Origin of the sequence: Tunicatimonas pelagia, from assembly GCF_030506325.1 — a bacterium.
GTDB classification, from domain to species: domain Bacteria; phylum Bacteroidota; class Bacteroidia; order Cytophagales; family Cyclobacteriaceae; genus Tunicatimonas; species Tunicatimonas pelagia.
The window spans coordinates 3,232,672-3,290,342 of sequence record NZ_CP120683.1; the positions used below are offsets into that span (position 1 = coordinate 3,232,672).

The following is a 57,671-nucleotide window of genomic DNA, read 5'->3' on the forward strand; positions in this document are numbered from 1 at the left end:
CTTACCAACAAAACCCCGATTCAGCCTCTTCGTCAGAAGAATTCCGCCACCGTATTAATAAGAAGTTTGGCTGGAATGAATGACTATCAAGTTGTTATTCTGCAAGAAGCTCAAATTGATATTGAAGATACTATTGAGTGGTACGAAGGTCAACGCCAAGGTTTGGGTGAGACTTTCTTCTCTCGATACCTGTATACGGAAGAATTGCTTGCCAACAACCCATATTTGTATCAAGAAAATTTGCTTTTTGTCCGACGTGCCCTTATTAGCCGTACTTCATATGCGATCTATTACGCAGTAGATGAGCAAAATAAGATAGTTGAAATAATAGCGGTTCTACACCAAAAACGCGACCCGAAACTACTTAAGAGTAGAATTAATCTTTGAAACCTTACTTGATTACAGCTCCCCCAATTTTCGCATAGCATAAAACAGTGAAGCCACGTGCATAGATTGCACCAGCTTGTTTTCGTTGAGCAATTGCTTGACTTCCTCGATTGACATTAGTACCACTTCGATTTCTTCTCCGGTATCTAACTTCTGCTCGGTAGTTTTGCGAGCGTTGAGACATAGAAAAGAGATTGACAGATTGTTGTGGTTTGCCGGATTGGGTGATACCCGCGCTATTTCTTCCCAATTCTCACCGACGTAACCAGTTTCTTCCAATAGCTCCCGCTGCACCGCTTCCATTTCCGGTTCGCCGGGGTCTACGGCACCGCCGGGTAGTTCCAGAATGGCTTCACCGTAAGCGTGGCGATACTGACGAATCAGTACAATTTCCCGCTCGGGAGTAAGGGCGGTTACGTTCGCCCAATTGGGATATTCCAGTGTGTAGTAGGGCTCGATAATTTGCCCATTGGGCATCTCACAGACATCTGCTCGTACTTTAATCCAGCGGTCTTGTAGCAGATATTTTTGGGAGAGGGTTTTCCAGTTGAGATTTTTCAAGGGATAAAGATTAGTTACCCGCGCAAGATATAATTTCTATTGCTGAGCCAATAATCATTTTTTCCAGAGCCGTTTATTCACTACGCGCTCAATTACTTCTTCGCGATGATTGCGACTAATGGGAATACGGTGGGATTGGATGACGACTTCATGATTCTCAACAACTTCTATTTTCGGGATGGAGACTATATACGACTTATGTACTCGAATAAAATCTTGATGAGCTAATTTCTCCTCTACATTCTTTAGATACAGTAGTGTCATATATTTGCCGTGGACAGTGTGAATCACTACGTAGTTTTGCATCGCCTGCACGTACAGTATATCATTGAAGTAGATGCGCTCATATTTGCTATCGCATTTGATGAAAAAGTAGTCAGTTTCAGGGCCATTTGGAGAAGCATTCGGGGTAGTTGCAGTCGTTGGGTGAAGTAATTGGTGGTAGTCTTTGGCTTTGGTTACTGCCTTGAAAAACCGGGTGAACGTGATAGGCTTGAGCAGATAGTCCAACACATCTAGCTGGAAGCCTTCTAGTGCGTAACTGGGGTAGGCCGTAGTGATAATAACCAGCGGAGGGTTTTGAGCCATTTTCAAGAATTCAATACCACTGAGTACGGGCATCTGGATATCAAGGAAAATTAGATCAATGTCGTGTTCGTCTAGCAATTGGGTCAGCACTACCGGATTGTTACCTGACCCTACCAGTTGCAAGAATTCTACCTCACGCACATAATTAGCGATACACTCCCTAGCCAACGGTTCATCATCAATCGTTACACATTTTAGTACCATTCAAATGCTGGTTTCTTTTAGGAGAAGATCGGGCTGGGTAGCGTAGGCTTGCGGTTGAAGTTCAAGCGTGAGATGTACTTTAAATTGCTGATCTTCCGCTCGTACTGACAAGTCGTACTGTTCAGGGTAAAGTAAATCTAGGCGACGGCGAACATTCTTTAGTCCGATACCGCTGTAGTGATCCATCACATCCAGTGGCTCGCTTAACTCAGTTGTACTATTAGCAATATCTACGTGCAGTCGGTATTGTTTTAACTCAACATTAATAGAAATCCAGTTAGAATCATCCGAGTGTTGGGATACGTGTTTGAAGGCATTCTCCACAAAAGGCATCAGAATGAAGGGAGCAATAGTCAGGTTACCCGAAGGAAGGGACTCTAAATATACATTCACTGCCACATGATGATCTTGCCGAAGCTTCGCCAGTTCAATAAAATTTTCCAGATAACCCAATTCCCGTTCCAGTGGAATTTGCTGCTCGTTGCACTCGTACAACTGATAACGTAACAAATCCGAAAACTTAGCCAGTGACTCAGAGGCCTCATCTTGATCCTTATGAATAAGGACAAAGATAGAGTTAATGGTATTAAACAGAAAGTGTGGGTTGAACTGCGATTTGAGGAACTTGAGCTCAGTTTCCAGTTTTTCTTTTTCCAGTACTTGTTGCTTTCGTTCTAAGGCTTGCTGTTTTCGCTGAGCCTGTACCCAGTTTTTGGTGAGTTTAATACTCATGGCAAGTGTCATACTCGCCACGGTAGAGGGAAGCGCATTAGTTTTAAAAAGATGGAAATACTGGTCGGGGCTTACTTTGTACAGCTCCTCAAAAGTTTGATCCGACCACCAGGCACTCGCGTAATAGCCACTGATAATGAAAGCAGCCGTACTCACGCAAGTCAACAATAGTAGGCTCACGTATGCGCCGTATCGCCCTTTTTCCAGAAACTTAGGAATCAGGTAGTACAAGTTAAAGTATACTCCCAACGCCTGGAAAAGCACGTAGAAAATGAATTTGAATGAGTATACCGAGAAGAAGATACTGTTCGCCGCTTCCCAAATGCTACCAATACCCAACGCCCACCATAAATAATGGTAGAGCATCCAAAAGGGCAAATGGTAGAGTTTGTAGTGAAAGAACCATTCGTCGCGAGGGTTATTCATAAATAGCAGCTTATATCTCTTCAATATCGTCAGTAATCAGGCAGAGTGCAAACTACTCTCCCTATCTAGGGTAACGTAAACTATGGATTACAACTTATCAGTGGAGTATTGTAAGTGCTTGATTTTCAATGCCTCGCCCTTAAGCCGGGCAGGCTTTTACTTTTCCATCGATGAAAAGTAAACAAAAATCTAGGAAACCTTGAAACTCGCTACGCTCAGACAGCAAGCTTTCCCCCTAATATGGAAACTAAAAATACTTTAATTCATTGTTCACGTCAGAGTAATATCTTTTACCTAAGTACGGGCTTATTTTATCATTAGGCTGTTATCACTGCGTTATTCTTACGAATGCTCCGCCGTAATAATCTCCGGTAGGTTTATCTTGGTTATCATACTGTATCGATCTTAGCGTATATTCATCTTCGGAAACCCATCGGTATTCGTACCGCCGATAGGTATTCTTTGCTTCTCCTTCAAAGCTAATCTTTAGCGTTACATCTCCATTTTCATTCACCTTCCCCGTACCAATACCACTTCGGGACGGAAAGAAGCTGGAAGAATGGTGTACTTCTTGCGTTTCCGTATTATATACCCAGAGAATATGTCCTCGAGCTGAGGGAGCCTCCACCTTCCATAGCAAACTATTTTGCGTATTGAGTTCTTCGCATATACTGTAGTGATCCGGTATTTTAATAGACTCAAGCCCTTGATTAGTATTACCTTGTTCCCAGAGATTATCTTTCAAAGTCCATCTTCCAATGAACTTTTTAAATGGATTCGCAGGTCTTTTCTCGTATCGAAAGGTATCCAGAGGACTGCCTGTCTCTATTTCAATCTGTCGAGCATCACCTGCTTCAAAGTCTATTTCGTCTAAGGTGTATTTGTAGTATAAGTCGATTGGTTGCGTGAGAGGAAAGTCAACGGTCGCGGAATAAATCCCGTCATTATCGGCATCCGTCATTTTAATACCTTTCACCCAACTTAAAGGAGCTACACTGCCCCGGACTTGAACATTCAGTATCGAATCCTGAGCTATCGAGACTACCGAATTCACATCTACTGTAAAAGTGATATGTTCTACATTTTGCGAAAAACCCGGATTGCTGATTAGAAGACCCGATAGCGGCAGACACAAGGAAAGAGCCGTGATAAAATTTAGTGGAATCATATTAGGTGAAAGGTCTTGAATACGCTTAGAAAAAAATTATTTGCCAGACTGATTAAAGATTACTTTCCAGATTTTTAGTGAGTTATCTTCCAATCTTCTAAATACAAAGAGGTTATTGGTTCGGAAAGCTACGGGAGCATTCTGATTAGCCGGATAGAAGGTTCCGATGACTCGCCCTCTCATCAGCACCAGGTCAGGGTACGAATCAAGCTCAATAATTTCGTGTCTCATATCCGAATATCCGTAGGTTTTCTGTTCCTCCAGATGACGGCGCAATGCATCTTTATCCGTATTGGCTGGGTAGCCAGGAGCCATATGTACTAGATCGTCTACCCAAATTTCAAGCTTTCTATCCAGGCTAGCATCATTATCATCCAGGACGCTTAAAATTGCCTGCACGGCTGCTTGGTCATTCTGAGCGTTATAAGATGGTTCGTCAGCGGCAGGTTGACATCTAGCGAGGAAAATCAGCATTACAACAGCGAAGCAATTGATATAGCTTCTTTTCAGCTTAATCATACACAACAATTTGACGGAAGACTTTCAGCGATGAAGCTATACAACTCTAAGCATTGATTCTTGCCAATTTGCGTAAACTCTCCGAGATTTCACTTATAGTGAATACGAGCGACACGGAATACTTGACCATCGGGTAAAATTCCTTGACGAACGGGAGAAAACTGCGTTTGTGGCTATAACAAGCCCTGCTCGAGTCATAATAAGCCATTCATCAAGTTTCTCTTACCACTGGGCATATAGATTTTGAGAAGCCGTCGCACTGGATTTGATTTGAGTGTATAACAAAAAGGGTGTAACTCAGGCAGCTTTTTGGTAAAGAGCTTGTTGTTCGTGTTTGACTACTGTTTGTAGGTAGTTGTCCCAATCGCCGTTCTTTCTGACGGCTCGTAGGTTGAGCATATTCTGCGCACCTTGTTTTCCCCAATGCATGCCGTTTCTCTCCATACGGCTCTTTACAAAATGTCCACAGGCACTTTCCACCGCTCCGGTGGTGATAGGAAATCCTAGCTGTAGATAGGTTTTGTAATCTACCATATGCTGATGGTTGGTCAGGTAGGTGATGGCTCGTTGGACAGTGTCACGCTTGTATTGAGACAAGGTAGCCTGTTGCAAGATAACTTGCCATTGCTGTCGTACCTCATCATGCTGGCTGTCTAGTAACAAGGCGGCTTGGCTTCTCACCCAAGCAAAACGATTGGGATGCTTCTCCCCCCAATGAGCGTTAGCCACCTTCCAAACGTACTCTAGCAAGTGAATAAAATCCAGTACGTAGGCCTCTACCCGATGGGTAACTTTCTTTTCTTCTACCACTTGCCGAACTGCTTTTTCTAAGGCTCGGTCACCGTCTATCAAAACGATGATCGGCTTTTTTGCACTAGCATCGCGCCGAAGTAGGTTTTCCACCCCGTAGCGGATGGCCCCTACCTTGTCTGAGAGAAAGGCTCGTAGATGCTTGTGCTCGTGCCAGGTATGCCCTCCATCGGGCTTCTGCGGCTCATGGGTAGGGCAAAACAAGCTCTCTAAGAGTTCTTGAGCCTGCCGGGGCCGCGGGGTAAACGAACTGCTCAGGCTTACTGTGGCTTCTTTTTTGACCCCCTTCTTCTGTCCTTTGCTCAGACGAACCGCCGTACTTTCCTCAGCTCGCTGAGTTTCGCTGCGACGAATGGGCACCCCCTTACCGTCAAAGCCTACGCTCAAATGAGTACCATCTTCTATGTTTTCCCAGGCTTGTTGCTCATAAAAGTCTTTTACTTGCTCGCAAAGCCTGTAACTACACCGTTGGCTTTGCATACCCCTTAGGGGATGACCTAAGATGCGCTCCAACTGCTCAGCACTTTGGGCAAAGTCCATCTCGGTGGCCCCATACCCTAACCAATCATCCAATACGTAAGAATAGTTGCTCTTGGGTAAGCCCAACGCTTCGTCCAGCCGGTAATAGCTCTTACCAGTGGTTGAGTAATACTTGGGGCGGGCAATGGATAACGGGCCAAAAATGCTTCGGTAAGGCCGACTACGCAGCCCGGTGTTCTTCATCTTTTCCCCTGCACGATCAACGGGAACCCCCTGAACAGCGACTACCTGTTGTATACTCAAAATGTAGTATTCTAACAGTTGAAAACCTAACTGCAATAAACTGGTAAACAAAGACCGCTCTACCTGATGAATTCTCATTCCTTCTTTACTTCGGGCATCCATTTGGGCTATTATCTGATCTAAGTGTTGTCTTATCTGGTTGATTTTTGCTTCCTTTACTTCCATAGCGAGTTTTTTTGATGGTGGTTGAAGACCTCAAAATTAAGGGAATCTCTGCATTCCCACTCGCTTTTCCTCTGCACCCAATTCGTTATACACTCATTTGATTTGATCCGTAACTAAAAATCAAATTCATGCGAATTCCTTTAATCCTCACTTGCAGTCTCTTCTTTTCCTTTTTCTACGCCAATGCTCAGAACGAGGGAATCATTGTTTCGGAAGCGGTTGAGCAACAGATCCAAAAATTATCCAAACTACGAACCACTGCTGAAAAAAATGATGATCTGGAGAGCTTTCTAACCTACTACCACGAAGATGCGATCAGTATGCCCGAGTACCAACCTACGCTTACGGGTATCGATGAAATTACCGCCTTCTACCAGCAGATTTTTCGCCAACAAGATATTAGTATCCTTCAAAGAACGGCTGAAGAAGTTGTTCGTCTTGATAGTACGTTTGTTGAGATTGGCGTCTTTAGTAAAGAATATACTGACTTAGAATTAGACACGACTTTCGTTCAAAACGGTAAATACTGGAATGTTTGGGGAGTTCGGCCAGATAGTAGCTTAGTCCTCAAGGGAGAATCCTACGGCTTTTTTCATCCGGTTGAGCATCCGGAAGCATTGACTGTTGAATTACCCGCTGGAAAATCTTCAGCAGAAACTTTTTATTTCACCCAGCATATCCCCTTGGAACTACGAGCCTACAATGCTTTAAATGAAAAGTATGTCAGCCTGCGTTCGGGTGAGTTGCGATCAGAATTCTATACTGATGATGCTAAGTTTATGCCCTTCCAGGAACCAACTGTCAGCGGTATTGATGAAATAAAGCCCTACCTGATTCAGTACAACCAGGGGGATGTAACCATTGATTCTATAGCCGTCTATACCTATCACTACGAAGCGACCGATGACCATATCCTCGAGTACTCCAAATTTAGAGTGAAATGGACTGTGCCCAATTTTTCCGGAAGAACCGAAGGCAAAGGTATCCGAATCTGGCAACGCCAAGCCGACCATTCTCTCAGAATGTACCGCAATATCGGCACCCACAATCATCTGGATTAGCAAAATAGAGTTTCCCTGGATGAGCGATAGCGCGCGGCGCCCGGCGAATTCCGGGGTCTCCTGCATAGTAGGAAGAAGACCCTGTCGGAGCGTTCCACGCTGGACGCCAACCGGAACAAGTCCGAGGATACATATAATCACAAAACACCCTAAAAGATGTCTACGAAAACAATCATACTTACTTGGCTACTTGGTTGGTTCATACAGCCTGCGCTGGCTCAACTATCCGGAAAAGTGACTAATGCCAGTGGCACGGCCTTACCTTTTGTAAATGTACTGCTACTCAACGCGGCTGATTCAGCTCTGGCGAAAGGAGCTATCACTGACGAATCTGGTACTTACATTTTAGAAAGCGTTACCTCTGGAACGTACCTTCTCCAGTTTCGGGCGGTAGGATGGCAGACCTACGAATCTTCCTCTTTTGACGTAGCAAACGGAGAGCAACAAGACATTGGAACTCAGGTATTGAGTGAAGATACCCAGCAATTGAGCGAAGTCGTTATTCAAGCGGAGAAGCCTCTATTTCAGCAGGGGATAGACCGAACAGTTGTTAACGTTGAGAGTAGCGTGATGACTAGGGGAAGTTCGGCTTTACAAGTACTAGAACGATCACCCGGAGTGTCGCTAGATCACCAAAACGGGGGCATTATGCTGAACGGACAAAGCGGAGTAGCCGTGATGATAAACGGAAAATTAATGCGCCTACCCGTCGCCCAGGTAGTAGCGATGCTGAACGGTATGAGTGCGGACAATATTGAGACAATAGAGTTACTAACTAGCCCTCCTGCCAAATACGATGCGGAAGGAAATGCCGGAATCATTAATATCATACTCAAAGAAAACGAGGAAGTCGGCACTACGGGTACGCTCTCCGTTACCGGAGGACTGGGAGTTGGCGAAAAAGCGGCAACCAGTGTCAATCTCTCTCATAACAGTAGTAAAGTCAATGTCTACGGATCATACGCCTTTCTACACGACCATAGCTACAGCGACTTGTGGGTAAAAGGGAACCAAGATATGCCGGATCTGGGAGGTGAATTAGATGTATATTTTCTAAACACTACCCATTTAGTATCTGACAACCACAATGCTACGCTGGGCTTAGAAGCTTATTTGGGAAATACCACTATCGGGATCAATAGCACTTACAACCATAGCCAGGTATTTTCCGAACGAGCCAACCGGGGCGAGTATACTCCCATACAAGCCCCTTTTCTACTGATGGAGGCGAATATTGATGCAACCAATCGCTGGAAGAATAGCAATACTTCGCTATTTCTGGAGAAGGAACTAAAGGAAGGCGAAAAGCTGAGCTTCAACGCTGATTATTTGTATTATAAAAACGAAAACCCATCCGAAATTTCCACCCGCTTTTCTGACCAAGCGTCTAATGAGGTTAACCCCAAAGGCAACATTTTTTCCAACCGCCAGCGTGGTATCGCTAATACTCCAATTCACGTAGGGGTGATTAGTCTGGATTATACGAAGCAATGGAATGAAAAAGTACGCCTGGAAACTGGTGTCAAGGGGGCATACACTCGTAGTACCAGTTTGTCAAGAATAGATAGTTGGGAAGACAATGAGTGGGTAAACACCTCTCGAACCTCAAACGACATTGCCATGAACGAGCGCACTGGCGCGGTTTACGCATCTTCGTCTTGGCAGATAAGTCCATCAGCCGAGTTGAAGATAGGCACCCGCTACGAATATTCTCACACCCGTACTGACGCTGAAAAAGAAGAAAACAAGATTGATCGAAGACTTGGAAAACTGTTCCCTAGTTTGTTCTTCTCCAAAAAAGTGGGAGATCATACTACCTGGCAACTATCTTACACCAAAAGAATTAGCCGCCCGACCTATAACGATCTGGCCTCCTATCTTACTTACAGTGGCCCAATGTCGGTTTTTACCGGAAATCCACTGTTGCAACCCACGATTACCAACAATGTAAAAGTAGGTTATATCTATCGCGGATACTCATTTTCGGTGCTAGCCGGTCGGGATGATTATCCTATCGCTCGCTTTCAATTGACCGAAAACCCGGAGCGGGATTTGCTATACGTAGCTCCTCAGAATTTGAAGTATCAGAACAATCTCACCTTCCAAGCCGATATTCCCATTTCAATCACTGATTGGTGGACTATAAACCAGGGATGGGTAGGCGGTTGGCGTCAATTTGAATTGGATTATACTTTGGTACCCGCTGCTAAAACCTACTTTGCCTATTCGCTGTACGGGAACCAGACCATTAAACTTCCTCGTCAGTTTTTTGTGGAAATTTCCGGATGGTATAACTCACCTTCTTACAAAGGGTCGGTAAAGATTGGCGGATTTGGTATGTTAAACATGGGCGTAAAGAAAGAATTAAGCAATAACCGAGGAAGCTTTCAAATAGCGGTCACTGACGTGTTACAATCTATGCAGATCAGAGCTAGGTACGGGGGCTTAACCGAAGAAGCCTTCGCAGTGAATACGCACACCAACTTCCGTACTGAATCCTCCCGATCACGTATCATCAAACTTACCTACTCCCGATCTTTTGGCAGCAGTGAAGCAACCAATAAACGATCGCGAGTTCGTAGGTCAAGAGAGGAAGAAAATAGAGTGAGAAAAGAGTAGGAGCACAATCAATTATGTTCCTATCCCTTTTTCAAGCTTTAGCAAAATGCTGATAGAATAGCGAGATAGTTTCTATGCCTTTCAAGAAGTTGAAGACCCCGTAACTTTCGTTGGGAGAATGAATGGCGTCTTCGTCCAATCCAAAACCCATCAGCAATGAGTCAATACCTAATTCTTTTTGAAATAATGATACAATCGGAATACTACCGCCTTCGCGGGTTAGGAATGGTTCTTTCCCCCAGGCATCCTGAAAGGCTTGTTTCGCTGCTTCAATCGCGGGAGAATCGGTAGGTACTACTGCGGGTTCGCCCCCGTGGTGGGGAGAGACTTTCACCTGAACGGTTTCGGGGGCGATAGATTCAAAGTGCTTGGTGAATAACTCGTCGATCTCATCGGGATGCTGGTTGGGTACCAGACGCATGGAGATTTTAGCGTAGGCTTTGGATGGCAATACCGTTTTGGCACCTTCGCTAATGTAGCCGCCCCAAATACCATTTACATCCAGCGTAGGCCGGATGCCAATTCGTTCCAACGTAGTGTATCCATCTTCGCCAGTGAGTTTCTGAACACCCAACTCCTGCTTATATTTTTCGTCATCCTGCGGTGCCCGGTTAATTTCGGCTCGTTCTTCTTGACTTAATTCAACCACTTTATCGTAAAAACCTGGAATAGTAATACGCCCTTGCTCATCGTGCAATGAAGCAATCATTTGGCAAAGCACATTAATCGGATTGGCTACTGTACCACCAAACATGCCGGAGTGCAGATCAACTCTGGGCCCGGCTACTTCTACTTCCATGTAGCTTAGTCCGCGTAAACCAACCGTGATGGATGGGTTCTCGTTATCAATAATTCCGGTGTCCGAGATCAGTACTACGTCGGCTTGTAGCTTTTCACGGTTATCTTTTACAAATCCGGCAAGATGGTTAGACCCTACTTCTTCTTCACCTTCAATCATAAACTTTACGTTGCAGGGCAGCGCATCGTTGGCCAGCATAGTTTCCAGGGCTTTCACGTGCATGTACATTTGCCCTTTATCATCGCAGGCACCCCGGGCGTAAATTTTCCCATCCCGGATTTCCGGCTCAAACGGGGGCGATTTCCAGAGTTCGTAGGGATCAGCGGGCTGCACATCGTAGTGACCGTAGACTAAGACGGTTGGCTTACTTGGATCAACCATCTTTTCGGCATATACAATCGGGTAGCCATCAGTTTCAACAACCTCGGCTTTGTCTACTTTAGCTTCTAACAGTCGCTCTTTTACAAAATCGGCGGTTCGCCGTACATCATCGGCAAATTTAGAATCGGTGCTGACCGACGGAATCCGCAATAGATCAAATAATTCGTCTAAAAAACGATCTTGATTTTCCTCAACGTAGGTTTGAAAGGTAGACATATTCTTTAGTGTTATGGTGCTAATCGTTATTGTGCTATTGACTGCGTTGTTTATGATCTTCAATCGCTGTCTGAATTACTTTTCTATTGAAGAAAGCTGATGAATAATATTCTCAAGCGTTTTTTCTATCTCACATTTTGGCCACAGAGGGTTTTTGATTCCATCAGCATTATTTGCTCTCGCGCCCAAGTGAAATATTCTCATCAATACTTCAAAATACGGTATTAACCTTTTTTCTTCTACCTTCAAAGGTCGTATTTGTTCGTATCCTTCCAAAAATTTGGCTTTATTTTGCTTGTTACTTCGCTCATACTTGAAGAAGCTGCCTAAATCATAGTGCAGATAGCCGTAGCCGCAAAAATCAAAGTCAAATATCGTCATTTTCTTGGATGACTTCTCTAAAAATACATTCTCGTAATGCGGATCACCGTGGCATATTCCTTTAGGCAGCCTGCCTAGGTTGCTCATATCTATTTTCTCCGCTAGTTTTTGCTCAAGACCAGCTACTTTTTGCAGTATATCACTCGAGTTACCCAATCTCGATTTCAAAAATTTATAGGTGGATGCAAAGATTTCTGGATGAGTATACCGTTTGGACAATCTTTTGTCCTCCCTTTTTTCAGTCACATTATGCAATCGCCCCAAATGTTCTCCGAATAATCTAGCCGTTTTACTATTAAGCGACGATATACTTTCTCCGACGGCATAACTAAAAAGAACAGCATATCGAGTTCCTTCAGGACAATTCAGTTCAATGACAAAATTGCCATTAATATTAGCAATTGGGTAGGAAACAGGTATGTGTGCATCTTTCAGTAGTAGGAGAAAGTCAATTTCTCCGTGAATATCATCGAGTGACTTCCAATTATGTCGGTATACTCTTAGTATATATTTAGATACTTCTGTAGTGACAAGGTAAGTATCATTAAAACCTTGATGCAGATATTCTACCTTAAGCTTCTCAGGTAAATCGTAGATTTCAGTCAGGATTGAACTCAAGGAAAGAGAGGAGGCTACCGAATACTCGACGGCTAACTCAGGAACTTCTTTCATAGATGTATAAGTATTCATTAACACTTTAACACCATTTCGTGGCGACCCTAACACAATAACACCAAAATGCTAATCCTTCTTCACAAAAAGATACGTGCGGTTTTCGTCTCCGCTAAGCAATCGCCGGATATTTTTCTGGTGAGTAACCACTAGTAGTACAAACATGGCGAAGCCGAAAGCAATTAGCAGGGGTTCTCCGGTTCGGAAGGGGCGCAGTAATAGAAGTAGGGGGAATGACAATGCCGCCAGCAGCGAGCCTAGCGAGACGTATTTGGTAGAGATAAGAATGATGAGAAATACCAGCGCACACAGTAGAGCAACTACTGGCTGAATGATAAGTACCATACCCGACAAGGTAGCTACCCCCTTGCCTCCGTCAAACTTCGTAAATACCGGAAAGATGTGACCTACGACGGCTATAATTCCTAAGAGCAGCTGAAATTCAATCAATCGATCAGCCGGGATAATATCTTGTTGCAGTAGCACTCTAGCCAATGAAGTAGCCGCCGCTCCTTTCAGCATATCGAGCAGTAGGACAATAATACCGGCTCGTTTACCTAGCACCCGGAAAGTGTTGGTGGCTCCGGCATTTCCGCTGCCGTGCTCCCGCACATCAACTTCGTACATTCGCTGGCCGTACCAAACTGCCGAGGGAATAGAACCTAATAAATACGCTAAAAGTATCGCACAACCTATATAAACAATTATCATCTTTTAATCTTCTCTTTCGTCTAAGCAACGCTATAAGCGTGCCCAAAGTTTTGTTGATTACTAACGGCGATAATATAAGAAACTTCAACGACATGGGTATTCTGAAAAAATCTCGAGTGATCAGAAACCATCCCGATCGGCTTCTTTGTCCTCTTCTTCCGCTTCCTCATCAGCGATCATATCAGGTACAATATCAAAATTGTAGGGTTCATCAATGCCGAGGTAAGTTTGGCGAAAGCGATTTATGAAAGTAAGTGTTTCGGAAATATCGCTTAGGTAGAAGGCAAACTCATCTGAGTCGGCTTTACCCATTTTAGATCGCGCACCGATTTCATCGCAGAACTCTTCGTTGTACGCCCAAATGCCCATGCGATTGTTCTGATGAGAGAAATAGTACCAAGAATCGGCGGAAGCCTGCACAAATAAGTTGATAATTGTTCCTTCATCCGTGGGTTTGATCTCTAAAAATCCGGTAGCCTGACCGTTGATGTCGGTTTCCTGCACATTGGATATACCTAACGGGGAAGTGCTGTACCAAGCTTTGTGCTCATCAGACCAAACCAACTGCACATCGGCCAGTACAATGGTTTTCTCTAACTGCGGCCCCATAGAAAACATAGGGGTGTACTCTGAGATAGATAGCTCATCAAACTCTCGGGCGGCTCGGTCGCCAATAAACTCAGCCAGTTTGTACAGCAAGCGAGTGCGGTCACTAATGGCGGCTCGGGCACCTGATTTGTTAAGTGCAGCGTTCAAATCCTCTCCCATCATGGCTACCGTCTGCGCGGGCAGGTCAATATCAATAGTCATAAAGGCATCCAGCTTATATTCATTCGTCTGCAAATCACCTTTGCCCGACCCCGCCGTTTGAATAGTTAACCCAGCTTCGGGGTAAGGAAGCAGATTGAGCTTTCCTTCGAAGGCTACAGACTGGTCATTTTCATCGAAGGTAAATACATCTCCCGATAGGGCATTAGGCTCATCTTTCTTTGGACTACGGATAGTATACTTCTGCTCCTCCTCATTAAACGACAGCATCCCTTGCGGTCGGAAAATATCGGGATCTTCGGGTGAGCGGAGATCCGTCACAAAAGTCATGTATAAACTATTGCTGCGGTCGAGGTGCAACCCGGCAGTGAGAGGCTCTCCGGTATCAGTGGTGCTAGAGGCAATATCAAATTTTAATTCTTTGTCACCGGCTTCACTTAAGTAACTAATCCAAGTATTATAGTTAGGAATGGTTTTGAAATCTAGCTTGACTTCTCCATCTAGCTCTAGTGCTTCTTTAGCGGCATGCATTCGGATATTTCCGCGGTAGAGCATTCCGGGAGAGATAATCAGATTCTGAGCCTCTTGCACCGTACCATCTGCTACGGTGTGCTTTATCCACTTTTTCCCCCTTCGGTCGGCTTGCACTGAGTCGGTAAAAAATTCGGTGAGCTGAATGGCGAAGGTATCGCTGGCTGACACTAACTCGTACGTTGCCTTCCCCCGAAATTCGTTTCGGGAAATGATATCGATGGTTCCGTTAAAGAGGTTATGATATTCGTTGAGCGTATCAATTACCAGAGTGGCGTTGGTAAAGGTATCAAACTTAGCGTTTTCCCGAATCTGTACTTGGTTGTTTTCCGGGGTAATTTTTGCATCGGCGACCGTAATGTACGGAATACCCGAAATATCTAACTGCTGCAACGGAATTCGGTAAATGGCTTCCTCCGCATTAAATACTAAAGAGTCAAGTTCGGCCCGGGTAGCGTAAAAGTATGAATTTTCAATCGCTACATTTTCCGGCTTACTCATTCGTACAGTTTCTTCTTCCAAATCCCAGACCGCCTGAATGATAGATGTTCTAAACTGCGCGTAGGGAAACCCGATGGCAGCCACACCTTCCACTTCCGGACTAATATTGGCTTGGTTAGCTACCAAGTCAAAATTCAGGTAAACATCTTCTCCGGCCAGAGCAGGCTTTTTAGGATTATCAGACTTAATTTCAAAATTGGCGTTACGAGCGGAGAATTGACTTTGTTCAAACGCCATGTTTTCGGATATGGCTTCTGAGCCGCGGGTGAATAATGTTCCAGCTCCCAGAAGACCGTCACCGGTTAAGATTACCTGACCATTCATAGACGCCGTTTGATCGTATAAATCGAATGGATTGGCTCTATTAGTGATGTACATACTATCTTGACGGGGTAGCCAAGTCATTTCATAGTCTTCTACGTAGGCTTGTGGGAAACTGGCAGTTCCTACACTACCCGCCTGCATGTCCAATACCGTACCAGTGGTAATTACTGAGTCCATGTAAAAGATAAAGTCCTCTGATTCCAGGGTCGTGCTGAGGTAATCTATCGTTCCTGTTCCCCTCAGTCCATTTGCATTTAGCGTTAGCTTATCATTATACGTAGCCGTGCCTCCGTACAGCGCGTACCCTCCTGTAGGTGTCTGATGCTCAAAGCCCATAGAGTTATCTGACAATACACTAAGGTTTTCCTCAACCGGAGGAAGCATATCACTGTAAAGCGTACCAGGAAATGAGATGGCAGAAGGGTCAGCACTGTTTAAACTATCAATATCAAAGGGAGGAATAACGTAGTATACTGACTTGTCGTACGCCCCGTCAAGTACTCCATTGTTGTCAAAGTAGACAATTGCTCCGTTTTCTGCGTCAAACTTAGGAAAACTGGGATCCTTGCTTCGAGCCGAACGATCCTGGGGATCATTAATGTACAATGTTCCCGATGTGTTTTGCATACCAGCGGCTATACCACTTTGCAGAGTATTATCTACTTTCTTACGGTTGCCTTTTTCATCGAGCAGGTAAAAGGCGATAGAGTCAATTTGGGGCAAATCTATCCGAAAGCTATCGTACTTAAACGTAAAGTTTTGTCCCGTGAACTCAAAGTTTCCGGAAAGTAGCGTGCCATCAAACTGAAAATCCCGCTGCCCGAGCATGGTTACCTCGTTGTTATTCGGAATAATTTGTACGTTAAGCTCATTACTGATAGTAAACTTTTCAATTCCTTGCACCGCCAGTGCCATACTATCTAGGTTGAGTACAGCATTGGGTCCGTCGCTAGCAAAAGATGGAATAACCAAATCATCAAAGTCTTTTTGTTTAGCCTTGGATAGTACGTAATGGTAGGCTTTGCGTTTTAGCGTTACTTCACCTGATTCCTCGTCGTACTCAATAAATCCTTGGCCCATTAGATCCTTCATGGCTGATCGGATAATTTTCGGATTTTTCCGAACAGACTGAGCCATGTCATCGGCGTAAAATGTGCCACTTCGGTTTTTACGGGCATAGCTTACCGCCAAAATTAGCGGATGAAAATCGTACATTCGCCCCAATTGGTCAAACTGTTCTTCGCTAAAGTATTCTTGCGATTCAAACAGCACCGGAACCTTATCGCGAGCCGAAAGCGTGGAGATAGCTAAACTATCGGTTTGCAGATTCCACTGAATCATATCGGCTCGGATGTCCATTTTGAGGAAGGTAGAAATGAAAGGTGTACGTTTGAAATTGCCCTTGGTGGTTTGTAGGACTAAGTACGAAGAATCTAAAATGTACTTAAACTTCACCGCCGGATGATAGATAGAATCATTGTTTTGGTAGATCACTACTCCGGCTTGACTACTGGTCATGAGCGAATCAGTAATACCAAAGCGAAGCGAGGTAGCTTTAAACTTTCTAGCTCCTTTCTCGCGCACTTCTACCATCGTTTCACCCTCGTAAAAAGAAGCACTGCTAATTCGGTTACCCATCAGTGAGAACCCACCGATGAGAGAAACCTGGTTGGGGTTAATTTCTTGCTTATCGTAAATATTAACGGTTACATCGCTGCGGTAGCTTTTAAAGCGAGGGTAGCGGGCATCGCGTGGTCCCAAATGGCGTTCGCTCGCAAATTCAAACAATCCTTCTACCGGTTCCTTAATTTTACCGAGGTAGGTCATGGTTGCTTTTTCGGCATTCAGCTTAGGCACTCTGATGTCGAAGTTGTATTTACCCAGCGTACAGTAAACCGAGTCTTCGCTTAAACCAGCTATTGCCCAATCGAACTTTCCGCCCTCACCCACAAATAACTGATCTTTTAGCATCAATGCTCCGTTAGCCTGACGAAGATGAGCGGTATCAAAAGTAGTAGCGAAAGTAAAATCTACGTTCTGAAAACGCATAACCGCCCCCACCAGCTCCGGCTGGATAGGCTCCTGAATCAGATAATCTATAATATCGCCTTCTTCCTCTTCTTCGGTTTCGGGTAGTGTTTCATCGGCAGCAGTGCCCCAGTCTTCATCAGCCCATGCATCATCGTCTCCCCAAGCATCATCGCCCCACGCATCTTCTTCAGCAACCTCTTCCTCATCGGTTACCCAAGGGTCTTCTTCACTTAAGAATTCATCTTCGCCTTCGCTTAACTCTTCTTCCGGTATCAGTTCATCTTGTGAAGTGGGAATAAATTCAAAAGAATAACCATCGGCTTCGGCGTACAGCTTATTGTAGTTTACCCGATATATTGCGCCATCGGCAAAGAATGATTTTAACGTATTTAGCCCGTAGCCTACCTGCCGTCGCTCGTAGTACAGTGTCATTTTATGGAGCATTCCCAGCATGGCATCCAAATTAGCCGCGCTTATATTGGCTGAGTCTACGGCGTACAATACGGTAGCGTGCAGATCGGCTAAGTAAGGTTTGAGCTTGTAATTTTTAGCCAACATTTGGGTAGTTATAGCCGTCAGCGTATCTTTTTGGGTAGAAGATAACGTGCCGCCATCCCAGAAAACCGCAAATTGCTCACCCAATTTGATGGTGCTACTGTCGCTGGCGCGAGAAAACCATTCCCGCACCTGATCGCCGTAGGTCAGGCTATCGCTAAACTCGTAGCGTTGCGCCCACCCCAATTGTGTGTATAGCAATAATGTGAAGAAAATGTACTTCGCCTTCATACCACTTGTTTATTCACGTACCTGTCTAGACCATAACGTTTTACCAACGAAAAAATTTAGCTAGAAGTGGAATTATATCCGCATGATAATATTACGGAAGTAGGGTATGTACTATTTTGAAAGCTTTAGCTAGGTTTGATTAGTAAGAGAGAAGATGTTTGCAGGCTGAAGAAAGGTTATGAGATGAGTCGGCAATGGCGTTAGGTACGTAGTGTTATGGTGTTATGGTTTCAGATATATTGAGCTTTGAATATCCTAGTACTAAAACACCATAACACACTAATACTATCCCAGCAACAAAGCCACCCAACCATTGTGGTATTTTACGCCTACGCGCTGTAACCCAACTTCCTGGGCTCGTTGTTCAATGAGAGTTTGGTCAGCTTCTAAAAATCCGCTTAACAGTAATTCACCTTCAGAAGTAAGTTGCTGAGCGTATAGATCCATTTCATCCAGTAGTACATTGCGGTTAATGTTGGCTAGAATTAGGTCTACAGTTTGTTCTGCGCCTACATCCTGTATCGTTCCTAAGGATAGCTTAATTTCTGAGCACTGGTTTAGCTCCAGATTCTCCTGACTATTAGCTACCGCCCACTCATTATTATCAAATGCTGTTATTTGTGTTGCTCCGCGCTTGTTCGCCATAATCGCCAGTACTCCGGTACCACAACCAGCGTCAATTACTGATTTATTACGCTGGTCAAGTTCCAGTTGCCACTGTAGCATCAAGTAGGTAGTGGCGTGGTGTCCGGTACCGAAGGCCATTTTGGGGTCAATAATAATTTCGTAGGGATATTCTTTATCAGCCTGATGAAAGGTGGCTCGCACCAAACACTGATCGTCCACCAGAATAGGTTCAAAGTGCTTTTCCCACTCTACGTTCCAGTTTTTCTCTTCTACGGTTTGCACCTGATAATCTGTCTTAGATAAATCATATTGTCGCAGTATTTCTTCTAACCGCGATGGATCAAAGTGCGCTCGTTCAACATAGGCTTCCAATCCATCTTCGGTTTCCAGAAATGAATCGTACTGCGCTTCACCCAATTCGGCCATTAGAATCTCCCGAAGCGACTCGCTACACTTAATTTCTACGGCGATGTATTGTTTCACAAAGTGGGTGTTAGGGTACTACGATATTTATATACTTCTATCCAAAATTTCGTGTTCTGAGTTTGGGGTGCAATTACATTTATACTCAAACTCAGAACTTTAACACTATAACACTTAGGCACTATACCACTTATATTCAGTATGATTTAGCTATGTCTACGAAGTCGCGTGATTTTAGGGAGGCTCCGCCAATCAACCCGCCGTCTACATCCAGGCAAGCGAGAAGTTCTTCGGCATTACCGGGTTTCATGCTTCCGCCGTAAAGAATAGAAGTATTATTGGCTACCTCTTCTCCGTATTGCTCGGTAATCTGCTTACGAATGGCCGCGTGCATTTCTTGAGCTTGGTCAGCACTCGCCGTTTTCCCGGTGCCAATGGCCCAGATAGGTTCGTAGGCAATTATAACATTACCAAAGTCCTCAGCACTCAAATGAAACAGGCTTTCTTCAATCTGCTGTTGCACGTAGGCTCGCTGACCGTCTTTTTCCCGTACATCCAACGGTTCGCCACAACAAAATATAGGAAGCAACCCATTTTCCAGAGCCATATCAACCTTCTCCGCCAACAGTGAATCTGTTTCGCCAAAATATTCTCGCCGTTCACTATGGCCTAGAATCACGTAGTCTACGCCAATAGACTTAAGCATAGTGGCAGAGGTTTCACCCGTGTAGGCTCCCGAAGCATGATTGCTACAATTTTGAGCCCCTAGCGCAATCGTAGAATCGGCTAGCATGGACTGTAAGCTACCTAGATGAACAAATGGAGCGCAAAGCACCAACTGCACATCATCGCGTAGTTCGTCTTTGGCCATATTAACAACTTCAGAAGCTAGGATTTTTCCTTCTTCCAAAGTTTTGTTCATTTTCCAGTTTCCGGCAATAATCTTTTTTCTCATAGTCTGAATGGTGTTAGTGTGTTAAAGCGTTATGGTGCGTGGTGTTGTAATGCCATAATAATTCGTCTGCTGTTCAGAACTACTTAACTTCTGTATTCACATGGCTGGCTGTTCCAACCATAATACCATAACACTACGCACCTTGACACTATTTATTTGGTAAAAGTATAAGATCAAGGGCAGGTTATGAACAATTCGTACGCATTTTTACCTTTACCTTCCAAAGACTAAGTTATGCAAATCGATATTATCACCTGTGTTCCCGCACTGTTAGACAGTCCTTTCTCCCATTCTATCCTTCAGCGGGCGCAAGATAAAGGCATCGTGAAGGTGCAGGTTCATAATTTGCGCGAATACGCGGTGAATAAACACGGGCAGGTTGATGATTACGCCTTTGGCGGTGGGGCGGGCATGGTACTAATGCTGGAACCCATTGTCCGCTGTATTGAGTCTTTACAATCGCGGCGAGAGTACAGCGAAATAATTTATATGAGCCCTGATGGCGAATTGCTCGACCAAAAAATGGCGAACCGCCTGTCGCTGCTAAAAAACATCATCATTTTGTGTGGTCATTACAAAGGGGTGGATGAGCGCGTTCGCGAGCACTTAATTACACGCGAAATTAGCATTGGCAACTATGTGCTTTCTGGAGGCGAATTGGCCGCAGCGGTGTTGGCCGATTCTATTATCCGACTTATTCCTGGAGTGTTATCCAATGAAACTTCCGCACTGTCTGATTCCTTTCAGGATGATTTGGTTGCCCCTCCGGTGTATACCCGCCCGGCGGAATTCAATGGCTGGAAAGTACCCGAGGTATTGCTTTCAGGCAATCAGAAGTTGATTGATGAATGGCGGGAGGAACAATCGGTGGCTCGTACTGAAGAACGGCGTCCGGGCTTACTGACTAGCTAAATGAGTAGTTGGTCAAGAAGTTGGCTAATCTTTCGTAGCGCTGCATTTGTACTTCAGGCAAGCCTCGCTTCTGTAGCTTGGTTCGGTACTGTTCCACTAACTCCTTCCACGAAGACTGCTGAGCCAATTTAGCCAATACTATTCCTCGCAAGGCTCGGTGGAATTCATTCGTAACATACGATAGCTTTTGTTCAGGATTTTGGTTGTATAATTTGTCCAATGCCTTCACGTTTCCGTATTCTTTTAGAAAAGGGAATCCCTGCTCGTTCATAAAAAGCATGATTTTACGTTGTATTTCAGGAATATCCCCTTCAGTAGTTAAAGAGTAGAAGTACTGTGGTTCACTTGATATTTTTCTAGCCGGAACAATTAGCGTAGTGCTGTAGGGGCCATACTCTTTTAGCCCATCAGTAAATTGATAGGCTAATTCTTCTACCATATCTATCCTGATTCCTAGAAATACTTCAATTTCAGTAGGCTGTTGACCCGCAACAGATAGTATCATGCTATGATATCCATTTTCACTGATCCGCCGAAACTGTCTTCGGGCAGGAAATGCCTCATAATCTAGGGAAATCAGGGTTAGTGCTAACTCAGAATAGAGCTTATTAAACAGCTTTTTCAACTAGGAATTAATTAAAATAATACAATTATTTATTTTTTTATTGAAAATTTTTCTATAATTTAGATTTTATAACGTATGTAATGTTTGTACAATAACTGTAAAATATTTCTGATCGTTAATGATATTAAACCTTATTTACAAAATTTTCGTTAAGCATTATTGCGAATTTTTACAATAAAATCGTAGATAGTTTAAAGAAAAATTAGAATATTGATTTTATACGCTAAAGATTACGTAGGTATTATTTTTGATTACCAATCAAATGATATTGCCTCAATCATAAAATAGTGAAAACTCTTTTTAACATAGCATCTTCAAGACTTGCTCTATTGCTTTTTTCTTCAATACTGGTAGTTGCTTGCCAGGAAGAAGGCAAAATGATTCAGCAAGCTGAAGTTGAAAAAGAAGACTCCGATCCGGTTGAGTTAGACTTAGGCCTGATACAGGAGCGCGATACTCTCATTGCGATTGTTAATAATAGCTCTACCGGTTACTTTATTTACCGAGGGCAACCAATGGGGTACGAATACGAGTTATTGAATCGGTTAGCTGAATCATTAGACCTAGCTCTTGACATTAAACTAACCAACAGTGTAGATGAAGCTATTCAGCTACTGAATTCGGGCGAAGGCGATATTATTGCCTACAATATGGCAGTGACGGCCCAGCATAAAGAACGAGTTGCTTTCACCGAGCATCATAATGAAGTAAAACAAGTACTCATTCAGCGTAAACCGCCCAACTGGCGACAGCGCAAGCGTCATCAGATTGAAGAATACCTAATTCGTAACCCTTTGGCATTGGATGGCAAAGAAGTATGGGTTCCGGCAAATTCTTCCTACGCTACTCGGTTAGAAAATTTATCCGAAGAAATTGGGGGCGAAATTCAGATTGTAGAGAAAGAGCTCGATTCCGAGACACTTATTAGAATGGTGGCCGATGGAGAGATTGATTTTACCGTAGCCAAGGAGGACTTAGCACTCGTGAATGCCACGTATCACTCCATTATTGATGTGAACACTCCAATTAGTTTTCCGCAGAAAATTGCCTGGGCAACCCGAATTAATGCCCCCGACCTTCTGGAAGCGGTTAACGCCTGGATACGCAGTATGAAGCAGGAAGCTGATTACTACGTAATTTACAATAAGTACTATAAAAGCCCTAAAGCTACGCTGCGCCGGGTACGTAGCGACTACTCATCGCTCACCGGTAATGCTATTTCTCCCTATGACGGCATAATTAAGCAAGCAGCCGATAGTTTGGGATGGGATTGGCGCTTGCTAGCTGCTCAGGCTTATCAAGAATCTAAGTTCGATGCTAGAGCCGAATCTTGGGCTGGGGCGGTGGGTTTGATGCAACTGATGCCTGCTACCGGAGAAATGTACGGAGTAGATGATATGCTCAACCCCAATCAGAGCTTAAATGCAGCAGTAGCTTATTTGAACTGGCTAGACAAAATTTGGGAGAAGTATATTGCTGACGACCGAGAGCGAATCAAGTTTGTACTAGCTTCTTATAATGCGGGGCAGGGTCACGTACTAGACGCCCGACGTTTGGCTCGTAAACATGGTGAAGATCCTGAAAGTTGGAGTAGTGTTTCTAAGTACCTACTGCTAAAATCTAAACCAGAGTATTATAACGATCCGGTAGCCAAATCGGGTTACGTACGCGGAGCCGAACCAGTAAACTACGTTCGGGAGATTCTGACTCGCTACGAACGCTACCGACAATTAGTAGGTGAAGATTCGGCAATGGCTGCCATCAAAGCCTAGATAATGAATAATGACCAGTGATTGATGATTAATTACTCCATTAATCATTCGTCATCAATCATTATTCATTACATTACCTGGTCTATGGCAATTTTTGCGGAAAGCAAACTAAGCGGAATTCCCCCGCCAGGGTGTACACTTCCGCCACAAAAATATAACCCCTTAATTTTACGGCTAAAGTTGGCGTGGCGCAGAAATGCCGCATAGCGATTATTAGAACTATTGCCGTACAAAGCTCCCTGTGAAGAAGACGTTCGGCTTTCTATGGTACGAGGATCAAGAATATCTTCGGCCACAATCTTAGAACCTAAATCAACACCTAATCGGCGACTAACTTTATCTACAATTGTATCTCGCGCTTGGTCGATTAACGTATCCCAATTTTGCCCATCGTTATTAGGCACATTAATCATGGTAAACCAGTTCTCACAACCAGGCGGAGCGTCGTCAGGTTTGTATTTGGCGGTAATGTTAACGTAAACCGTAGGGTCGTGATAGACCGTTTTCTTCTGAAAGATGTGTTCAAACTCCTGCTGATAGTCTTGGCTAAAGAAAATATTGTGTAGGTCCAGCTCCGGAAACGTGTGATTGATTCCCCAGTAAAAGATTAGGGCCGAACTAGATTTAGGCTGATTTAACAGGCGAGTTGGTGGTTTTACATTCGGTAAAAGTTTACGGTAGGTGTTCACCACATCCATGTTGCTCACTACCACGTCGTACTCTTGCACTTCGCCTTCTACTTTAATTCCCTGTATCTTTGAATTTCTAATTTTAATTTCTTCTGCCTGAGACTGAAAATGAAATTGTACCCCTAATCGTTTTGCCAAACGATACAGGCTCTGAGTGATAGAATACATACCTCGGGAGGGAAAGTACGCTCCAATGTTGAATTCCAGATGCGGAATGATATTCATAGTGGCAGGCGCCTCGTAGGGATTAGAACCGTTATAGGTAGCGTAGCGATTGAATAGTTGCACTACTCGATCATCCTGAAACTGTTGCTGGTTAGCTTGATGCATACTCCGAAAAAAATCTAGTCGGTGCAGTTTCCCGTAGGCTCGCCACGCCTTTTTGTTCACGAATGTTTGCCACCGGTGCAACGACCGCTTCATAAATAAATCTGATAAAGTATCGTAGAGGTGGGAGCTACGTTGTAAGGCCTCTTGGATGGCTTCGGGGCGCTCATTTGTTTTTCGGCCTATTTCTTCCAAGAATTTTTTTCGGTCGGCAAAAGCCTGTAGAAACGTGCCGTCTTCATAAAAGTAGTGGCAAGCAACCGGTAACGGCTGGTACTCAAAGTGATCTTGGGTTTGCTCACCCGAAAGCGTAAATAACTCTTCTACTAGCTCAGGCAACGTAAACAGAGAGGGACCCGCGTCGAAACGATAGTCGCCTAACTTAATTTCACTCAACTTACCTCCGGGATAAGCATTCGCCTCGTAAACATCTACGTGGTAGCCTTTATTAGCTAAACGAATGGATGAAGCAATTCCGGCAATTCCGGCTCCCACTATTCCCGCTCGCTTTATCATACTATTACCTAACTATTTTACGAGACCATTGTTGCTGAGCCAACACAAACAGTAGTGCCACCAACCCCAAGAATAAGCCAAACGCTTCCCGGGTATTTTCAATATAGGGTTTGTCATCTGTCATCTTCACTCCCACCAGATTATCATCGCTAGCAATCCAGTCGAGAATGCCAGGGGTGAGATAGAAAAAGTAGAGGGTAAAAATGGATATACCTGGAATAAGAAATGCCAAATTGTACCGACCAAAGACGGCCATTCCGACCATAATTGCTACAAAACCGTACAGAAATACCCAAGTAATAGCATCAGGATCATTTATCTGAAAGTAAGCAAACAATGCAAAGAGTAGTGTCAGAAATATATTAATGACTTTGTATATCATTATTTCAGTATTAGTGTATTTATGTGTTATAGTATAATGCATGCACGTATCTACCTATTACTATGTAGTAGCTACTTTAACACCGCGCAGTGGCGGCCAAAACACTGAGCACTCTAACACTGTATTTAGTTACAACTCGCGAATCCAAATATTACGGAAACTAACCGGATTGCTGTGATCTTGCAGAATAATAGGGCCATCGCCGTGGGCTTCCCACTTGGGTGTACCAATGTATTCGGTGGTGCCTTGCAACTTAGCGTGATTTTGTACGACTACTCCATTGTGCAGCACAGTTACATAGCCGGGCTCAATCAATGACCCGTTCTTCTCGTCAAATTCCGGCTCGGTATAGATAATGTCGTACACTTCCCACTCTGTAGGGGCACGGGTGGCGTTTACCAATGGCGGATGCTGCTTGTAAATACTACCAGCCTGCCCATTAGCGTAAGTGCGATTATCGTAAGAATCCAGCACCTGTACCTCGTACAATCCCTGTAAAAAAATTCCACTGTTTCCGCGCCCCTGGCTCTCGCTTACAATCTCTTGGGGCGACTGCCACTCAACATGTAGCTGAAAGCTTCCGAAGTTCTCCTTAGTTTTGATAGCTCCGGTGCCCGGTTTCACTGTAAAATAGTTTCCGGTTACATCCCAGGCTGCTTCCCCTCCACCAACGCTCTCCCATTCAGCGAGCGAGTTCGCATCAAATAGTACTACCGCATCCGAGGGAGGCGATGCAGTACTCTCACCCGGGTCAACTTTCTCGACTTCGGGATCCCAAAATTCAGTATCTTCCGGTTTATATTCATCCGCCTTTCTAAACTGCTGGGCAGTAAGCGATGAGGAGATAAAGATCAGTGCTAAGCTGACTAAGATGTGTTTTTTGCTCATTAAGCGTGTAGTTAAAATTCTTTATTAAACTGAAGGAAGCTTCCACTTTCCATGGTACGCTGCTTTTAAAAGAGCGTTGGCCTCCGTATCATCTTTAAACTGACCTTGCGCTTCGTCCCAATGAACTTTACGCCCGGTCTTGAACGCAATATTACCCAACTGGGCATTTACAGCAGCTAGACGACCTACCTCAATACTGCAAATGGGTTTTTCCCTGGTCTTAATGCTTTTAATAAAATCGAGCGAGTGTTTGTCTAGTCCACTGGCCCCCCGGCGATTCTGCACCGGTAAAGCTTCCGCTTTATATTTTCCATCTTCGGTTTCAGGAATTACTTCCCATTTGTTACGATCTACCACTAAAGTACCCAAGTTTCCGATGAAGGCCACACCGTGACCACGGCCGTAGGGCCCTAGATCAATACCCATCGCGTGCTCCCAAAGCATAGAAAAGTCTTCAAACTCGTAGACCGCCTGCATGGTATCTGGGGTTTCCTGAGCATCATCCGGGTAGGCCAGCTTACCTCCCGAAGCGATTACCGATTTAGGAGCAGTAGCATTCATTCCGGCCAAAACCATATCTATGAGGTGCACGCCCCAGTCGGTCATTAAGCCTCCGGCATAATCCCAAAACCAACGAAAGTTAAAGTGGAAACGATTTTTGTTAAATGGTCGATCTGGTGCTGGCCCTAGCCACATATCGTAGTTGACTCCAGCAGGTGGTTCATCAAGATCGGGCACCATCGGAACAGGGGGTACCCAGCCCATGTAGGCCCAGGCTTTTACCAATCTGATCTTACCTAGTTTTCCCGAATTAACGTAAGCCAAAGCTTGATCCCAGTGTTCGTCACTACGCTGCCACTGTCCGACCTGCACAATTTTATTGTAACGTTCACCTGCTTTCACCATCAGATTGCATTCCTCAATGGAGTTGGCGATGGGTTTCTCTACGTATACATCCTTGCCAGCTTCACAGGCATCTACCATCATCAGGCAGTGCCAGTGGTCAGGGGAACCGATAATAACCGCGTCAATATCTTGTTGCTCCAGCAACTTGCGATAATCACCGTAGGTTTTAGGGCGCGTACCCGTCATTTTCTCAACTTCGCCAGCGCGTTTTTCTAGCACATTGGCATCCACATCGCACAAAGCCGCACACTCCACATTAGGAATGTTTAGGTGCGCCCTCAGATCGGTAAAGCCCATACCGTTGCAGCCAATTACTCCTAAAGTGATTTTCTCATTAGCCGAGAAAAGTTTAGCCGCTTGGCTTCCGATGGGCAGTACCGAGGCTAGGCTGCCACCCGTTACCGCCACTGATGATTGCTTGATGAATGTTCTTCGGTTAGGTTTCTTCATATTAAAAATCGCTTTAGAGAAGACGGTGAAACTGGGTAGTAGGTGCTTTTCCGGGTAGGAAAATAGCTTATGTGTCACAAATTTATAAATTTGTGGATAATGCACTATTTTTTAAAAAAGTAATTTTTCGGGCTTCAGCAGAAGTTCTATTTATTAAAAAAAACTAAACCTAACAACTTTATGAACCGACGACTAAGAATGGGTATGGTAGGCGGAGGCCGGGGTGCCTTTATCGGAGGCGTTCACCGTATTGCTGCTGCTATTGACGGCGAAATAGATTTAGTATGCGGAGCTTTTAGCAGTAGCCCGGAGAAATCAAAAGCTTCGGGAGCCGATTTATATTTGCCACCCGAGCGGGCTTACGGCAGTTATCAGGAAATGATTGAGAAGGAAAAAGAACTACCCGAAGGAGAACGAATGGATTTTGTGTCTATCGTTACGCCTAATCACATGCACGTACCGCCCGCCAAGATGGCACTGGAGAACGGCTTTCCGGTAATCTGCGATAAGCCCGTAGCTTTCAGCTTGGAAGAAGCTAAAGAATTGAAAGAAGTGATAGAGCGCACCGGACTTACCTTTGCACTTACTCATAACTACACCGGTTACCCGATGGTGAAACAAGCTCGGGACATGGTAAAAGAAGGTAAGTTTGGAAAAATCCGAAAGATTGTGGTTGAATATCCGCAAGGCTGGCTCTCCCGAACGGTAGAAAAAGAAGATTATAAGCAGGCCGTGTGGCGAACCGACCCCAAGCAAGCGGGTATTAGCAGCGCAATGGGCGACATTGGTACTCACGCTGAGAACTTAGCCGAGTACATTACCGGACTACAAATTAAAGAGATGTGTGCCGACCTTACCTCCTTCGGCGAGGGGCGGGAACTAGACGACGACGGAAATATTCTGCTTCGCTTTGATAACGGTGCTCGAGGTGTGCTACACGCTTCGCAGATTGCTGCGGGAGAAGTGAACGACCTGAACATTCGGGTGTACGGCGAAAAAGGCGGTTTAGAATGGCATCAACAGATCCCTGATGTGCTTACCGTGAAATGGCTGGATCAACCCGACCACGTGTACCGAGCCGGGGGCGACCGGGCTTACTTAAGCGAAAGCGCCATGGCGCACGTGCGTATTCCGGCTGGGCACCCCGAAGGCTACTTGGAGGGTTTTGCCAATATTTATCGCAATTTCGCTATGACTCTTCGAGCCCGAATGCAAGGCCAGGAGCCTAACCCTCAGCATTTAGATTTTCCCGATATTGAAGATGGCATCCGGGGTATGGCTTTTATTGAAAATGCGGTAGCCTCCAGCAAGAGCGACCAGAAGTGGTATCCGTTTACTATCTAACTCAAAAATTTTTATGCTCGAGGTAGGGTAGCTGCCCAGTAATCGGTAATAGTGATGTACATGAACTTTACTAACTATTATGAAGAAGCACTCTATCTTACCTAAATTACTTGTATTTGCAGCCATTACCCTTACTGCTACTGGTTGTTACATCGATGTAGACGATGATGATGGCTTTAATATCGGCCCTAGTGTTCGTGGCTCGGGTAATGTTATTACTGAAGGGCGGATATTAGACTCTTTCAGTCGTATTGAAGTTGAGGGAGCAGCCAATATTTTTATTAGTCAGGGGAGTGACCAGACCATAGAAATTGAAGCCGATGACAATATCGTTCCGATTATTACCACTCGGGTACGGGGCAACGAACTAGAGATCAGTAGCTCACAGGGCTACCAAAGTAATAATCCGGTTAACGTATATATTACTATTTCGGAAATTGAAGGCATTCGCATTGATGGTTCAGGCGATGTGTTTGGTGAAACCCCATTAGGCGGTAATGGGTTAGATTTGGAAATAGAAGGTTCGGGTGATATGGATTTGGAAGTATTCTATACACAGTTATCGGTAGAAAGTAGTGGCTCCGGCAATTTTCAGATGTTTGGCGAAGTGGAAGGTCAGAACATTCGTATTTCCGGTTCGGGGAACTATCAGGCCCGTGATTTAGATTCTAAGAACTGCGATATCCGCATTGCTGGAAGTGGCAACGCAGCGGTAGCTGCTTCCGAGTTTCTTAAAGCCGAAATCCGTGGCAGCGGTAATATTGTGTACTACGGCAGCCCCGAAGTAGATAGCTCAGTGAGTGGCTCGGGAAATATTATCTCTTCACGCTAGAATACCACTCCAGCACTTTTTAAGACCTCCGCCAAATTAGAAGGTTTTTCAAGCCAGGCTGCCCGGAGGCCACAGCTTCGGGCGGCTTCTACATTTTCCTGACGGTCATCTACGAACAGGCACTGCTCACCTTGCTGACGGGTAATCCACAGCACTCGCTGAAAAATATCGCAATCAGGTTTCATTACTCCCATGTAGCACGAACTGAAGAAGTGCGGGATGGATTCGTGCAAATGATAGGTATTAATCCGGTATTCATTCAACGCCAGCGATTCATTGTTAACCGTAGCCAGTTGGTACTTGTCTGATTTGGCTAAACGCCGCAGTAATTCCAGATTTTCCGTATGCGGCTGCGATTGGGTTTCCATGAAGTCAGTATACTCCTCAATGGTAAAAGACCGAGACTCAGTGAATACTACCTGATTTAAGTATTCTTTGAGCGAAACTCGCCCACACTCGAAATTTCCTACGTGCTGCTGATGCCTTTCTTCTACCTCCTCGTAATCGTACTGAAAAGTGGTGGCGGCGGCTTCGCGAGTAATATGATCCCAACCGTTGGTTAGTAAAACCCCGCCTACATCAAAGAATATCGTAGTAATCTCACTCATAGTTTATATTTTTCATCAAGGTGCAAAAGATCAAGGCAGCACTTGGTCTGACAACTTCTATCATAAAAAAGCCCCTGGAGGGGCTAATAATCTATGACTTATTTCCGTAAGACGGCTGATCAATTTTTACCTTATCGGTATTCCGGTTCGGGTTTTTCAGTGGGGCTTTGCTCGGATCAGGGTTTCCCTGCCCATCGGTGAATTGCTCTCGTAACTCCTGCTCCCGTTCTAAATCAACCTCGCCTACTTCCTTAATTGAAGCTTTGTCTTGCTGAGGAGTGGTTCCTGAAGGTTCACCTTTTGCTTGCTTTCCGGTGGTGTTTGTATCTCGCTGTGGCATTATTCAAAAAATATTATGGGTTAAAAAAATAGTTTTATACTTACATAACTCGACCAGCGACAGATAGTTATTAGAACCATTGTTTGGTACGCATCCAGATGTACATCAGCAACCCGGCTACTAGCATAGAACCCATTACGGTAGGGTAACCCCACTTCCACGCTAACTCGGGCATGTACTGAAAATTCATGCCGTAGATACCGGCCACAAAAGTGAGGGGAATAAAAATAGTCGCGATAATGGTAAGCGTTTTCATCACATTATTCATCTTATTACTGAGCATAGACATATACAGGTTCATCAATCCATTCAGTATTTCCCGCTGGGTTTCCATCGTATTAATCGCTTGGTCGAGGTGGCTGTACACATCTTGGAAAAACCGGAGCGAGGCTTGCTCAACAAAACTTTCGTCGTTAATTAACTTGTTCAGTGCATCACGTAGCGGTAAAATACTTTTTCGGAGCTCAACCACATTTCGGTTGTAAAAAGTAATTCGCTCCATTGCTTCTTGAGTAGGATTACGGACAATATTATCTTCCAGTAGTATAAACTGCTCGTTGTATTCTTCTATCACAGTGTAGTAATTATCTACAATTACGTCCATAAGTGCGTAGAGCAGGTAATCTACCCCTCGCTTTCTAATACGGCCCTTTGCCACTTCTAGGCGCTCTCGCACTGGGTCAAACACATCTTTTCGGTGTTCTTGAAAAGAGATCAACACCTGAGGGGTAAGAATAAAGCTAATGTGCTCCCGCTCTATGTAGTGAGTTTCTTTATTAAAATTGAGCATTTTCAGCGTGATGAATAGGTAACCGTCGTAGTTTTCATACTGTGGGGAAAGTATGGTATTCAGAATGTCTTCGGTCACCAGCAGGTGCAATTTAAAGTGATCCCCAATTTCTTGTACTACCGAGGTATCGTGAATAGCACTTACATTGATCCAGTTGGCCTGTTCGGGATCAATCTCAGCTAGCACCTCCGATACTTTATCAAAAGTACGGTTCTGGAACTCGCCTTCACTGTATTGGTAAAGCGTAAACTCAATAGGCTCGTCAACATTCTTTCCGGTATAAATAAGTGTACCGGGAGCTACTCCAGCGTGCTTACTAATACGATAGTCTTGCCGAAGAGATAATGATTTACGAATAAACTGAATGGGAAGTAAGCGGAGCAGCTGCTTCTGAATTTGTTTTCTCATAAGTAGACTTCGTTACAAGGTATAATGACATTGCATCTTAGGGACACTTTCCCGGATGAGCAAAAGCGACCGACGCCCGGCGAATTCCGGCAAGAGCATTTCACGTTTGTCCCCAAGTTAATATGTTATTACAACTAGGTATTACGAAGGTACGGAAGCCTGCTTATACGTGGATTAATTCCCAAATACATCTATTGCGTAAAAAAAGGGTTACTAAATAATTCTCAATGTCATCTCTACGGAGATATCTAGTCGGAATGACATTAAGGATTTGCTTTCGCGTTCTATAAAAAGGCCGTACCTGCTCAAGGCGGGCACATAATTTTCCGCAGTAAAGCATTTATTCCGCTTTACTCTTCCAATGGTTTAGCGAATAATTACTTTCCGTTGAAGGTTTACATTGCCCTGTTGAATATCTACAAAGTACAGTCCGGAAGGCTGTCGTCTCTGCTGGTTTAACTTTACTCCCAACACCAGATTTTCGGTAGGTACTTGTATGACTTCTAACGCATTTCCAAAAAGGTCTATTAGTTTTACCGTAGCAACCGCCCCGGAAGGCAAACCCTCTACCTGAAGCGTTATTACACCTTTGGTTGGATTAGGAAACACCCGAATATCGAGCACCGATGTATTTAGCGGGGAAAACCCGTCTACTTCTACGCTAGCCGTTTTGGAATGCTCAAATCTGCCGTCAAAATCTACCTGACGCAGCCGATAGTAGATAGTTCCGACCAGCGGATTTTCATCTTTATAAGAATACGATAGCACAGTTGTGCTATTACCGGCACCATCTACAACACCAATTGCCTCCCAAGATTTTCCGTCTTTTGATCGCTGCACCTCAAAGAAGTCGTTATTCTCTTCCGATGCGGTTTTCCACTTCAGCAGCACACTAAACCGCTGGGCTTCCGCCGTAAATTCTAAAAACTCTACTGGAAGAGGATTGGCCGCGGTAGTAGAACCCATCGTGACCACATTTTCGGAAAATGAGATAGCTACTGCTGAAAATAGCTTTCCGAATGACTGGCTCCCCTGTCCACCGCTGGCTCCTGTATGACCACCGAACCCGGCATTGTCCCAATGCGATCCGGCGTCATCCCACCACATTACTCGGAGGTCATCGTAATCGGCTACCGTAGCAGAAACGTCACTGCCGCCGTCCCAGCTTAGATTTATTTCAGCAGTCACTAGTCCCGATGGAGTCGCACCAGCATCGTCGCTCACAATCCAGTATTCCCCCTGGCTAATGGTTTCAATTGTTTCGCCATCATTGGAAGGGGTCATATTATCTACTGCTGCAACACTCACTTGAGCATTCTGCTGAAAGTACTCAGCTCTCCATGTAAGTGTACTGCTACTACTTACATTTTCTACTTCTAAAGGTGCGTAGCGACCCTTTCCAATGGGGAACTCAAACGACCCACCATTAACGATAACTTTTCGCACTTGGCCACTGACGTAAGAGGCTGCACTACCACCATTAGGGGTAACATTGGCTAACTGAGCTAATGTGAAGGTATTACTACCATTGTTCACAATACCATCAGCCAATTGAAGCTCTGTATTAACCTCGGCACTTCCGGTAAGACTTACCCCCGCCCCATTGTCAATTTGCAAGCGGTGGAAGGCTGCTGCTCCAGTAAATGCACCACTTACCGTCTGAGTAGTACTTCCGGCTAGTGATAATACTGCGCTCCCGCTTCCCCCGCTAAAGGTACCACTGACGAAAGCTACGTTACCACCTACCGAGAAAGTACCCGCTGAACCTACATTTAGTAATCCGCTGTTCACGGTCAATCCATTTCCTATGCTTTTGCTTCCAGTGTTACCGTTGAAGCTACCACCAGTGACGGTTAAATTATTATCTACTGTTAGCACTCCACTACCGTTATTAAACGTGCCAGAATTTAGCAACAAGTCGTTTTGAACAGTGACTGATTGGTTGTTAGGATTGTTGAATGTAGGCCCAGTAATCGTAAAATCATTACACACCGTTAACGTGTTATTAGGAAGATTGCGTGCCCCCGAACCACTCAGGGTTAGGTTGCGTAACTCGGTGAGTCCACCTTCTATACTATAGTTGCCCGTACCGGCATATTCTAGGCCACCACCCGAACAACTGAAGAAATCAGTGTAAAAACCAGCGGGCATAACCGCGCTATTGTCATTGCTAATTATTCGTATATCCCCCGCACCACTTACTGTTCCTAAGCTATGACCGAAGGTATCATCTACCTCCAAAACACCTCCGGCTTCAATAGTAGTGCGATATGCCCGAATGCTGTTCTGATCAAAAGTGAGTACATCGCCACTTCGAACAATAATGATAGAGCCTACCGGCCGATCGCCAGGACCTAAAGGTGGGGCACCTCCAATCGGATTCCAAGTAGTGTGATCAGTATAATCTCCTCCGGTTCCCGTAGTTTCATAGGTAGGTACTTCATCGGGGATGGCATCAGGAAAACCAGCCGTATAGTCCCCAGTGATGTTAGCATCCGTAACATTACTGAAAGGAAACTCAATAGTATTATCGGTAGTGTTGACATTGGAGGTAGGCAGAGATTTATCCCAGAAAGTATCGTTTTCGTACAAACGAGCTGGTATGTAACTTGTTTCTGGGTAATCAGAAACGGCTACATCAGCCTGATCGTAGGTCATGGTAGCTGTTGCGGTAAAATTAGTGAGGTCAGCCGCTTTTACAATCCAGTGGTACTGTAGTACGTTATCAGCATCTACAATTTCTGGCGTTTCCGAATCGTTGACAATACTTGGGTGCATTTCGTTGGCGGGGCGCACGGTGATACTTCCCGCGTCACTGCTAGTAATATCAAACTCTACCGGAGTATATTTGGTCTGCCCAATAGGGAACATGAGTGGGGTAGCGGAAGCTACGGCGTTGAAATTACGACGCACCCCATTATCTGTAAACGAACTATTAGTCTGAATCATGTTAGTTGCCCCAAAGGTATTCACCTCTTCAATAGTGGCATCAGCGGTAATGGTTAGCAGACTACTACCGATATCAAATACACCTAAGCTTAGCCTTAGCGTATTATCAATTGTAAAGTTATAACCGTTATTGTCCGGTATACGTATCCCGTTACTGTTATTGATGGTTAGCTTTCCAAAGGTACTGCTCCCGGGAACTGAGCGGGTAATCTGTTGCTGACTACTTCCGGCAAATACAATTCCTTCTCCCCCGGTAGCTGAGGTAACGTGTGTACCATCATGAATCATATTTCTTTGCAAAGTGATCGTGTTACCACCATCGTCCAGCGTACCATCGGCTAGATTAAGATCATTGGTGATCACAATGTTGTGCGCTGATAGGGCAACCGTATTGTTGTTGGTTTGGGTAACATTAAAGAAAGTAGTTGTAGCACTACCACTAACCTGTTGATTAGCTGAGCCACCAAAGGTAGTAGTGTTACCATTCGCAGTAAACGTACCATTATTGACCAAATCGCCGCCCATAAGTAGACCTAATCCGTTTGCATCTAGCCCGGTACCACTATTGATGGTTAAGTCTCCATTGATTGTTAGGTCTCTAACTTGTATCTGTACGGTTGGACTATTAGTACTATTGATGACCAAATTGTTTAGGGCAACCGTTGAATTGATACCAATCGTTTGCCCTACCGGGGTAGATGTCCCTCCTAGATTGATAGTAGAACCAAACACGCTAGATGATGCTGGCTCCAGCAATAATGAAGCTACCGTGGGTGTAGTGCCGTTTTGGCTCATGATAGTAAAATTACCCCCAGTGAGTGTAAACTCACTTCCGGCATTAGTCACTTCAAACACCCCTCGGTCTTCTTCAAACACACCTAGGTTATCCCCTTGGGTACCTACTTCTACGGTGCCCCCAGTCTGCCGGTATTTGAGCACGCCAGATAAATTAGATGTGCTGCGACGGATTTGTGAACCCACAGTCAATGTACCATCGCTTACTTCTAATTCGGCATTGCCCGAGGCGGTGTATTCAATAAAGTTGTTACCATTGTTAGCAGCATCGTCCAGGTCTAGTGTACCGCCACTTACGCGTAGCAATCCATCCAAAATAATTCCGGTATCGTCACCCACTACGCTAACCGTACCCTGCTGTATCTCCAATCCGCCCGAGCCGGAAGAAGCCACCGGATTGGCGGTATTGGGTAGCAAGAAATCACCGGTAGATGCATCCGTGAGGGTGATACCGATAGCCGGATCATTAATGATTAGTGTACCATTAAGTATTTCAACTGGTTGCTGACCTATTGCTGAAGGTTGAGGAATGTTAAAGTCGTTATTGAACGAAAAAGTAGAGTCTTGATTAGTGCCTTTATTTACTATCAGACGATACAAATCCATTACCGGGTTATCGGCTCGTGTATAAGTGGCGTTGTTGTTACCAATGAGTTCAAGCACTGCATGGTCTCGGTTAGCCCCGGTTCCATTATATAAATCTATCTGTCCTCGGTCTTGCTGAATATTACCACCAACCTGAAGGGTATGTAGTACTACGTTTCCTGCATCGTTGTTGTCATCTACACGAATTTGATCACCGTTGTTGTCCATGAGTATATTTCCTTCAATGCGCAACGTCCTTCCTGGACCCGAGTCAGGAAATACTACATCATCGCCCCGGTTATTAGTTGTCATTACTAAATTATTACCAACTGTAATGTCACCGGTAGCAAGGTTGCTCAGCCTTAAAACACCACCTTCCCTAATCGTCAGGTTTCTGTTGATAGTTATATCTTCTTGGAAGACAAGGCTGCGTCCATTACCACTTTGACCCTTAATGTTAACATTAGGATATATTTCTGGGAAAGAGGTAGGTAGGAAGACAGCCGTGTTGTTATTATTATATAGATCGTAATCAAAACGGGCAAATCTGTTAGCAGCAAACTCCCCAAAGTCGGCGGTTATATCAGCCACAACTATGTTAGAGACAGATGGGTCGGCATTACACGAAGTACAGCCCACTTGCACGTTGAAAGTACCATTACCACTTACTTTCCCTATATTGATATTATGCGCGTTATTTCTCTCTATGATTAGTTGTGGCTGAAATGAATCATCATTCACAACAATATCGCCGTTGGCATTAGTTACCTCTTCCGAAAATATAAGCTCGGCTAAATCTAGATCTTGATTCAAGAAAAACCAATGAGCTCTTTGAGCATTATCAGTCGTTGAATTGGGGTTTTGTAATCCAAAGGCCATAATTGCAATATCACCGGCTTGTGGGAAATTACCATCATTAGTAGACGAATAATGGCCTACTGTTGACCAGAGGTTAGTTTCATTCCACCGGTCATTCTCGTTAAAGTCGGTGTTATTCCCGTCGTTCACTGTAGTGGAATAGTAAATCTCTGGTGCTCCCGCAAACCTAGCAGCCACTCCGGCGGTGTAGTTCGCATTTTCTAGAGGGAAACCAGTACCGGGGAAGGCATTGTCCCAGTTACCGTTTACTCTTTCAGCCGATAATTCAGGGGCACCTCCGTCATTGAATATTTTCTGTCCTCCAATTCCATCAATATCGTCGTTGGCATTGGTAGTAAGTGTAACCGGATCAACATTATCTGTATTATCTCCATTGAATATGATAATGTTACCAGGATTATTCCCCATGATATTACCATCTTCGGCAATGCCATCGTTACCGCTATTACCAGCGTGCCTAACTGCTTCCGCCAAACCGTCGTAAGAACGCGCGTACGTACCACCGTCCCGTACTTTACCGGGCACATAGTTAGCCTCAGTACCACTGACATCAGCTTGGTCATACTGGAACAGCCAAGAAACTGTTGGCTCTTCACTGGCGGCGTAACCCTCAAAATCTACGTTCCAGTAGTAAGACAGCAGGTCACCACCACTCAAGTCAGTGGTTTGTAGTTCACCTTCTACCGGACGGACGGTAATGTACTCATCACCATCCGTAGTGCCATTATCATGCAAGTAAACTACTGCCGGAGTATATTTATCCTTAATTCCAATAGGGAACCAGATCAGGTTTTGGTTTTGGTATTCGTGGTTTCTATTACCATAGCTAGGATCGAAGCCTACGTTTTGGGTATCATCAGTCCCATGTACATTAGATACTCGAGGTACTTTAATACTGAGTCCACCGTCCGAAGCATTCCCTTCAGTAAAGAAATATTGTTCAGCCCCGGCCCTGTTGTCACCGAAAAGGTTCTCACCATTGCCATTACGCAAACGGTCACTATCCCCATCATTTTCAGTATTTAAGTCAAAAATATCAACCTTCAGTCTGTACGTTCCAATATTTACTCCACCGTGTCGGTACGAAAAGCGAGTTACATTCAGATCACCACCTAAACGTAGTTCGTCGTTGCCTAAGTCAACCGTTATATTACCGATAGTTGAGCCAGTAGTAGCATTGATTAAAATAACATCTCCTACCGTACCAGCATCTTGCTCCCTCACTTCCAGAAAAGAGTTAACAGGATTGACCCCTTGCTCATACACTAGTAGGTTTCCATCAACATTAATTTCAGGGGCATAAACTCTTACAATGTAACCAAACGCATCATTCGTAGGGTCAATCTGATTCAAGGTAGAGCCACTAGCTATGGTTAACCCATTACTTATGTACAGCAGACGCGCTCCGTTTGAATCTAAGTTCTTACCGCCCACAGCGGTCTTAGCTCCAGCACCATCTTCAACGCCTGGGTTCTTTGCCTGCAATTGTATGATACCACCCGATTTATCAACTACTAAATTATAAATTGGTAAGCGGTAATCTACGTAGCTTTCATCTCCATCGGGGTCACTATACGTTGTTAATGATGCATCATAAGTGGTAATGTCACCAATGTAGAAAATTCCGTTTTCGGTACCATTAAAAGTAAGCGTTGCGCTACCTACATCATCAGTGGCATCGGTAAATAGATCTAATACTCCGTTATCTTCAATAGTTAAATTTCTTCCTACTTCCAAGTCGTAGCACGTGGTGCCATCGGGGCACAAATCAAGGTAGCCACCGTAGGTATTACCACCCGATGATCGAGTAGCGCCCGTCCTGATTCTCAAGTCATTTATAATCCGTAAGTCACTCTGCATTTCTACAGTATGGGTTTCTACCACAAAATCGTAGAAAGGTGCGGTAGTGTTAATTTCAACTGTACCTTCATAATCGGTATGTACCTGCCCACCGGTTATGTTGATGTTGCCAGGGTCTGAGCTAATATTAATTCCTCCGGCGGCCGCCCCACTATTATCGCGTATCAACAGCGTACCTCCAGACATAGTAAACACTCCGTTGGGGTCATCAATGCCGAATAGCGCAAACCCGCCGGATACTTCGCCGGCAACTCCGGTGTTTCCGCGCACATCTACTGTACCACCTGACTGGATGTAGCTGGGGATACCCCCACCCCCTCCTGCGGTTCTCATCTGGGACACGTCGATGGTTCCTCCTTCAATTTGTACAGTGCCGTTACTTGCTGACCAGAATATCAAGCCTGCACTGTTTCTTGTACTAAAGTATCCGGTTGAAACGCGAAGCGTACCGTAGACTGAAAGTGCCTGATTTGATCCACCGGTGGTTATTGTACTTCCAGAAGCATCAGCCACTTGGGTATTACCCGATGTGCTGTTGTCAGTGGCTGTTGAATACACAAAAACATTAGGCCCATTTAAGTGCAAGGCCGCACTGGCTCCAATTGCATAGTCACCGTTACCACCATTGGTATTACCTTCTGATAAGGTAGGAATAGAAATATTACCCGTAAGATGTAAGGTGCCATTGTGAATGAAGAGGGCTTTCCTTATTTCAGGATTAGCTGCCGAGAAAGGAGCATTATTTCGCCTGCCTACGTTGTTGGGACCAAATAAGCTAAAATATGATGTATTAGCTGAGTTGATAGTAAGCACGTAAGTCTGGTTGACACCTTTGTCTACTACTAAATTATAAAAGTCGGTAGTGCCATTGAGACTCACGGTATTATTAGTAGCCCCCCGAAAGCGGGTTGTTACCGCTCCTTGCGTAGAAAGCTCATTGTAAATAGGGGTAGTCTCGTTGGTAAGTCTCACCGTATTGTTATTACTGAAGTCTCCGTGTAGTATCAGTTGGTGGTAAATATTATGATATTCTCCTATTCCAGGTAAGTTTGTGCCAGATATACTAAACGTACCAATTGTATTGCCTGTGCCTACGCTCATGCTACCGTCGGTATCAACCAGAACGTTACCCATTACTTCCAGATCAAGGGGGATTGTCGCTGAATTATTGTTGATCTGCCAATCACCTTGGGTGACGGTTAGGTTACCATTGAGCGTAATGTTAGCCAGTTGCACTACATCGTTAGTGGCGGCAGTCATGTTGATGACTAGGTTATTCCACGTACGGGTTTGATCTAACGTAATCCCAGTACCGTATATTTCAACTGTACCTCCATTGACGGCATCAGCGAAGGAAGAGGCATCCCCAGCTGGAAAGTTGTCGGTACCAGCATTACCCGACATCCGGATACGCCCATTTCCAGAGATGAAGTTAAAATTATGTCCGTTTGTAGCAGCTATATTAATGCTCTCATCTATTCTAATAGAACCTATAGCAATGTTGTTAACGTTGGTAGTAATGTTATCACCCACTAAAATAAACACATTATCGCCAGGCCCAGGAATATCGTTACTGGGATTAGTTAATAACGAACCGGAAGGGTCGGTCGTCCATACATCAGGGTCACTCCAGTTACCTGTTTGGTATGAGTACCAATTGTCTCCGGGTAATCCTTCTATCGGACTATCAGTAGTATTAGTAGTGCCTATCGTATAAGTACCATCAATAAGGTTAGCATCCGCTACCTCAAAAGATATTCTGTAACCCAAAACTGTCTTACTCGCTACGGTTACCGCTTCGTAGTTACCACTACCGGTGTTTAAGCGCAATAATTCATAGTTGTTAGCCTCTTGCGGAAAATCGCCACTAATTCCTTCTCGAAAATCAAACGTAAGCGTGGCATCAAGTGTACCAGCAGTGGTTTTATCTATGTACCAGCTACGGGCCCAACGCTCAACAACACTTCCTGATAAGTTGGCAGTAGAGGTTGTATTGGTAGTATTATCATGCCCAGCCATCAGGTATTCACCATCGGTGTCTAGGCTTCCATTGTAGGCCCTTAAAATAAATCCGGCCGAATTAGCTACTGTGTGGCTAGTACCTCCATCGTGACCGATTCCGACAACATCAAATTCGTGCCCGCTAGATGCTGACTCATCATAGTAGTCGTTTACTCCTAGAGTAATATTATATTTAGCACTAAGGTAGTTATCTACGATGACCCTTTGGGGCGAATTGAGTGCAGTAGAGTAGACTACAAACTCAGCTATATCTATATCGTAAAAACTCGTTCTTTCCCGGGCCAACCCTGCCCCTGGATAGCTAGAAAGGGTTCCGCTATTGTTGCGAGTACCTAAAGTAATCCCGTTTTGAATGATTTTTCGCTGCTCAGTGGCTAGTCCTGCTTCTAAGCCGTGCATAAAGATACCAAACGTACCTTCGGTAGTACCTGGGGCACCTCCGGTCATGGCGGCATTATGGTCATTACCCCAATGATGAGCCATAAAGTTGGTACCGTTCCAACCAACGTGTAGGTTGGTATTGGTTGCACCATTAGTACCTCCCATCCATAGTCTACGTCCACCCGTTGATCGGCGAGCGGCTACTATCACTACTGTGTAATCAGAATTAGCGATTAGTGAACCATCAAACCCCAAAACGTCGTCAGATCCATCAAAGCGAATGACGGCCTTATCCGTATCAAAAATATTGGTCTGGAATAGGGGTTGCGCTGCAATAGTAGCTTGGGTAGCATTATTGGTATTACCAGAAACATCAGTCCAAGTACCTACGGCTGCGCCATTAGTTAACCCGAGGGATTGAGCATCCAGCCACATAACGTTTTGGGGTTGCCCGGAAGATCCGTCGGAGTTACCTACTCCGGCTGGTCCGGTCTGAGCCAACCCTGCCGTGCCACCTCCTACTTGAAACAAAATTGACAATAACAGTACAGCTTCTCGAATACTCATGCTTATTTTACAGTTTGCGTCAGGATCTCAATATTACGGGGAAGAAGAAAAGAAAAGAAAAGTTGCACAAAACGAAGGTGTAAGTCTTATTGCCTTTTTAATAATTTAGCCAGTTTACATCGTACTGTTTCATCAAAAAATCTGAATCTGCTAGTTTTCTGGAGCCTATTTAAGGAATAAGCTTATTCATTTAGAGCGTTTAAACCGGTCTAAATCACTATCAGGCTTATTACGCTCCGTTAATTACCTCAAGTCCGTCAGATACCTTTAATGTTGGATAGTTACTGACACTTGTAAGAATTCTTTCTTTTGCCCACTTTTTTATTTATTATTCTTCAAAGATTGCCCTACTCTGGTGCATGTATTTTTCTTTGGCACAGATTACCAAATTGCTGAGCGAAACGCTTATTTATGGTCTATTCTTACGGTACTATACTATTTTATGAACATAATGCAGACCATCTGACTTATCGACTTATATAGTTACTTTATATAGCGATATGAAAATTTCGGCTGTACCCGAAAACTGGTTAGAACGCCTGGCCGTCTGGCTGAAAATAGCCCCTACTCCAATATGCGACACCCATATGACGTTTATGATGGCTCGCACTATTATGGTAGGCGTAAAGGTGGGAATATTTGAGGCGTTAGCTGATTCTCCGAAAACGGCTGACCAAGTGGCAGCTAGATGCGCCACCCATGCCAAGGCCACGCGTACGCTGCTAAATACCCTAGTCCATTTAGAGTACGTTACGCTAAAAGATAACCGTTACCAACTTTCTTCTCTCGCTCGCCGGTGGATGCTGAAAGATAGCCCGCGCTCGCTACACGATAAAATGCTACTACAGTTTTTAGAATGGAAGTTTGTAGAGCACTACGAAGACTATCTGTACAGTGGAGCACCTCTTGACTATCATAATAATATGGATGGTAAACAGTGGCAGGCTTATCAGCGCGGGATGCGCTCGGTAGCCGGAATTTCGGTAGAAGAAGTAGCCCAGCGTACTCCTATGCCTCCGGGAGCCACCCAAATGCTGGATATTGGCGGAGCACACGGTTCTTATTCAGTTGCGTTGTGCCGAAAGTACCCTCAGCTCGCGGCCACTATTCTAGATTTGCCGGCAGCTGTTGAATACGCTAGACCTATTTTGGCGGAAGAGAAGATGGGGAACCAAGTGGTGCACCAAGCTGGCAATGCGCTGACTGACGATTTGGGCGAAGCCACTTGGGATATAGTTTTCATCTCTAGTTTAGTGCATCATTTTGATGATGACGCTAACGCTGCTCTCGCCAAGCGAATAGCCCGAGCACTAAAACCGGGGGGGTATTTCATTGTTCAGGATTTTATCCGAATAGATACTCCGGCAGCGGGAGATCATTTGGGAGGCTTATTTGACCTGTTTTTCGCAGCAACCAGTGAGGCCGGTACGTACTCAGAATTTGAAGTTAGACGGTGGCAGCAGCAGGCAGGATTGCAACCTAAGCGGAGTGTCTGGCTACGGTCTATCCCTCGCCACGCTCAAATTGTGGCGGAAAAGCTTTAAGGTACTCGAGTTACTGTGGAAGGGTGTTCGGGATTACGAGACTAAGAACTTACTTAAAACATGAACACACTAACATTATAACACTTAAATACATTATCTACAATGAAGTGTCATCTTGCAGCAAAGCTATATTAAAAGCGAAGTTACAGTTCTCACACTGCTTTACCTGCATGGTAGCGATGCCTACCACTTCACCTTTGCTGTTCATAACGGGGCTGCCACTGCTACCCGGGGAGATAGCGGCATCCATTTGAATGAGCGCATCGCGCTGGCCTTTGTACTTACGGATAGAAGAAACAATACCTCGGGAAACGGTGCTTTCCAGTCCTTTAGGATTGCCTAACACAAAAATATCTTCCCCCTTGCGAGGTAACGATGCCGATAAAGGAAGTGGTTGTATCTTCTCAGTTTCTTCCACCTGAAAAATAACGTAGTCGTACTTTTCGCTTTGTTTAACGATGCGCTTCACCCCAAATTCGTTCCCGGCGAAAGTCTTAATCTTCCAGCTTTCGCCTTTTTCAAATACGTGATGGTTACTGACGGCAATGCCGTTTTTCTCAATAAAGAACCCGGTTCCCTGACCAATGCGTTTACCACTTCGGTTATAGGTATAAACCACAAACACGCTGGGTTCGGCAATTTCTACAATATCAGTCAGGGATTTTTTCTTTCTTTCGGTGGACGAAATAGGAGGGCTGTAGGTAGCTACTGTATCAGGAGCTACATCGGTAGAGGCCATTCTTTGCAAAGAGGTACGTTGTGCGTCAAGCTTTCGGGCCGAACGAGAACAACTATGACAACCTGAGAGCAGCATGGCAAGAGCGAGGGACCAAATAATACTTCTCATCGTTACTAATATAACGATTTTCGTGCCGAAGATTATCCTCCTTTCCAAAGTTTTTCAAAAAAACCTGTTCCCTGGCCTGACTTATTTGAAGAAATTTGTTGATTTAACAGCTTTAATTGTTCGAGTATTGCCGATTGCTGCTGGTTATTTTGCTCTTTTAGCGTCTCAATGTTTTTATTCAGTGGCTCAATCAGGGCTAGCTTTCCCACTGCGTGCTGATTATCATCAAAAGCTTTTCGTAGCCTATTTTCTTCCTGAGTAGCCAGATCACGAATGGTACGGATGCGGGTTTGGGTATGCTCCAGTAGTTCTTGTAAGCTCTTATCCAGCACATGGTCTACTTTGATCACTGCATTATTAATTACCTGGCTGCGCTGCTCTAATTCAGTGAAATGTGAGCGTAAGAAGTTTTGCAGCTTCTCGCTTTTTTGGGCAATTCCTCGAATTTCTCCCAGTACATTTTCTACTTCCTGCGTACGGTATAAAAACTGATTGAGCTTCTCGGTGAGTCCAGATGTGCTATCCACCATTTGGTTGGTCTGAGCGAGATACTCTTTAAATTGAGCCAGCTCCTTAGCACTTTCGTTTAGCGACTGAAACACTTCCAAGTTGGCCTTCGCTAATTCCATAATATCAATTTCTTGTAAGGCCTGAGCAATCTTCTCCTGAGCCTTGAGTGTTTCGTAATTTTTGCTGAGCAACCCTTCCAACGTAGCTAGATTATCCATAAAATTCTGCTGAAAACCACTGAGTTGCCCTTGCAGGGTTTGTAAGGTCTGAGTAGTATCTTGTGCTAGCTGAGGCAACCATTCGGTTTGAATCAGGGTGAGAAATTCATTTTTCCGCTGAAGAGCTTTTCGCTGAACAGTTGGTAGCTGCCAACCCAAAAGTATCAGACTTAATAATGCACCAATGATGGTCGCTAGCACAATAATTTTAGCTCCACTGAAAAAAATAGAGGCAGTGCTGAAATAAACAGCATCGGTAATAATTTTGTCGGGTAAATCCGGTAGAAAGAATAGGCTAATAGCCACACCAAACGTAGTGAACCCTACCCCAATCAATAGCGGAATCCAAGCTTGCTGCTTAAGTCCTTGCCGAATTTGCATTTCCTGTCGAGCTACTAAATTTTGAATCAGGGCAAAGTCTAGCACTACTCCCCGACTTTTGAGTAAGTAGCGATTAAGCGCGTAAAACAATCGGTAGCGAGCAGCCGAATTGTAATTTTCAGCTTGTAGCATCGGTAGCCTGATGCCTTCGGCGAAGCGCAATTTTCCTTGATAAAATCGCTCCAGTAATTGATCGGTATTGGTTTGGGTCAGTTCCGCAAGGGGAATACGCTTAGGCACTATTTTGATAGCATCTTCTGAGGGTATCCACTGGGCAAATTTTCCCATTTGCTGCCACGCCTGCCAAAAGAACCATCCTTGTACCCCGATAGAAAAAAGCAGCAGAATGGTTTCAAATGTAGCCAGATTACTCATAACGAATCAGAGCTTTATCTTCGGGAGTTACCACCCATTGGTCGCCTTCCCGGGTTGCTTTTCCTGGTTCCACATTCACAATGCGCTGCGCTCCCGGAAAGTAGGAATTCTCACTCTCACAAACGGGTTCCAAATAGCTACCCGGCGAACTCAGAGCGTCTTTCATGGCATCGGCATTATTAGCTACGGTAAAGGTAGCCGTGTTCTCCCCGTTTTGCTCCAATACTTCAAAATGGTAGACGGAGGCTGATGGGCGGAACTGAGCTGACATAGAACCCGTCGGAAAAGTACCATCGCTATTGGGCGTAGATAAGTAATAGGATTTTATAACCGGAGCCGGAGGGTTATTCGGACCAAAACGTGGTTTTACTGCTTCTTTTTTTTGAGGCAGGTGTTTCCGTAATGAAGCTACCTGAGCTTCAGCTTCCTTCACCCGATTCTTCAATTGGGCTACCTCTTCGCGGGTAACGTAGGGAGTGGTTTTTTGGAACTGTCGGGCGGTTAGCTCTTCAATTCGTTTGGTGTGACGATCAATGCGAGCATCTTGCTTCCGAAGCAAACGCAAAGTATACCACAGCAAACCTAGCAGCAACACGATAAAGACCAAAACTGCTAGTTTGTAGTACGGGCTATCCAAAAACGCTAAATTTTCACTTACTATTTCGCTGGTCTGATCTACTACCGATGTGGGTGGACTCATAAAAGAGGGAGCCTGCTCAGTTACTGTTTGCTGCTCAGGTTCAGATTCTTCCGTAGTAGGAGCCGGTGATTCTGACGTGAGATACTGCTTTACTTCTTGAATCAGCAATGCCTTTACTTGCTTTAACTCATTATAGTCGTCTTCATTGGCCACCCGTAGTGACTGAAGGCTGATATTGCGGATTTGTTGCTGTAGGAAATCGATAGCCTCATCTTCTGTCCACTCATTGCGGTACATTTCCTTGATGCTAATAATCCGACGGTACAGATTGGTGCTGGCATTACGCCAATCGTTATCTTCCAGAAAAGTAGCTACCGCTTCGCTGTTGGGTGGTTGCTCAATGTTATAGTTCGCTTGACTAAATTCCTGCTGAAAAGCTTCATACCCCGCTCGCTCAGCCGTTTGGTTGGGTCGGATGTTTAGGTAATCTTGCATATAAGCATCCATAATTTGCCAGCCAACGTAGTCTACCGCTTGGGCAAACTGCTCTCGAATAACCGTGGCTTGGATAGACGATTGTAAGCAAAGTAGTAAGGTTAGGGTTAGGAGTATTCTCATGGTTGGTTTGTGTAGATTCTCGATAATCGAGATATTCTCAGATTTTCTAATCCCGCAGAGGTGTGGTGAGATTGCGTAGCAGCGATAAGAAAGATTACCTATTTAATTCAAGCTTCGCTAATTAATCAGGCAGGTTTAGAGGAAGGTTTCTTCGGCTTGCTTCTTTTAGCAGTATTTTTTCAGATGCTTCGCGTAACCCTCTAAATATTGCATCCATTGTTTCCTCATAGTCTTCTTCATCGGTAAAGAAGCCCTCTTTTACAAGGGTAGAGTCTACGTACAATTTTTCCTTATCGTTTTTCATACTGTTCATACCAAGTAACCCAATTTCTGCGTGTGCATCGGTAACAGGATAGTAAATATAGCCGATTCTGTTCTAACTTGAAAAACGTATTGTATACCTTTCGGTTGTGTCGACTCAACGCTACGTACTTGTTTTTCTTATTGGGCAGTAAACCTTATTCTGATAATTATTTACCCCGAGGTTCGTGACGTCACGAACCTGAGAAGTTTATCGGATCTAATAGTACGGCTATCGATTTAGCCAATATTCTCAGTGTATCTATCGCGCGAACATCATGAAGGGGGGCACTACCAAAAGTATCAGCAAAATGGTCAGCGTGCATTGCAGTAAGCACAACATGATATTCGCCCTCTTCCAGTGCAACTATGTTGGGACGATTAACGTGAGTGACTTGTATGAAATTCAACAGCTTGCTTAATTGGAATTATTAAGTGGCTGGCGATGAATAATCAATTTGGTAGATAGTTCCAAATAAGCTTCCGGGGCATCCGACCAATCTGCCAGCATAGTGGTGATTTTTTCCGGCTTAAATTTACCGCTCTTGATTAAGGGAAACACATCGGGAATATCCCGGCGCGAATGCGAGATACCAACATGCAGGGTAGCACTCCTCAGGTACATCTCCCACAAAGGTAGTGAATTTCTCTTCTTTACGTAAAACGCTACTCCGGTAGCCGTACCCCCCGGAGCTAAGTTTTGAATACCAAACGCTAATTTTGTAACGGAGCCACTGGCATCTACCACAATTGGATAACCTTCTTTTATTAACACGCCACTGAGTGTACTTACCTTTTGTTTTTTTCTTAGTTCAATCGGATTAGCCCCTACTCGGGCGGCAATTGTCAATCGCTCTAGGTTATCATCTACATAGTCTACCTGAGTGCTTCCTTTGGCTACTGCCAGTGCGGCGGCGTACAGCCCAATACTCTTGGCATTTCCACCAAAAACAAGCACGGGAGCCTCCGGAAATTTATCTAACTGTGGGCCTACTGATCGGTACGCATCGCTAATATTGTCGCTTAAGGAAGCGCAGTGAATTGGGTTAACGCCTTCCGGTATTTTCACCAGCATAGCGTCGGCAAAAGGAACCCGAATTTTATCACTGACCATGCCTCCAAAATCGCCCATTCCCGCACCAAAGCCGTAGGCAGAAACAAGCGTTTTTTTATCAGTTCTGCTACAATTAGCGGGTAATTGCCTTCGGCAAGGATTACAATGACCGCAGGAAATTGCCCAAGGCACCACTACCACATCGCCTCGTCTCACATTTTTGACAGCCGAACCTATTTCGGTTACCTCGCCAATAGCTTCGTGCCCTACGCCGAACGGAGGCTGTAGCGGAGGGTTTCCAAATACATCTAGCACTTTGGGGTCTAAATAATTCAGATTCACTCCTAATGGCATTACTTTACGATAATCGTGGAAGAGGAAAAAGCTGTCCCCATCACAACGGGCAGCAGCAAACGGACGCACAATCGCTTCTTGCTCGCTTTGTAATACAGGCTCCCGCACTTCTTGCCAAGCCACACTATTTTTCCCTAAAAATGTAAGTTGTTGCATATAATTGGTAGTTCACAAGCTGTTGGTTTCTTTTTTTAATTCTGTCAGACTGGCCTTTATGATAGTAATCGTCGATCAAAATTGTAGTCTCCTACCGAAAGAATTTCAACTTCTTGCATATCCGGATGAAGCGGATTAAGCAAATAGTTTTCGTCCTTTTGCATGATAACTGACGGCACCCGAATGGCTAAATATTCTTGAAACCAAGCGGACTTTCCTACTGATCGAGTCCCTTCTGCGTAAGGTGGAGGTATTGTCCAGTCAGGCGGAAGTTCCATAAAACCTTCTACTGACGGATACTCCTGATTGGGTAAACCTAGCTCAACCAACGCAAACTTTTGAGCGGTAATTCCTCGGCGCAAGTGAGCTAGGCTCTCTAAAGTAGCCAGTGCCACGCTATTAGCAGTGTACAACATATGTATCGCTGGGGTATTCCATCGCCCACCATAAATATACGCCCCCGTACCCGATAGGTCACGACCGTGTTTGGCTTTAGTAATTCGGTAGACTTTGAGCATTAAGCTAATATTCCGTGCTCTATCCGACCTAGTTCTTGCATGATCTTATCAGTACCGTAAATACTATGCAGTAGTGATAAAGGAACTACATTACCGAGTGCCGGAACCGGTTCCTGCATCCACTGTTGAAACATAGCTCTATCCTCAAATACTTCGTAACCTTTGGCGTATACATCAGCCAAGCGCAACAGCCGCTCCGTAAGTGCTGAAGGAAAGACCTGATTGGTTTGATACCGCTGTAGCGTTCGCGCTGTTACGTGCAGAATCTCAGCCAACTGCTGCCAGTTCAGCCCCACTGCTTCTTTCAGCGATAGCAGTGCAGCCTTCGTTAGCCCTTGTTCTACCATCTGCATATGCGGATCTAAGTAGTGAGTCTGTTGACTTCTCATTGAGCTATAAGAAGACTGAGAAAAACCTAACAATGGCATCACTGAGGTAATATCGACGGTATACATGGCTCGGACATTTGTCTTTTGTAAAATTAAATATACAGAAAAATGTCGCAGCTAGTTATACTCTTCCGTCAATTCGGTAGCAATTTTGAATGCCATCCGGTTTAGGGCTCCGGTGAGTGGGTAGAAAAACAGGGTTTCTTCGACATTTACATCTTGGTTACCCGCGAGTTCTTTCATCTTTAGTTGCTGCCCTGACTTCAGATACTCCATCAAGTCTTCTCTCAGCATCATTTGGTAGCTACTTAGGTGCGACGGATTCACTCCGAAATGATGAGCAAAGTTGTATTCTTGATGAATGGTGAAGAGCAACTGCATAAATTCATTTACCTCACCTAATACCTGCTGCAACGTTTCATCGGTAAGACCCGGGTATTTTACTGACTGTTCAGGAATCATCACTCCTTCACCTGTACCAAGCAGCACCGTTTTAATCCGATCAATATCTACATCTACATCACTTAGCAGACCACCTTTGCAGGTAATTTCCTTAGGCTCAGGATACTGTTCTAGTTCGATCGTATCGGCTTCATCTTGATAGACATGTTTGAACACTAGGCGAGTTAATGCGCTCAGACTGCTGAGCCGAGGACTAGGATCAACAATATTTACCACCTTAGAACCCCGACCACTAAATAGAATATGGCGAGGCATTTCCAGCCCCTTCGCTCGCATCAGTTTGGCTAAGTGATAGATAAGCGCGGTGTAGAAGACGATGAAGACGATTTTGAAATCCTCGTCTTCCTTGAGCATCGCGTGGAATGAAATCGGGATTTGCTGTTCTTTAATGTGTTTGTTCTCTTCCAGTGAAAAGAAAAAAGCGATAATATCCTGCGAACGTTGCTCTTCTAGAATAGCGTTGTAAACCCGTAGCAGTTCGTTTTGTCGATTTTCCCGCAGTAACCGACCTATTTCATCCGCGTATCGACGAATAAAGCCGTTGATAGCCGCCGAACCGTGAAAACTATCACCAAAAATAGCGTTAGCCGCAAAGCGGAAGGAGGTAAGCACTGTCGGCTGGTTATTCTGAAAAATGACTATATCCGTTGTTCCACCGCCAATATCGATACCTACAGATGGTTTATCGGCTGCACTTTTGCCCAACCGTTCTTTGTAGAAGTAAAAGGGCGCAATACTTTCCGAAAGTTTCTGGGGATCGCGTTCGGCAGTGATGTAGCGATGGTATAAATCCCGCCAAGTAGCTTCCAGACTATTACGACGATTGGGTAGCATACTGGATGGATAGAACCAGATCAGTTTAGTCTTTTTCAGATCGCCGTTATTCATCAGTACCTTTGAGCGAATCAGAAAGAGCAAGTTTTCAAAGAAGGCTTCTACCCGGCGTTTATCTTCCTGGTTACGAGTGTAGTTTGACCACTTCAGGTCAGTAGTCACCCGGGTATTATTCTGAACAGGATACTTCTCGTAAACAAACGGAATATTAAAATCCGACAGCACGTAGGTAGATGTATTCAGGTTCAGATTGTGGTTTTCACCAATGACGGTACGCTGCGGAAAACGAAACTCAAACTGCTGCCCAATGTAGCGCGGCAGAAATTCCTGCGGAATCAGGTCGCTGATGAGGGTAGCTCCGGTGCCACCAAAATCGCGGTTTGCCTGAGCATAAGCCGGATCATGTAGGGTAGCAATCTGCACATCTTCTTCGGTGATGTCGAACGGACGCGGATTACCGTTGCCCACTTTATATTCAATATGGGTGTTGGTGGTCCCAAAGTCAATCGCAAAAGTATAGGTATCGTTACCACCGCTGTAGGCTGGAAATTTGGGAATGACAATTCCTTGAGCAATACCCGTTTTTAGTTGCATATAATCAAACTCCTGCTGCAACACGTAGTACTGCGTGCTAGCACGATCATCAGCCCGTTTATCGCTGCGCTGCTTTTCGGCCTGATGGTCGAGAGGCTTCGCTTGGCTCTCGCGATAAAATTGTAAATCGTACTGGTAATGGCGGGTATGCGGACTCACATCCCGGTCAATAAGCTGCACCCGATAATGCGTATTTTCCACTTTTTTTCCCGTTTTGATAAACGGATATAACGTTACGCCAAACTGATGTTCTACAATCACACCCTTATTACGACTTTCGTCGGGCGGTGGTACTTCACCTTCGGTCACTCCTGGAGTATAAATTCGCTCAAAGGTTACAAAACCCTGCTTCACCGGAATGCGTAGGGTTACTCGCACTCCCCCCGCCGCCAGCGGTTCCATATCAATCGTATTCTTTCCTCCGGCTACTGTTCCCTGCAAATCAGCTAAATCAAAGAACTGAAAATAGACAGGTTTGATCGGCAGCACGTAGCCAGCATCCTGCTCCCCTCCAACCCAGTGTCCATCAAAATATTTTCTTCGATTGATTGGATAGACTAGCTTAATCAGATAGGGCTCTAAAAAATCGCTGACTGTTAGATACGGGTACTGAATAACCTGCCCCGGCAAAGTACGCTGCGCCAGTGTTTCGGCCACATGATAGGGTACGTCCTGATCGTTATTCCAGGGTTCACTTACGTAAGTATAGGGTTTATTAAACTGGTTTTGCAGTACCAACGGCTTTATGGCTTCCCGGTATTTGTTAGACTGAATGACAAAATCACTCTGCTCCGCCACTGAGCCTTGTTCTACTTTTTTCTTGCGAAGCGGATAGCCCAATAGTTCTACGGTATCACCCGCACTTCCGGTATCGAGTTCAGCAAACTGTTCTTCAAAAGAGACTTTATTCTTAAGCTCATTAATTCGTTGGTACAAGTTGGGGTTCTTCCGATCCAGCAATTTTAAGTTCTTCGCCAGATATTCTGCTACCTCGGGAAAATAGTTACGAAAAGTACCGCCCGAACCCGACCGGAAAAACTCCAGCAGTCCATAGAAATAAAGCTGAAAGGCTTCACTCCGCTCGTAAAGAGGAGGGTATGAGCCACTAAATAGTTTATTCTTATCCAGCGGGACGTCTACAAAACTTAAGTCGTTAGGCGAGGCAAAAAATAAAGAGGCCGGGGAAGTTCCTCCCACTACCTTATAATCGTAGTAAAAGATATACAGTCGCTTAATCTCATCGAAGTTGTACGTATCTGCATCCTGCTTTAGGTACAACTCTAGTACTTCACCCAATCGGCGGTGCGCCTCATTACTGGATTGTAATAGATTCTTTAAATCAGTATCCGGATCCCAGGCCACAATATGTAGTTTTCCTTTGATGTAATCAGCATTGAACAGCAGTTCAGCTACATCCAGACAGTCGGATACTAGCTTGCGATCCAGCGTCGTTCCTCGCAGTTCTTCATCCTTCACAATGTTTCGGAAAGCCGTTCGCACCAGGTCAATCTGAGCAAACGGGCTAGGAATAGAAGTAGGCGGTTGCTCCGTATTTCCGCCTTCGGGATCGCTAATAGCATCGATTTGTCGCCGACCGTACGCATCCGCTTTAAACCAGTGTTCGCCGTTGGTCAGGTTATGATAGGTTAGTACTTTGGGCATCTTTTTCCGTATTTCTTATTAGCTCTATTTTTCTAACTTGCAATTGATATAAAATATTTGAGTTATGCACTTCACCAAGGCACATATTCAAGGATTTCGTGGCATTTCTGATCTTGATATAGATGATTTTAGGAGAATTAACCTTCTTGTTGGCAAAAATAATTCTGGAAAAACATCTATCCTGGAAGCTTTATTTCTGTTAGTTGGTGTTTCTAATCCTCAATTGACCGTCAACATCAATCGCTTTCGCGATATTTTAGATGAACCTGATGAAAAAAACTTTAGGCTTCTATTCAAAGATTTGAACTTTGATACACTAATAGTCTTAAAAGCATATCTCGACGAAAAAAACCAGGAAAGAACATTACACATTAGACCTCACTACCAAAAGCAGAGCATAGTTGATAAAAATCAATTAAAGGTTGATTTAAGTGATGCTGGTAATAGTCTTACGTCTTCCTCATTTGCCACTATTGACGGACTAGTTTTAGATTTTGAAATTAAAGAAAAGCATAGTAAGCGCGAAAATTATTCAGCAGAGATTATATCATTATCTAGAACTACTGAGGTTTTGCAACCTCATGATTATAAAGAGAAGATTAATGCAGTTTTTGTTAATCTACGTACTATTTATCAGAACATCGACCAAAAAGTAGATAAACTGATTATTGAAAAACAAGACGAGAATTTGGTATCTGTTTTACAAAAAGTTGACTCCAAAATAACAGGCATATCGCTCGGTGCTAATGGTATCGTTTATTGCGATATTGGATTAGATAAGCTAGTTCCCATTAATATTATGGGAGACGGAATTAGAAGAATCCTGTCGATAGTCACGACTATTGCAAGCATAAAGAACGGTATCGTTTTTATAGATGAAATCGAAAATGGCTTTCACTATTCAGTGTTAAAAGTTTTATGGGGTACTATTCTCGAGGCTTCCAGGCAATATAACGTACAAGTTTTTGCAACTACTCATTCCGAAGAATGTATTGCTGCTCTTAATTCCTCCTACATTAGTAACATTGATCTGTTTGAAAGAGACTCCATCCGATTATATAGAGTTGAGAAGGATAGAGATGAACATAGAGCTGTCTCTTATGATCCAGAAGTGTTAAGTACTTCATTAGAATTGGAACTAGGGGTTAGATAGTAGCCAAAGTGAATATCACGTCTTCAAAATTGATTGCTGTTGAGGGAAGAGATGAAAAAAATTTCATTGAGGCCTTCTTCAAACATCTTAATATTTCCAATACTCAGGTTTTAGATGTTGCTGGTAAAGATAACTTTAGTCTAATACTACCAGCTATCTCAAAAACTCCAGGATTCAATAGTGTAGTTAAATTTGGAATCATCCGAGATGCTGATGATAGTGTGGAAAACGCTTTCAAAAGCATTCTTGGTGCTCTAAATAAAGCCAGTCTGACTCAGCCTGATTCTTTAAGTACTTTCACAGATTCTACACCATCTGTTGGCGTCTATATCATGCCTGACAATACTCAAAAGGGTATGCTTGAAGATTTATGCCTCTCCTCGGTTATAGATGAAGATAATGAGAAGTGCTTGAATGAATTTTTCAATTGCGTTGACACCAATAGTATCCGCAATATTTCTAAAGCTAAAGTTCAAGCTTATTTATCAACCCAACCTGAAGTAGTTTCAAGTGTGGGTCTAGCCGCGAAGAAAGGGTATTGGAACTTTACTAATCCATGTTTTGATGACCTAAAGTCATTTCTATTGAACTTTAAATAGTATCAACACTCATTCTCGATTAGAAATCAAACTTACGGTTTACCAACGCATTGGTAGCTTTGTAGAAGATACGCATAAACTTCTGTTCTACGGGGAGGCTACCCACGTTTCGTTCAGCTCGGTTTAGTTCCTCATCGTACAACACATAATTGTCCCGGGCAAACGGACTCCAGTGGCGCTGAGGTTCAATACCACGCACCGTGTCAAACAGACCTGACGATGTTTTTTCACTTAGCGAAAAGGGGGCAAATGCTCGTTTATTCTGGCGTAATTCCTTCAACCAAGTGCCAAACTGTTCGTTGAACGGACTGAGGTGATTTTGATAAAACGAGCCGTGCGTAAAGGCTTTGTTAACAGCAGGCTTTTTACGATTAGTCCAGGGCTGCTTGCCCAAGGTTTGGCTCAGCTTATCGCGCAAGTACAGATAAAAGTACCAGTACTGCGTAAGCGGAGTTTTGATCTGCGCCTGGGTTTCGTCACCCAGTTGAGTGAAGCTAACCAATTCTTCATCGCGCTTGATACCGAACTCCTTATAAATCGGTTGTACGGCTCGTCCGTTTTCCGACCCTAAAGCCGCATCCGGCATATTCATAAAGTCAACCACCGAAAGAGCCGCTGCTACTTCCATAAAGTGGGCATCATTGCGCTGACCGTGTTCGCCCGGGTCGTTCGGATAGTCTTTAGTACGATCATCGCCCAGATAGTAGAGCGCGTTCACCGAATTGTTACCACTCACATTGGTTTCGTAGTAGGCTAGAGCAGCTTTAGACTTAGAAATAAACGTTGCTTTATCAATTTTACTGGCCGGATCGGGAGCTACCCCGAAGTAAGGTAGCAGTGTAACCGCTCCCACCTTGGCATTACGAATCCACTCATGATTCGGCAGAGGAGGTTGAGCATTACGAATATTTTTCAGGATGGTAGGAAAGCCCGCTGCCCCGGTACCGCCAAAAATAGAACTAATGATAAAAATCCGGTCGTTCTGCGAGAAGTTGGATGCGAAGTTGACGAACTCGCCGGAGTCTTTAAACTGATTGAGCACTACGCTCCCAATATTGGGATTTCCCACGAAACCGATGTCCATTTCGGTCGCCAGATTTTTCTCTGAAAACAATAAGCTCACCAACGACTTATTTTTCTTATTCAGGCTGCCGAAGTTGATATAATCCTTGAACTGCTCGTTCTGCACGTTTTTCAGCTTAAAAGAGAACGTGCTACCAATACTCTGACTTCCGGTGAGTCTTTGCAAGGTGCTGATATTGGTTTGGAAAAACCCTTCGTGACCTGGATCACGCTTATCGCGTACTGCTTGGTAATCTTCCAGCAGATTTAGCGTCCGCTTTAAGTCCTGATTGCTCTGGTGCGGGTCGACAATGATCGGAATCACTTCGGTAGCGTTCATCTTCACGCCTGAAGCCAACAGCATGGTGAGCGATTTGATTACGCGAACGCCAGTACCACCAATACCAAAAATAAAAAGTCGTGCCATAGGTTATAAGTTGATAATTGATAGTGAACAATGGAAAGTCTATGCTAAGGTATGCCTGTGGCTAATCCTGACTATCCATTTAAATCCTATTAATCCTGGTTTAAGTTTTCTATTTCTCGAGTACTTAGCCCGGTATATTGTGCAATTTTTTCGATAGGTTCGCTCGCCTGCTTCATTGTTTTGGCTAAAGTGATCATTGCTGACTTTTTCCCTTCTTTTAATCCTTCTTCAAGCCCCTCTTTTCGGGCAGTATCCATTACATTTTTAAAGTCGCGATACGACTTTAAGCTATCCTGACTTGCCTCAATTTTATCAGCCATCGATTATTTTCTGTAATTGATCCAGCAGCAATTTATCTACTATTGAGATAGTTGTGTGATCTACAAAAGAATGTTTGAGTAGTATCGTCCTATCCTGCTCATCGCTAAATTCTCCGTCGTTATTTGTATCTTCCCGCACTGTGATTATCAGTTCTTTCTCTGGGGATAAAAACTCATGGCTTATGTACCGGAACCCTAGCATATCAACTTCGTAAAGCTCGTCATTAGCCAATGAGTAGTAAAACAACTGTGTATTATCGTCGTACGAAAGTTTACCATCCTGATTAGTATCCTTTGTCCAGCCCATTAGTATTAAGACAGCCGTACTATCGTAAGCGATAGTTTGGTACTGAAATATATTAATTCTACGGTCAAATATTGGCTTCAAACTTCCCGAAGGGTAATGGTAAACCAAAATATTATTAAAGTTACCTCCTATATTTCCCGCATAACTCTCAACTGAATGCAGGTATTGCCTTTCAGCTGCAACCTCAGGTTCTTCTAAGCTAAGTTGAGTCACTGGAATAAAGTAATACGATTTTGCTGTATCCAACCACTGAATTCCTTCTAAAGAAACTAGCTGTTTTCTAAGACCTTGTTTTGCCAACTCACTTGCTTTATCATTAGGCAATAAAGTATTGTCATCATAGTTTTCGTATCCCTAAAGCTCTTTGATGATATTATAGAGAGCATATCCG

44 protein-coding genes (1 of these 44 running past the window's edge) are annotated in these 57,671 nt (G+C 44.3%); 11 read left to right on the forward strand and 33 right to left on the reverse strand.

What is annotated here, in order from left to right:
- Together P0M28_RS13840 and P0M28_RS13845 are read left to right on the forward strand one after the other, a co-directional pair.
- Positions 1-83, forward strand: partial view of a hypothetical protein gene (locus P0M28_RS13840; RefSeq protein WP_302210496.1) — the end only. The gene continues 169 nt to the left of window position 1, outside the view; only the last 83 of its 252 coding nucleotides appear in the window; its start codon lies off the left edge, out of view; its stop codon occupies positions 81-83.
- Positions 76-387, forward strand: a complete 312-nt coding sequence (locus P0M28_RS13845) for a type II toxin-antitoxin system RelE/ParE family toxin (RefSeq protein ID WP_302210497.1) — start codon at positions 76-78, stop codon at positions 385-387. Before P0M28_RS13840 ends, P0M28_RS13845 begins: the two co-directional genes overlap by 8 nt.
- Before the next feature lie 12 nt (positions 388-399).
- Here the strand turns inward: P0M28_RS13845 and P0M28_RS13850 are convergent, their stop codons facing one another.
- The 6 genes from P0M28_RS13850 to P0M28_RS13875 all read right to left on the reverse strand — a co-directional run bounded on the left by P0M28_RS13850 (position 400) and on the right by P0M28_RS13875 (position 6,343).
- A complete protein-coding gene (locus P0M28_RS13850) occupies positions 400-948 on the reverse strand; it encodes an NUDIX hydrolase (RefSeq protein WP_302210498.1) in 549 nt (182 codons plus the stop codon).
- Between the two features lie 54 nt (positions 949-1,002).
- The gene (locus P0M28_RS13855; RefSeq protein WP_302210499.1) at positions 1,003-1,740 is read right to left on the reverse strand and encodes a LytR/AlgR family response regulator transcription factor; all 738 of its coding nucleotides are present in this window, start codon (positions 1,738-1,740) and stop codon (positions 1,003-1,005) included.
- Positions 1,741-2,898, reverse strand: coding sequence for a sensor histidine kinase (locus tag P0M28_RS13860; RefSeq protein ID WP_302210500.1), 1,158 nt, complete (start codon positions 2,896-2,898; stop codon positions 1,741-1,743).
- A gap of 328 nt (positions 2,899-3,226) precedes the next feature.
- Positions 3,227-4,066 carry a hypothetical protein gene (locus P0M28_RS13865; RefSeq protein WP_302210501.1) on the reverse strand — a complete coding sequence of 280 codons (840 nt, stop codon included), beginning with the start codon at positions 4,064-4,066 and terminating at the stop codon, positions 3,227-3,229.
- A 36-nt stretch (positions 4,067-4,102) separates the two neighbouring features.
- A complete protein-coding gene (locus P0M28_RS13870) occupies positions 4,103-4,585 on the reverse strand; it encodes a nuclear transport factor 2 family protein (RefSeq protein WP_302210502.1) in 483 nt (160 codons plus the stop codon).
- Between the two features lie 297 nt (positions 4,586-4,882).
- Positions 4,883-6,343, reverse strand: a complete 1,461-nt coding sequence (locus P0M28_RS13875; RefSeq protein ID WP_302204760.1) for an ISKra4 family transposase — start codon at positions 6,341-6,343, stop codon at positions 4,883-4,885.
- Between the two features lie 128 nt (positions 6,344-6,471).
- Between P0M28_RS13875 and P0M28_RS13880 the strand changes: the two genes are divergently transcribed.
- The gene (locus P0M28_RS13880) at positions 6,472-7,404 is read left to right on the forward strand and encodes a Cif family virulence factor (protein WP_302210503.1); all 933 of its coding nucleotides are present in this window, start codon (positions 6,472-6,474) and stop codon (positions 7,402-7,404) included.
- A gap of 156 nt (positions 7,405-7,560) precedes the next feature.
- On the forward strand, positions 7,561-10,023 hold the full coding sequence (locus tag P0M28_RS13885) for a TonB-dependent receptor (RefSeq protein ID WP_302210504.1): 2,463 nt from the start codon (positions 7,561-7,563) through the stop codon (positions 10,021-10,023).
- A 31-nt stretch (positions 10,024-10,054) separates the two neighbouring features.
- Here P0M28_RS13885 and P0M28_RS13890 read toward each other — a convergent pair whose 3' ends face one another.
- The 6 genes from P0M28_RS13890 to tpiA form a co-directional block, all read right to left on the reverse strand.
- On the reverse strand, positions 10,055-11,419 hold the full coding sequence (locus P0M28_RS13890) for a dipeptidase (protein ID WP_302210505.1): 1,365 nt from the start codon (positions 11,417-11,419) through the stop codon (positions 10,055-10,057).
- A gap of 75 nt (positions 11,420-11,494) precedes the next feature.
- Positions 11,495-12,472 carry a phosphotransferase gene (locus P0M28_RS13895; RefSeq protein WP_302210506.1) on the reverse strand — a complete coding sequence of 326 codons (978 nt, stop codon included), beginning with the start codon at positions 12,470-12,472 and terminating at the stop codon, positions 11,495-11,497.
- A 69-nt stretch (positions 12,473-12,541) separates the two neighbouring features.
- On the reverse strand, positions 12,542-13,183 hold the full coding sequence (gene plsY, locus P0M28_RS13900) for a glycerol-3-phosphate 1-O-acyltransferase PlsY (RefSeq protein WP_302210507.1): 642 nt from the start codon (positions 13,181-13,183) through the stop codon (positions 12,542-12,544).
- Between the two features lie 120 nt (positions 13,184-13,303).
- Positions 13,304-18,124 carry a hypothetical protein gene (locus P0M28_RS13905; protein ID WP_302210508.1) on the reverse strand — a complete coding sequence of 1,607 codons (4,821 nt, stop codon included), beginning with the start codon at positions 18,122-18,124 and terminating at the stop codon, positions 13,304-13,306.
- A 285-nt stretch (positions 18,125-18,409) separates the two neighbouring features.
- Positions 18,410-19,234: a 50S ribosomal protein L11 methyltransferase gene (gene prmA / locus P0M28_RS13910; protein WP_302210509.1), complete on the reverse strand. Its 825-nt coding sequence runs from the start codon at positions 19,232-19,234 to the stop codon at positions 18,410-18,412.
- A 136-nt stretch (positions 19,235-19,370) separates the two neighbouring features.
- Positions 19,371-20,129 (reverse strand): triose-phosphate isomerase, encoded by a 759-nt coding sequence (tpiA, locus tag P0M28_RS13915; RefSeq protein ID WP_302210510.1) that lies wholly within the window; start codon positions 20,127-20,129, stop codon positions 19,371-19,373.
- 234 nt (positions 20,130-20,363) lie between these two features.
- On the opposite strand from tpiA, the gene trmD reads away from it, so the two are divergent.
- Positions 20,364-21,041 carry a tRNA (guanosine(37)-N1)-methyltransferase TrmD gene (trmD, locus tag P0M28_RS13920; protein WP_302210511.1) on the forward strand — a complete coding sequence of 226 codons (678 nt, stop codon included), beginning with the start codon at positions 20,364-20,366 and terminating at the stop codon, positions 21,039-21,041.
- On the opposite strand, the gene P0M28_RS13925 is transcribed toward trmD, so the two are convergent.
- Positions 21,034-21,666 (reverse strand): hypothetical protein, encoded by a 633-nt coding sequence (locus P0M28_RS13925; RefSeq protein ID WP_302210512.1) that lies wholly within the window; start codon positions 21,664-21,666, stop codon positions 21,034-21,036. The two genes, trmD and P0M28_RS13925, sit on opposite strands and share 8 nt — an antisense overlap.
- 329 nt (positions 21,667-21,995) lie before the next feature.
- Between P0M28_RS13925 and P0M28_RS13930 the strand changes: the two genes are divergently transcribed.
- A complete protein-coding gene (locus P0M28_RS13930) occupies positions 21,996-23,438 on the forward strand; it encodes an MltF family protein (protein ID WP_302210513.1) in 1,443 nt (480 codons plus the stop codon).
- A 68-nt stretch (positions 23,439-23,506) separates the two neighbouring features.
- Here the strand turns inward: P0M28_RS13930 and crtD are convergent, their stop codons facing one another.
- The 4 genes from crtD to P0M28_RS13950 form a co-directional block, all read right to left on the reverse strand.
- Positions 23,507-24,970 carry a 1-hydroxycarotenoid 3,4-desaturase CrtD gene (crtD, locus tag P0M28_RS13935; RefSeq protein WP_302210514.1) on the reverse strand — a complete coding sequence of 488 codons (1,464 nt, stop codon included), beginning with the start codon at positions 24,968-24,970 and terminating at the stop codon, positions 23,507-23,509.
- A gap of 4 nt (positions 24,971-24,974) precedes the next feature.
- On the reverse strand, positions 24,975-25,352 hold the full coding sequence (locus tag P0M28_RS13940; RefSeq protein ID WP_302210515.1) for a transmembrane 220 family protein: 378 nt from the start codon (positions 25,350-25,352) through the stop codon (positions 24,975-24,977).
- 129 nt (positions 25,353-25,481) lie between these two features.
- Positions 25,482-26,240: a 3-keto-disaccharide hydrolase gene (locus P0M28_RS13945; protein ID WP_302210516.1), complete on the reverse strand. Its 759-nt coding sequence runs from the start codon at positions 26,238-26,240 to the stop codon at positions 25,482-25,484.
- 24 nt (positions 26,241-26,264) lie between these two features.
- The gene (locus P0M28_RS13950) at positions 26,265-27,596 is read right to left on the reverse strand and encodes a Gfo/Idh/MocA family protein (RefSeq protein WP_302210517.1); all 1,332 of its coding nucleotides are present in this window, start codon (positions 27,594-27,596) and stop codon (positions 26,265-26,267) included.
- 180 nt (positions 27,597-27,776) lie between these two features.
- On the opposite strand from P0M28_RS13950, the gene P0M28_RS13955 reads away from it, so the two are divergent.
- The gene (locus tag P0M28_RS13955) at positions 27,777-28,940 is read left to right on the forward strand and encodes a Gfo/Idh/MocA family protein (RefSeq protein WP_302210518.1); all 1,164 of its coding nucleotides are present in this window, start codon (positions 27,777-27,779) and stop codon (positions 28,938-28,940) included.
- Positions 28,941-29,019: 79 nt separating this feature from the next.
- A complete protein-coding gene (locus P0M28_RS13960; RefSeq protein WP_302210519.1) occupies positions 29,020-29,772 on the forward strand; it encodes a head GIN domain-containing protein in 753 nt (250 codons plus the stop codon).
- Here the strand turns inward: P0M28_RS13960 and P0M28_RS13965 are convergent.
- The 4 genes from P0M28_RS13965 to P0M28_RS13980 all read right to left on the reverse strand — a co-directional run bounded on the left by P0M28_RS13965 (position 29,769) and on the right by P0M28_RS13980 (position 41,956).
- A complete protein-coding gene (locus P0M28_RS13965; protein ID WP_302210520.1) occupies positions 29,769-30,380 on the reverse strand; it encodes an HAD family hydrolase in 612 nt (203 codons plus the stop codon). The two genes, P0M28_RS13960 and P0M28_RS13965, sit on opposite strands and share 4 nt — an antisense overlap.
- Positions 30,381-30,471: 91 nt before the next feature.
- Positions 30,472-30,720: a hypothetical protein gene (locus tag P0M28_RS13970; protein WP_302210521.1), complete on the reverse strand. Its 249-nt coding sequence runs from the start codon at positions 30,718-30,720 to the stop codon at positions 30,472-30,474.
- A gap of 70 nt (positions 30,721-30,790) precedes the next feature.
- A complete protein-coding gene (gene corA / locus P0M28_RS13975; RefSeq protein WP_302210522.1) occupies positions 30,791-31,918 on the reverse strand; it encodes a magnesium/cobalt transporter CorA in 1,128 nt (375 codons plus the stop codon).
- A gap of 366 nt (positions 31,919-32,284) precedes the next feature.
- Positions 32,285-41,956, reverse strand: a complete 9,672-nt coding sequence (locus tag P0M28_RS13980; protein WP_302210523.1) for a T9SS type A sorting domain-containing protein — start codon at positions 41,954-41,956, stop codon at positions 32,285-32,287.
- A 500-nt stretch (positions 41,957-42,456) separates the two neighbouring features.
- Here P0M28_RS13980 and P0M28_RS13985 point away from each other — a divergent pair, with 500 nt between their 5' ends.
- Positions 42,457-43,500, forward strand: coding sequence for a methyltransferase (locus P0M28_RS13985; RefSeq protein WP_302210524.1), 1,044 nt, complete (start codon positions 42,457-42,459; stop codon positions 43,498-43,500).
- 97 nt (positions 43,501-43,597) lie between these two features.
- Here the strand turns inward: P0M28_RS13985 and P0M28_RS13990 are convergent, their stop codons facing one another.
- The 9 genes from P0M28_RS13990 to P0M28_RS14030 all read right to left on the reverse strand — a co-directional run bounded on the left by P0M28_RS13990 (position 43,598) and on the right by P0M28_RS14030 (position 53,412).
- Positions 43,598-44,347, reverse strand: a complete 750-nt coding sequence (locus P0M28_RS13990) for a S1 family peptidase (RefSeq protein ID WP_302210525.1) — start codon at positions 44,345-44,347, stop codon at positions 43,598-43,600.
- A gap of 32 nt (positions 44,348-44,379) precedes the next feature.
- The gene (locus tag P0M28_RS13995) at positions 44,380-45,831 is read right to left on the reverse strand and encodes a hypothetical protein (RefSeq protein ID WP_302210526.1); all 1,452 of its coding nucleotides are present in this window, start codon (positions 45,829-45,831) and stop codon (positions 44,380-44,382) included.
- On the reverse strand, positions 45,824-47,089 hold the full coding sequence (locus P0M28_RS14000; protein WP_302210527.1) for a hypothetical protein: 1,266 nt from the start codon (positions 47,087-47,089) through the stop codon (positions 45,824-45,826). Before P0M28_RS14000 ends, P0M28_RS13995 begins: the two co-directional genes overlap by 8 nt.
- 121 nt (positions 47,090-47,210) lie before the next feature.
- Positions 47,211-47,393: a hypothetical protein gene (locus P0M28_RS14005; protein ID WP_302210528.1), complete on the reverse strand. Its 183-nt coding sequence runs from the start codon at positions 47,391-47,393 to the stop codon at positions 47,211-47,213.
- 190 nt (positions 47,394-47,583) lie between these two features.
- Positions 47,584-47,799: a hypothetical protein gene (locus P0M28_RS14010; RefSeq protein WP_302210529.1), complete on the reverse strand. Its 216-nt coding sequence runs from the start codon at positions 47,797-47,799 to the stop codon at positions 47,584-47,586.
- A gap of 8 nt (positions 47,800-47,807) precedes the next feature.
- Positions 47,808-48,953 carry an alcohol dehydrogenase catalytic domain-containing protein gene (locus P0M28_RS14015; RefSeq protein ID WP_302210530.1) on the reverse strand — a complete coding sequence of 382 codons (1,146 nt, stop codon included), beginning with the start codon at positions 48,951-48,953 and terminating at the stop codon, positions 47,808-47,810.
- Positions 48,954-49,009: 56 nt separating this feature from the next.
- On the reverse strand, positions 49,010-49,471 hold the full coding sequence (locus P0M28_RS14020) for an RES family NAD+ phosphorylase (protein WP_302210531.1): 462 nt from the start codon (positions 49,469-49,471) through the stop codon (positions 49,010-49,012).
- Positions 49,471-49,926 (reverse strand): Xre family toxin-antitoxin system antitoxin, encoded by a 456-nt coding sequence (locus tag P0M28_RS14025; protein WP_302210532.1) that lies wholly within the window; start codon positions 49,924-49,926, stop codon positions 49,471-49,473. The genes P0M28_RS14020 and P0M28_RS14025 overlap by 1 nt, the downstream gene beginning before the upstream one ends.
- 51 nt (positions 49,927-49,977) lie before the next feature.
- Positions 49,978-53,412, reverse strand: coding sequence for an acetate and sugar kinases/Hsc70/actin family protein (locus P0M28_RS14030; protein ID WP_302210533.1), 3,435 nt, complete (start codon positions 53,410-53,412; stop codon positions 49,978-49,980).
- A 64-nt stretch (positions 53,413-53,476) separates the two neighbouring features.
- Between P0M28_RS14030 and P0M28_RS14035 the strand changes: the two genes are divergently transcribed.
- Positions 53,477-54,565 (forward strand): AAA family ATPase, encoded by a 1,089-nt coding sequence (locus P0M28_RS14035; RefSeq protein WP_302210534.1) that lies wholly within the window; start codon positions 53,477-53,479, stop codon positions 54,563-54,565.
- A gap of 8 nt (positions 54,566-54,573) precedes the next feature.
- Positions 54,574-55,164, forward strand: coding sequence for a DUF3226 domain-containing protein (locus P0M28_RS14040; protein ID WP_302210535.1), 591 nt, complete (start codon positions 54,574-54,576; stop codon positions 55,162-55,164).
- Positions 55,165-55,183: 19 nt separating this feature from the next.
- Here P0M28_RS14040 and P0M28_RS14045 read toward each other — a convergent pair whose 3' ends face one another.
- The 3 genes from P0M28_RS14045 to P0M28_RS14055 all read right to left on the reverse strand — a co-directional run bounded on the left by P0M28_RS14045 (position 55,184) and on the right by P0M28_RS14055 (position 57,580).
- Positions 55,184-56,653: a hypothetical protein gene (locus tag P0M28_RS14045; RefSeq protein ID WP_302210536.1), complete on the reverse strand. Its 1,470-nt coding sequence runs from the start codon at positions 56,651-56,653 to the stop codon at positions 55,184-55,186.
- A gap of 89 nt (positions 56,654-56,742) precedes the next feature.
- The gene (locus P0M28_RS14050) at positions 56,743-56,973 is read right to left on the reverse strand and encodes a hypothetical protein (protein ID WP_302210537.1); all 231 of its coding nucleotides are present in this window, start codon (positions 56,971-56,973) and stop codon (positions 56,743-56,745) included.
- Positions 56,966-57,580 carry a hypothetical protein gene (locus P0M28_RS14055; RefSeq protein WP_302210538.1) on the reverse strand — a complete coding sequence of 205 codons (615 nt, stop codon included), beginning with the start codon at positions 57,578-57,580 and terminating at the stop codon, positions 56,966-56,968. Before P0M28_RS14055 ends, P0M28_RS14050 begins: the two co-directional genes overlap by 8 nt.
- Between the last annotated feature and the right edge of the window lie 91 nt (positions 57,581-57,671).

Coding starts and splice junctions, on each gene's coding strand:
- P0M28_RS13875 (WP_302204760.1), bottom strand. CDS start 6,343: ATGGAAGTAAAGGAAGCAAAAATCAACCAGATAAGACAACACTTAGAT.
- P0M28_RS13950 (WP_302210517.1), bottom strand. CDS start 27,596: ATGAAGAAACCTAACCGAAGAACATTCATCAAGCAATCATCAGTGGCG.
- tpiA (WP_302210510.1), bottom strand. CDS start 20,129: ATGAGAAAAAAGATTATTGCCGGAAACTGGAAAATGAACAAAACTTTG.
- P0M28_RS13860 (WP_302210500.1), bottom strand. CDS start 2,898: ATGAATAACCCTCGCGACGAATGGTTCTTTCACTACAAACTCTACCAT.
- P0M28_RS13945 (WP_302210516.1), bottom strand. CDS start 26,240: ATGAGCAAAAAACACATCTTAGTCAGCTTAGCACTGATCTTTATCTCC.
- trmD (WP_302210511.1), top strand. CDS start 20,364: ATGCAAATCGATATTATCACCTGTGTTCCCGCACTGTTAGACAGTCCT.
- P0M28_RS13895 (WP_302210506.1), bottom strand. CDS start 12,472: ATGAAAGAAGTTCCTGAGTTAGCCGTCGAGTATTCGGTAGCCTCCTCT.
- P0M28_RS13970 (WP_302210521.1), bottom strand. CDS start 30,720: ATGCCACAGCGAGATACAAACACCACCGGAAAGCAAGCAAAAGGTGAA.
- P0M28_RS14030 (WP_302210533.1), bottom strand. CDS start 53,412: ATGCCCAAAGTACTAACCTATCATAACCTGACCAACGGCGAACACTGG.
- P0M28_RS13960 (WP_302210519.1), top strand. CDS start 29,020: ATGAAGAAGCACTCTATCTTACCTAAATTACTTGTATTTGCAGCCATT.
- corA (WP_302210522.1), bottom strand. CDS start 31,918: ATGAGAAAACAAATTCAGAAGCAGCTGCTCCGCTTACTTCCCATTCAG.
- P0M28_RS13870 (WP_302210502.1), bottom strand. CDS start 4,585: ATGATTAAGCTGAAAAGAAGCTATATCAATTGCTTCGCTGTTGTAATG.
- P0M28_RS13980 (WP_302210523.1), bottom strand. CDS start 41,956: ATGAGTATTCGAGAAGCTGTACTGTTATTGTCAATTTTGTTTCAAGTA.
- P0M28_RS14050 (WP_302210537.1), bottom strand. CDS start 56,973: ATGGCTGATAAAATTGAGGCAAGTCAGGATAGCTTAAAGTCGTATCGC.
- P0M28_RS14035 (WP_302210534.1), top strand. CDS start 53,477: ATGCACTTCACCAAGGCACATATTCAAGGATTTCGTGGCATTTCTGAT.
- P0M28_RS13955 (WP_302210518.1), top strand. CDS start 27,777: ATGAACCGACGACTAAGAATGGGTATGGTAGGCGGAGGCCGGGGTGCC.
- plsY (WP_302210507.1), bottom strand. CDS start 13,183: ATGATAATTGTTTATATAGGTTGTGCGATACTTTTAGCGTATTTATTA.
- P0M28_RS14045 (WP_302210536.1), bottom strand. CDS start 56,653: ATGGCACGACTTTTTATTTTTGGTATTGGTGGTACTGGCGTTCGCGTA.
- P0M28_RS14015 (WP_302210530.1), bottom strand. CDS start 48,953: ATGCAACAACTTACATTTTTAGGGAAAAATAGTGTGGCTTGGCAAGAA.
- P0M28_RS14000 (WP_302210527.1), bottom strand. CDS start 47,089: ATGAGAATACTCCTAACCCTAACCTTACTACTTTGCTTACAATCGTCT.
- P0M28_RS13905 (WP_302210508.1), bottom strand. CDS start 18,124: ATGAAGGCGAAGTACATTTTCTTCACATTATTGCTATACACACAATTG.
- P0M28_RS13995 (WP_302210526.1), bottom strand. CDS start 45,831: ATGAGTAATCTGGCTACATTTGAAACCATTCTGCTGCTTTTTTCTATC.
- P0M28_RS14020 (WP_302210531.1), bottom strand. CDS start 49,471: ATGCTCAAAGTCTACCGAATTACTAAAGCCAAACACGGTCGTGACCTA.
- P0M28_RS13885 (WP_302210504.1), top strand. CDS start 7,561: ATGTCTACGAAAACAATCATACTTACTTGGCTACTTGGTTGGTTCATA.
- P0M28_RS13990 (WP_302210525.1), bottom strand. CDS start 44,347: ATGAGAAGTATTATTTGGTCCCTCGCTCTTGCCATGCTGCTCTCAGGT.
- P0M28_RS13845 (WP_302210497.1), top strand. CDS start 76: ATGAATGACTATCAAGTTGTTATTCTGCAAGAAGCTCAAATTGATATT.
- P0M28_RS13940 (WP_302210515.1), bottom strand. CDS start 25,352: ATGATATACAAAGTCATTAATATATTTCTGACACTACTCTTTGCATTG.
- P0M28_RS13890 (WP_302210505.1), bottom strand. CDS start 11,419: ATGTCTACCTTTCAAACCTACGTTGAGGAAAATCAAGATCGTTTTTTA.
- P0M28_RS13855 (WP_302210499.1), bottom strand. CDS start 1,740: ATGGTACTAAAATGTGTAACGATTGATGATGAACCGTTGGCTAGGGAG.
- P0M28_RS14025 (WP_302210532.1), bottom strand. CDS start 49,926: ATGTATACCGTCGATATTACCTCAGTGATGCCATTGTTAGGTTTTTCT.
- P0M28_RS14005 (WP_302210528.1), bottom strand. CDS start 47,393: ATGAAAAACGATAAGGAAAAATTGTACGTAGACTCTACCCTTGTAAAA.
- crtD (WP_302210514.1), bottom strand. CDS start 24,970: ATGATAAAGCGAGCGGGAATAGTGGGAGCCGGAATTGCCGGAATTGCT.
- P0M28_RS13880 (WP_302210503.1), top strand. CDS start 6,472: ATGCGAATTCCTTTAATCCTCACTTGCAGTCTCTTCTTTTCCTTTTTC.
- P0M28_RS13985 (WP_302210524.1), top strand. CDS start 42,457: ATGAAAATTTCGGCTGTACCCGAAAACTGGTTAGAACGCCTGGCCGTC.
- P0M28_RS13965 (WP_302210520.1), bottom strand. CDS start 30,380: ATGAGTGAGATTACTACGATATTCTTTGATGTAGGCGGGGTTTTACTA.
- P0M28_RS13865 (WP_302210501.1), bottom strand. CDS start 4,066: ATGATTCCACTAAATTTTATCACGGCTCTTTCCTTGTGTCTGCCGCTA.